Below are 56,670 nucleotides of genomic sequence, written 5' to 3'. Positions count from 1 at the left end.
TCCTCGCGCACCGAGCAGGCGGCCAGCAACCTGCAGCAGACCGCCTCCTCCATGGAGCAGCTCACAGGCACCGTCAAGCAGTCCGCCGACGCCGCCGCCCAAGCCAACCAGCTCGCCTGCTCGGCCAGCGAAGTCGCCACCCGCGGCGGCCAGGTCGTCTCCCAGGTCGTCGCCACCATGGACGAGATCAACGCCGCCTCCAAGAAGATCGCCGACATCATCGGCGTCATCGACGGCATCGCCTTCCAGACCAACATCCTGGCCTTGAACGCCGCCGTCGAAGCCGCGCGCGCCGGCGAGCAGGGCCGGGGCTTCGCGGTGGTCGCCGGCGAGGTGCGCAACCTCGCCCAGCGCAGCGCCCAGGCCGCCAAGGAGATCAAAACCCTGATCGGTGCTTCGGTCGAGAAGGTCGAGTCCGGGGCCAAGCTGGTGCAAGACGCCGGCTCCACGATGAGCGAGATCGTCGCCTCCGTCCAGCGCGTGACCGACATCATCGGCGAGATCAGTGCCGCGGCGGCCGAGCAGAACCAGGGCATCGGCCAGATCAACACCGCCGTCAACCAGCTCGACCAGATGACGCAGCAAAACGCCGCGCTGGTCGAGGAGTCGGCCGCCGCGGCCGAAAGCCTGAAGGAGCAGGCCCATCGCCTGGCCGAGGTGGTCGCGGCCTTCAAGCTCGCGCACGATGCGCGCGAGCAGGCCCAGCACCTCCTCGCACGCGCCGCGCAGCCTCAGCGCGTCCTCGCCGCGTGAAGCGGCCCAGGGCCGCGCCTGCAAAGCCTGGCACGGCCTCAAGTTCTGCCGGCCTGAGTCGATAAATCGGGGAGCCGAGGGAGCCCCGGCTGTATGGCATCCGGGGCTCGTTGTTCATCTTTGACCCGCAATGCGACCATGAAGATCCAGCGCATGAAAATCGGGACTCGCCTGAGCCTGAGCTTCGCCATCGTCTTGGCGATGCTTCTGACGGTGGGCGTCCTCACCTCCTGGAAGCTCCAGGAAATCGACCGCCTCAAGACCGATCTGGCCGCCCGGGCGGAAATGACCCGACTGGCGATGCGCTGGATGGAGGACAACAACGTCAACTTCGCGCGGCGGATGTCGGTCATCCAGTCCGGCGGTCTGCAATCGCTGCGCGACTACCTCGAGCCCCGCATCGAGGAGACGAGCAAGCGCATCGACGAGGCCCGACAGGCGCTGAAAGAACGCTCACGTTCCGAGGAGGGCCGCCGGATGCTGGCTGGGATCGAGCAGGCCCAGCAGGACTACCTGGCGATCCAGGCCAAGGTGGACGCGATGTTCCGCGAAGGCGACGTCATGGGCGGCATGTCCAAAGCCGACAAGGAGCTGGTTCCCGCCGTCGCGGCCTACACGAAAGCCTTGCAGGAGTACGTGGATCGCCAGCAGCGCCTGAATGCCGAGGCGTTCGACGCGGTCAGCGAAGCCGTGAACGAGGCCAAGTGGGGGCTCATCGGCTTCACGGCCGTCGCCATCGCGCTCGGTGCCCTGTTCGCATGGAGGATCACGCGGTCCATCGTCGTCCCGATGGGCGCCGCGGTGCACCATGCCAGCGTGATCGCGCAAGGCGATCTCACCACCACCATCGAGGTGAACCGCCACGACGAGATCGGGGAGCTGCAGCGCTCGATGAACGCGATGCAAGAGCGGCTGCGCGAGCTCGTCGCCCGCATCCGGCAGTCCACCGACAGCATCACCACCGCCTCCGGCGAGATCGCCGCGGGCAGCCAGGACCTGTCCTCGCGCACCGAGCAGGCGGCCAGCAACCTGCAGCAGACCGCCTCCTCCATGGAGCAGCTCACAGGCACCGTCAAGCAGTCCGCCGACGCCGCCGCCCAAGCCAACCAGCTCGCCTGCTCGGCCAGCGAAGTCGCCACCCGCGGCGGCCAGGTCGTCTCCCAGGTCGTCGCCACCATGGACGAGATCAACGCCGCCTCCAAGAAGATCGCCGACATCATCGGCGTCATCGACGGCATCGCCTTCCAGACCAACATCCTGGCCTTGAACGCCGCCGTCGAGGCCGCGCGCGCCGGCGAGCAGGGCCGGGGCTTCGCGGTGGTCGCCGGCGAGGTGCGCAACCTCGCCCAGCGCAGCGCCCAGGCCGCCAAGGAGATCAAAACCCTGATCGGTGCTTCGGTCGAGAAGGTCGAGTCCGGGGCCAAGCTGGTGCAAGACGCCGGCTCCACGATGAGCGAGATCGTCGCCTCGGTCCAGCGCGTGACTGACATCATCGGCGAGATCAGTGCCGCGGCGGCCGAGCAGAACCAGGGCATCGGCCAGATCAACACCGCCGTCAACCAGCTCGACCAGATGACGCAGCAAAACGCCGCGCTGGTCGAGGAGTCGGCCGCCGCGGCCGAAAGCCTCAAGGAGCAGGCCCATCGCCTGGCCGAGGTGGTCGCGGCCTTCAAGCTCGCGCACGATGCGCGCGAGCAGGCCCAGCACCTCCTCGCACGCGCCGCGCAGCCTCAGGCGAGCGCGCCGTCCTCCGCCGGCTCGGCGCGCAAGCCTGGCGACAAGCCCGCGCCGGGGCGGCCCGCCGCCAGCCTGGCACCTGTTGCTGCTCCCGCCAAGGCGGAGCCCGCCGCACCTGCCGCCCCGCCGCTCAAGCCTGCGGCCTCTCAGCCGGCCACCCCGGCGCCGGCGGCCGCTGCCACGGCCACGTCGGCGGACGACGACTGGACGACCTTCTGAGACTCGGCCACCGATGGCCCTGCCGCAGTGCACCGCACCGGCAGGGCCCCACCCCACACCGGAGAACCTCATGGGCATGATGGAACACGACACGCTGGCCGCCGCCCCTCGCGCTGCCCAGGCGCAGACGGCGAGCGCGCCCGCCAAGGAATACCTCACCTTCCGTCTGGGGCGGGAGGAGTACGGCATCGACATCCTGCGCGTGCAGGAGATCCGCGGCTACGAGGAACCGACGCGCATCGCCAACGCGCCGCCGTTCATCAAGGGCGTGGTGAACCTGCGCGGCGTGATCGTCCCCATCGTCGACCTGCGCATGCGCTTCGGCTGCGAACAGGTGGAGTACAACGGCTTCACGGTCTCGATCATCCTGAACGTCAAGGGACGCGTGGTGGGCACGGTGGTCGATGCGGTGAGCGACGTCATCGAGCTGCCCGCCGAGGCGGTGAAGCCGGCGCCGGAGATGAGCTCGGCGGTCGACGCCAAGTTCATCACCGGTCTCGGCCAGGTCGGCGAACGCATGCTGATCCTGCTCGACATCGAAAGCCTCATCCTCTCGCCCAGCCTGGGCCTCGCGGGCTCCGAGCTGCTCGCCTGATCTGTCCTTCGCGCTCCTTGCCCTACCTCCCCGGCCGCCGGCCGGGGCCCTTCCCCCGGAGTTCTGATGAAGATCGGCCGAAAGCTGTGGTTGGCCACGGCATTGCTGACGCTGTCCTGGATCGGTGCCGTCGGCTTGTCCGGCGTGCGATCCGCCGCCAGCACCCGCTACTTCGAGACGCACCAGCAGGCGCATGAGGCCAAGGTGGGCGCGTGGCTGCAGTGGCGCGCCCACACCGACGCGCAAGACGCGAGCTTGCCCCCCAGCGTGCCGCCCGAGCCGGGCACGTTGAACGCCGTGCTCGCCGGCTGGCAGGCGCAGTCCGCCCCGATCGCCGCCGCCTTGCAGCAGCTGCAGGGGGCGGACCTGGCGGCCGACGAGAAGCAGGCCCTGGCCACCGCCTTGGAGCGGCGCTCGCGCATCGACGACGTGGTCAGCCGGGCCCGGCAACTCGCCCAGGCGGGCGATGCCGAAGGCGCTGCCCGGCTCCTGGCACAGGAAGTGCCCTCGCGCTTGGCGGCCGCCCGGCAAGCACAGCAAGCGGTGGCCGAGAGCCTGGCGCGCAGCGCGCAGGCGTTCAAGGCGGAGTTCAAGGCACAGCGCGAAACCACGATTGCGCTGGCAGGCGGCTGGGCGGCCTTGGTGTTCGTGCTGCTCATCGGCGGCACCGCGTTCCTGGTCCGCTCGCTGCGCGGTGGCTTGCAGCAGGCGGTCGAGGCGGCGCGCCACATGGCGGGCGGCGACCTGAGCCGTCCGGTTCCGCCCGGTGGCCGCGACGAAGTGGGCGAGATGCTGCGTGCGCTCGCCGCTTTGCAGGCGTCCCTCCAGCAGATCGTCTCCGAGGTCAAGACCTCGACCGACAGCATCACCACGGCGTCGACCGAGATCGCCTCGGGCAACCAGGACCTGTCCTCGCGCACCGAGCAGGCGGCCAGCAACCTGCAGCAGACCGCCTCCTCCATGGAGCAGCTCACCGGCACCGTCAAGCAGTCCGCCGACGCCGCCGCCCAAGCCAACCAGCTCGCCTGCTCGGCCAGCGAAGTCGCCACCCGCGGCGGCCAGGTCGTCTCCCAGGTCGTCGCCACCATGGACGAGATCAACGCCGCCTCCAAGAAGATCGCCGACATCATCGGCGTCATCGACGGCATCGCCTTCCAGACCAACATCCTGGCCTTGAACGCCGCGGTCGAGGCCGCGCGCGCCGGCGAGCAGGGCCGGGGCTTCGCGGTGGTCGCCGGCGAGGTGCGCAACCTCGCCCAGCGCAGCGCCCAGGCCGCCAAGGAGATCAAAACCCTGATCGGTGCTTCGGTCGAGAAGGTCGAGTCCGGGGCCGAGCTGGTGCAAGACGCCGGCTCCACGATGAGCGAGATCGTCGCCTCGGTCCAGCGCGTGACTGACATCATCGGCGAGATCAGTGCCGCGGCGGCCGAGCAGAACCAGGGCATCGGCCAGATCAACACCGCCGTCAACCAGCTCGACCAGATGACGCAGCAAAACGCCGCGCTGGTCGAGGAGTCGGCCGCCGCGGCCGAAAGCCTCAAGGAGCAGGCCCATCGCCTGGCCGAGGTGGTCGCGGCCTTCAAGCTCGCGCACGATGCGCGCGAGCAGGCCCAGCACCTCCTCGCACGCGCCGCGCAGCCTCAGCGCGTCCTCGCCGCGTGAAGCGGCCCAGGGCCGCGCCTGCAAAGCCTGGCACGGCCCACGCCCTCTGGCCTCCCCCCTTCGGGCCTGCCCGGACCTGTCCCGCCCCCGGGAGAGGGTCACGACCTGCCCCCCGCCGCACCCGTCGCCGCATCCCGGCCGCAGGGGCGTGACGTGCTCCACGCGATCCGATTCAAGTTCCTGCCTGCCGCAGCCGAAGACCCCCTGCCGTGACCTCGTCACGCAGGCATTTCATTCGAAGAAATCCGAGCTAGGAGTAGTTCCCCGTGCTCAAGGCACTCACGTTCAAACAGAAGATCCTGGTGCTCATCGGCACCGCCGTCGGCGGCCTCGCGCTGCTCACGCTCCTTTACGCCCACCAGACCCGCGTCAGGGTGGAGGAAGACCGCCGCGAGATGCTGAAATCGGCCGTCGAATCGATGTATTCGATCGTCGCCGGCTTCCACGCCAAGGCCCAGAAGGGCGAAATGTCGCCCGAGGACGCGCAGAAGGCCGCCGCAGCGGCCATCGAGCAGTCGCGCTACGGCGGGCCCGAAGGACGCTCCGAATACTTCTACATCTGGACGCTGGACGGGGTGAGCGTGATGCACCCGATCCGGCCCGAGTGGCGCGGCAAGAACATGGCCGACCAGCTCAAGGACGGCGAAGGCCGCTACACCATCAAAGACATCGCCGTCGCGCTGCGCGCCAGCAAGGACGGCCGCGCCTTCGTGGACACGAACTTCCCGCGGCCCGGCCAGAACGTGCCGGTGCCCAAGCTGCAATACGTGATGGAGTTCAAGCCCTGGGGCTGGATGGTCGGCTCCGGCCTCTACATGGACGACCTCGCGGCGGTCACCCGCGCGGCCATCGTCGAGTCGGTGGTGCTCGGCCTGCTGCTGATGGGCGTGATCGTCACGATCGGGCATCTCGTCGGCCGCAGCGTGCGCGCGCAGTTGGGCGGCGACCCGGCTGTGGCGATGGCGGCGATGGAAGAAGTCGCGCGTGGCAATCTCGCCATCGACCTGGGCCAGCCCGCGCCGGGCAGCCTGCTCGAGCGGCTGAAGTTCATGGTCGCGTCGCTCTCCACGGTGGTGGCGCAGGTCCGCTCGTCCACCGACAGCATCACCACCGCCTCCGGCGAGATCGCCGCGGGCAGCCAGGACCTGTCCTCGCGCACCGAGCAGGCGGCCAGCAACCTGCAGCAGACCGCCTCCTCCATGGAGCAGCTCACCGGCACCGTCAAGCAGTCCGCCGACGCCGCCGCCCAAGCCAACCAGCTCGCCTGCTCGGCCAGCGAAGTCGCCACCCGCGGCGGCCAGGTCGTCTCCCAGGTCGTCGCCACCATGGACGAGATCAACGCCGCCTCCAAGAAGATCGCCGACATCATCGGCGTCATCGACGGCATCGCCTTCCAGACCAACATCCTGGCCTTGAACGCCGCCGTCGAAGCCGCGCGCGCCGGCGAGCAGGGCCGGGGCTTCGCGGTGGTCGCCGGCGAGGTGCGCAACCTCGCCCAGCGCAGCGCCCAGGCCGCCAAGGAGATCAAAACCCTGATCGGTGCTTCGGTCGAGAAGGTCGAGTCCGGGGCCAAGCTGGTGCAAGACGCCGGCTCCACGATGAGCGAGATCGTCGCCTCCGTCCAGCGCGTGACCGACATCATCGGCGAGATCAGTGCCGCGGCGGCCGAGCAGAACCAGGGCATCGGCCAGATCAACACCGCCGTCAACCAGCTCGACCAGATGACGCAGCAAAACGCCGCGCTGGTCGAGGAGTCGGCCGCCGCGGCCGAAAGCCTCAAGGAGCAGGCCCATCGCCTGGCCGAGGTGGTCGCGGCCTTCAAGCTCGCGCACGATGCGCGCGAGCAGGCCCAGCACCTCCTCGCACGCGCCGCGCAGCCTCAGGCGAGCGCGCCGTCCTCCGCCGGCTCGGGGCGCAAGCCTGGCGACAAGCCCGCGCCGAGGCGGCCCATCGCCCGCCTGGCACCTGCCACGGCGGCGGCCACCCCGTCCGACGACTGGACGACCTTCTGACCGCCCGCGCGCCCGGGCGGTGAGCGCAGCGTCGGCCCCGGCGCGCGGGCCGGGCAAACCCGGCCGAGCCACGCACCGGACGAACTCAAGTTGCCGCCGGCCGCGCCGATAGCTTCGCATGGAGAACGCCGCATCCTGCGGCACGAAGAGGAGACACGATGAACATTCTCCACCGCCTTACGCACACGCGCATCTCGGCCCGGCTCGCGGCTGCGCTCGGCCTGCTCATGCTGCTGATGGCGGCCGTCAGCGGCTACAGCGTCAAGAAGCTGTTCGACACCACCTCGGTGATGAGCCGCCTCTCCGAGCAGGAATGGCGGCTGATGCAGCTCACCAGCGAGCTCAAGGGGTTGATCGAGCTCAACGTCTTTCGAGTGGCCACGCATGCCCGGCTGGGCACCGGCGACTACCCGGACCAGCTGATGCGTGACTACCAGGCCGCGTCGGCGCGCATCGACGAACTGCAAAAGCGGATCGAGGCCGTGGCCCGCGACCCGGACATTCAGGCGGGGCTCGCCAAGGTGCGCGAGGCGCGGCAGGTGATCGTCGCGTACGGCCCGAAGATCACCGAGATGCGCGACCAGGGCGACTATGTGGCCCTGGAGGCCCTGCTCGCCGGCGATTTCGAGCAGGCACGCCAAGCCTACATCGCCAGCGTCGCGGCCGTCGAGGCGCTGGCGCAGCAGCGCGCCCAGGACAGCGCGGCCCAGGCGCAAGGCGACACCCGCTGGGCCGCGCTGATCACGGTGGCGCTGATCGCGGCCAGCATCGCGTTCGCCGGGGGTTTCGGCTGGTGGCTGAGCCGCTCCATCACGCGCCCCATCCGCGAGGTGGTCGAGCACGCACGCACCATTGCCGCTGGGGACCTCTCGCGCACCGTCGCGGTGAACACCGGCGGCGAAGCGGGGCAGCTCCAGCAGGCGCTGGCCGACATGCAGGAGGCCCTGCGCGGCATGGTCGCGCAGGTGCGCGAAGCCACGGACAGCATCACGACGGCGAGCGCCGAGATCGCCAGCGGCAACCACGACCTCTCGGCGCGCACCGAACAGGCCGCCAGCAACTTGCAGCAGACGGCCTCCTCGATGGAGCAGCTCACCGGCACCGTCAACCACAGCGCCGAGAGCGCGCAGCAAGCCAGCAGCCTCGCCACCACCGCCACACAGGCCGCTCGGCGCGGCGGCGAGGTCGTCTCCCAGGTCGTCGCCACCATGGACGAGATCAACGCCGCCTCCAAGAAGATCGCCGACATCATCGGCGTCATCGACGGCATCGCCTTCCAGACCAACATCCTGGCCCTGAACGCCGCCGTGGAATCGGCGCGCGCCGGCGAACACGGGCGCGGCTTCGCGGTGGTCGCCGCCGAGGTGCGCACCCTCGCGCAGCGCTCGGCCGAGGCCGCCAAGGAGATCAAGGGGCTGATCGGCACTTCGGTCGAGAAGGTCGAAGGCGGCTCGCGCCTGGTGTCCGACGCCGGTGCCACGATGGAAGAGATCGTGGCCGCGGTGCAGCGGGTGACGGACATGATCGCCGACATCGCAGCCGCCGCGCGCGAGCAGAGCTCGGGGATCGGCCAGGTCAACCAGGCCGTCGCGCAGCTCGACGAGATGACCCAGCAGAACGCCGCCCTCGTCGAGCAGTCGGCCGCTGCGGCGACGAGCCTCAAGGAGCAGTCCGCGCGGCTGGCCCAGCTCGTCGCGCAGTTCCGGCTGGACGCCTACGCCGCAGCCTGAGGCCCGGCGCCCGGCCGCCCGAAGCCGGGCCGACACCCCCTCGGGGGGTGGGGCGCAAGCCCCGGGGGCACAGACATACCGCCCGGCGCCCGGCCGCCCGAAGCCGGGCCGACACCCCCTCGGGGGGTGGGGCGCAAGCCCCGGGGGCACAGACATACCGCCCGGCGCCCGGCCGCCCGAAGCCGGGCCGACACCCCCTCGGGGGGTGGGGCGCACGCCCCGGGGGCACAAACATACCGCCCGGCGCCCGGCCGCCCGAAGCCGGGCCGACACCCCCTCGGGGGGTGGGGCGCCGCCGCGGTCGGGCGACTCGTGGGCGCTCAAGTCCTCCGGGTCACTGCCGATATGCAAGAGCAGACACCGACAACCCATTCGCCATTCGACTCATCACGCAACATGGGCGCTCAAGAACACATCCCCGAACAAGCCGCGAAGCCGCGTGAGTACCTCACCTTCCGCATCGGAGGCGAGGAGTACGGCATCGACATCCTGAAGGTGCAGGAAATCAGGTCCTACGAGCCGCCCACGCGCATCGCCAATGCGCCGGCGCACGTCAAGGGCGTGGTCAACCTGCGCGGCGTGATCGTGCCGATCGTGGACCTGCGCCTGCGTCTGTGCACCTCCCAGTGCGAGTACAACGCGTTCACGGTCGTCATCGTGCTCCACGTGCGCGGCCGCGTCATGGGCATCGTCGTGGACGCGGTGAGCGACGTGCTCGAGATCCCGAGCGAGCAGGTCCGGCCGGCGCCGGAGATCAGCAGCGCGGTGGACTCCGACTGCATCCTGGGGCTCGGGCAGATCGGCGAACGCATGCTGATCCTGCTGGACATCGAAAAGCTCATGTCGGACCCCGGCATGGGCCTGGCCGAGTGATCGAGAAGGGAGCAAACATGCAGTTCATGAACCTGATGCGCAGCTTCACGATCCGCGTGCGGATGATCGGTGCGATCGCCGTCGTGCTCGTGCTGCTCGCGCTGGTCGGCGGCGCGGGCCTCTTCGGCATGTATCGCATCCAGTCGCTCAGCGGCGACTTCATCGAGCATTCCTTCACGACGAGCGAAGCGCTGGCCTCGATGCGCGAGGACATGGGCCTGCTGCGGCGCCACGAGAAGGACATGATCATCAACTACGAGGATTCCGCCGCCGTCATGAGGGGCAAGGAAGCCTGGCAAGCGAGCTACGACAGGCTGGTCAAGCGCATCGACCAGATGGCCGCCTCGGACGCTTCCAACCGCGCGGTGCTGCAGGAAATGCGCAGCCACCTCGAACAGTACGCCAAGCACTTCCAGCCCGTCGCGGCGCAGCTGATGGCCAGCGGCTACGACTCGGCCACGGTCGCCAACCGGGTGATGACGAAGGCGGTAGCCGCCTACGACGAGGCCGAGCAACGCTTGAAGCGCCTCGACCAGGCCCTCACTGCGAAGGGGCGTGCCGCCGAGGAGCGCAACGCCCAGGCCGTGCAAGGCACGATCGCCCTCTTCGGGGTGGCCTTGGCGATCGCCGTCCTCGTGGTGGTGCCGCTCACGCTGCTCAACATGCACAGCATCTGCAAGCCGATCTCGCAGGCGAAGCAGCTTGCCCAGGCCATCGCCGACGGCGACCTCACCCAGCGCGTCGAAGCCCAGGGCAAGGACGAGGCGGCCGAGCTGCTGCGCGCCCTGCAGGAGATGCAATCCTCGCTGCGTCGGATCGTGTCCCAGGTGCAGTCCTCCACCGAGAGCATCACCACGGCGTCGACCGAGATCGCCTCGGGCAACCAGGACCTGTCCTCGCGCACCGAGCAGGCGGCCAGCAACCTGCAGCAGACCGCCTCCTCCATGGAGCAGCTCACCGGCACCGTCAAGCAGTCCGCCGACGCCGCCGCCCAAGCCAACCAGCTCGCCTGCTCGGCCAGCGAAGTCGCCACCCGCGGCGGCCAGGTCGTCTCCCAGGTCGTCGCCACCATGGACGAGATCAACGCCGCCTCCAAGAAGATCGCCGACATCATCGGCGTCATCGACGGCATCGCCTTCCAGACCAACATCCTGGCCTTGAACGCCGCGGTCGAAGCCGCGCGCGCCGGCGAGCAGGGCCGGGGCTTCGCGGTGGTCGCCGGCGAGGTGCGCAACCTCGCCCAGCGCAGCGCCCAGGCCGCCAAGGAGATCAAAACCCTGATCGGTGCTTCCGTCGAGAAGGTCGAGTCCGGGGCCAAGCTGGTGCAAGACGCCGGCTCCACGATGAGCGAGATCGTCGCCTCGGTCCAGCGCGTGACCGACATCATCGGCGAGATCAGTGCCGCGGCGGCCGAGCAGAACCAGGGCATCGGCCAGGTCAACGCCGCGGTGGTGCAGCTCGACCAGATGACGCAGCAGAACGCCGCGCTGGTCGAGGAGTCGGCCGCCGCGGCCGAGAGCCTGAAGGAGCAGGCGCTGCGGCTGGCCCAGATGGTGCGTTCGTTCCGCATCGAGGACCAGGGCTACGCGCTGGCGCACTGACGCCCCGACCCGGACTTATCGCACGAACCGCCGCCCCGGGTGCCGACTCGGCACGCCGGGGCGTGCTTTCTTCACTTGCGGGCGCCGACGGCCGGACGGTTCAATTCCGGCATGTCCCGCGCCCGTCCCCCTTCCTGCACCGACTGCGCCCGGCATTTGCTCGCCGGCGCCCTGACGGTGGGCGCGGCCGGGCTGGCCCACGCGCAGGCGCCCGCCCCCCTCGTGACGGAAAGCCCGGTGCAGATCGCCCCCGGAGGCTGCCAGATCGAGGGCTGGTATGAACACAGCCGAGGCGCCCGGGCCGCGGTGAGGGCGCCAGCCTGCAGCGCGACCCAACCCGGCAGTCTGGAGGGCCACAACCTCGCTGCGATCGCGCCCCGGCCGGACGCCGGCGCCGGCCGCGCGGCCCTGCCCCGCGGCATCGCGGCCCCGCCGCCCGACACATGGGGCATCGGCGCTTCCGCCAAGTGGTCGGCACCGGACTGGACCTTCGGGCCGGTGCGCTGGGGCCTCAAGATCTCCTCGTTCGCAACGCACATGACCCAGCTCGGCTGGCAGCCCCGGGTCACCAGTCTGCTCGGCCTGGCGTCCATCGCCCTGCCGGCCGACCTGCAGTTGCGCGTGAATGCCGGCCCGCGCCTGGATGCCACCACGGGCGAGACGGGCGCGCTCGTCAACGCCGCGCTGCAGTGGCGCTGGGGCGAGCGCCTGCAGCTCGCTGGCGAGATGCGCACGGCCGAAGGGGCCCGCACCGTCCAGACCGTGGGCAGCGAGCTCTGGCTGGTGCCCGGCCGGCTCGGGGTCGGCCTGAGCGCCGGGCGCACCGTGGGCGAGAACGGCTGGCAGAACTACATGCTGCGCCTCAACTGGCACCTGCTCGAGCGCAAGCGGCTCGGCCCCCGCTGAGGACGGCCCCTCGTCCCAGCGGCCCTCCCGCGGGACGCCCACCGCGGCCGCCCACGAAGTCGCGGGCGGCCCCTCGCCCGGCTCAAGTTGCCGCGCGCGCGGCCGATAAAGGGCATGAGGCCCCTGACAGGCCCTGCCTTGCCGCGATTCGACGAAAGCCTCCATGAGCGCCGTGCTCCCGCCCCCTCCCGTGGCCGATCCGCTCGCCGACCTCACGCGCGAGTTCAGCTTCGACAAGCATGACTTCGAGCGCGTGCGGCAGTTGATCTACCAGCGTGCCGGCATCAGCCTGCATGCGGGCAAGCAGGCCATGGTGTACAGCCGCCTCTCGAGGCGCCTGCGCGAGACGGGGCACCGTTCCTTCGCCGAGTACCTGCAATGGCTGGAGCGCGCCACCGGCCCCCAGGCAGAGGCGGAGTGGGAGGAGTTCGTCAACGCCCTGACGACCAACCTGACGGCCTTCTTCCGAGAAGAGCACCATTTCCGCCTGCTGGCCGAGGAACTGCGCCGCCGGGGCACCGCGCGGCCGTTGCGCCTCTGGTGCAACGCGGCCTCGACCGGCGAGGAGCCCTACTCGCTCGCGATGACGGTGTGCGACACCCTCGGCCCGGGCGCGCCGGTGCGCATCCTCGCCAGCGACATCGACACCCGGGTGCTCGCCACCGCCAGCCGCGGCGTGTACGCCGAGGACGCGCGAGGCCTCTCGCGTGACCTGCTCAAGCGCCACTTCCTGCGCGGCACCGGGCGCAACGCCGGCTTCATCCGCGTCAAACCCGAGGTGGCCCGGCTCGTGGAGTTCCGACCCTTCAACCTGATGAGCACGCACTGGTCGCTGGGCGAGCCGTTCGACATCGTGTTCTGCCGCAACGTCATGATCTACTTCGACGCGCCCACGCAGCGGCGCGTGCTGCAACGCATCCACCAGGTGATGAAGCCGGGCGGCCTCCTGTTCGTCGGTCATTCGGAGAACTTCACCGATTCGCGCGACCTGTTCCAGCTGCGCGGCAAGACGGTCTATCTGCGGGTGTGAGCCGCTCAAGGCCAGAACCGGCCCTGCCGATATCGCGATCATGACCCTGACCGCACCCTCTTTCCCCCTCGGCGGCATGAGCGGCACCGCCGGCGCGCCCAGTACCAGCCGGCTGGAGCGGCTCAAGGCTCAGCCCCGCAAGCCCGGCGAGGCCTCGTTCTTCTTCTACGACGCGCACTTCAAGAACGACGCCGTCAAGGTGCTTCCGGGCGAGTACTTCGTGCATGACGAGGACATCCTCATCATGACCACGCTCGGCTCGTGCATCGCCGCCTGTCTGTGGGACCGCCACGCCCGCATCGGCGGAATGAACCACTTCATGCTGCCCGACTCCGGCGGGGCGCAGGACGGCGGGCGCTATGGCTCCTACGCGATGGAGCTGCTGATCAACGAGTTGCTCAAGCGGGGCGCGTCGCGCTCGACGCTCGAAGCCAAGGTCTTCGGCGGCGGCCAGGTCATCTCCGGCATGAACGTGCTCAACGTCGGCCAGCGCAACACCGAGTTCGTCTTGCACTACCTCAAGACGGAGCACATCCCGGTCGTCTCCAAGGACGTGCTCGACGTCTTCCCCCGCAAGGTCTGCTTCTTCCCGGCCAGTGGCAAGGCCATGGTCAAGCGCCTCGCTCCTTCCAACCCCGAAGCTCTCATCGCGCAGGAGCGGGCGGCCAGCCAGAGGCTGCTGCCGCCTGCCAGCGGTGCGGGCTCGATCGATTTGTTCTGAGGTTCCGAGGAATCCACGATGTCCAAGATCCGTACCGTGGTGGTCGACGACTCCGCTCTGGTGCGCAGCCTGCTCAAGGAAATCATCAACCGCCAGCCGGACATGGAGTGCGTCGGCGTCGCGGCGGACCCGTACGCAGCCCGGGAGTTGATCCGCAACCTCGATCCCGATGTCATCACGCTCGACGTCGAGATGCCCCGCATGGACGGCCTCGACTTCCTCGAGAAGCTGATGCGCCTGCGCCCGATGCCGGTGGTCATGGTCTCCACGCTGACCGAGCGCGGCGCCGAAGTCACCCTGCGGGCGCTGGAGCTGGGCGCGATCGACTTCGTCGCCAAGCCGAAGATCGGCGTGGCCAACGGTCTGCAACACCTCGAGCACGAGATCACCGACAAGATCCGCATCGCCGCGCGCGCGCAGGTGCGCAAGCTGCCCGCCACGGCGGCCCCGGCGGCGTCGCCGGCCGCCGCCCCCGCTGCACCGGGCACCGTCCCCGTGCGGGCGGGCGCCTTGGGCCGCCTGTCGACCGAGAAGCTCATCTTCATCGGCGCTTCCACCGGCGGAACCGAGGCCACCAAGGAGGTGCTGATGCAGTTGCCCGCCGACTCGCCGGCGGTGGTCATCACACAGCACATGCCGCCCGGCTTCACCCGCAGCTATGCCGCCCGGCTCGACGGGCTGTGCCGCATCGCGGTCAAGGAAGCGCAGGACGGCGAGCGCATCCTGCCCGGCCACGCCTACATCGCGCCGGGCGGCCTGCACCTGAGCGTCGACCGCAGCGGTGCCAACTACATCGCCCGCGTGCAAGACGGCGAACCGGTCAACCGCCACAAACCTTCGGTGGAAGTGCTGTTCCGCTCGGCCGCGCGCGTGGTCGGCCCCAACGCCATCGGCATCATGCTGACCGGCATGGGCGCCGACGGCGCTCGCGCGATGAAGGAAATGCGCGACGCCGGCAGCTACAACTACGTGCAGGACGAAGCGACCTGCGTCGTCTTCGGCATGCCGCGCGAGGCCATCAACTGCGGGGCGGCCGACGAAGTCCTGCCGCTGCAACGCATCGCGCCCGCCCTGCTGGAGCGGCTGCGCGCCACCGCCGGCCTCAGCCTGAACCGCGTCTGAGCAAGAGCCGCCCGGGCGCCCCGACGAGAGCGGCCGCGCTCACGCCGGGCCGAACGCCTGGCGGCACAGCCCCAGGAGTTCGTCGCGCCCGACCGGCTTGGCGATCAGCCGCTCCATCCCGGCCTCCAAGGCCCGCGGCGCGTCGTCCACGTCGGCGCTCGTCCCCACCAGCCGCACCTGCGACGCGCCGGCCTCGGCGCGCAAGGCCCGTGCCAGCGCATAGCCGTCCATCCCCGGCATGCGGCAGTCGGTGATCACGAGCCGGTGCCGGCGTTCGCGCCACAACTGCAACGCCTCCTCGCCGTCGTCGGCCACGTCCACCTCGCAGCCGCACGCTTCCAGGTGGGCGGTGAGCAGCAGTTGCTGCACCCGGTCGTCATCGACCACCAGCACCCGCCGGGGCGACACGCCAGGATAGGGAGTGGGCGACGAAAGCTCGGAACTCACGCTGCGATTCCCTGTGGTGAAGAACCGCCCTGCGACACCGGGGCCGTGCGAACGGTCCGCCGGGCGGATGCGGCTGGGGCAGCCCATGCTGCCATGAACACGGCCCGCGCAGGATACAGGGCGACCCCGCCCCTGTCAGTTCTGCCATGGGGGACACCGCCGGTACGTCCTCCCGCCCCGCGGGAGGAAGGCCCGGCCCCCTTCATCCGGGCAAGAACAACGCCTGCAAGTCGCTGAGGAAGTCGAAGCCGCGGTCGGTGGGCCACACGCGCTGCAGGTCGCGCTCGATCAGCCCTCGGCGCTCGGCCTCCTCCAGCGCACGGGCGATGACCGTGACCGGCAGCCCCGTGCGCTCGCTGAACCGCGCCAGCTCGAAGCCCTCGCGCAGGCGCAGCGCGTTGAGCATGAACTCGAACGGCAGGTCCTCGCGCCGCACTTCTTCATCCTGCGCGACCGCCTGGCCCGCCAGCGCGGCCTGCATGTACCGCGCGGGCTCACGGAAACGCACCTGCCGCACCACCCGGTGCGGGAAGCTGAGCTTGCTGTGCGCGCCGGCGCCGATGCCCAGGTAGTCACCGAAGCGCCAATAGTTCAGGTTGTGCGCGCACGCGTGCCCGGGCCGCGCATAGGCCGACACCTCGTAGCGCACCAGCCCGGCCTCGCCCGTGCGCTCGACGATGCGGTCGAGCATCTCGCTGGCCAGATCCTCGTCCGGGACCGCGGGCGGGAACTTCGCGAAGTAGGTGTTGGGCTCCAGCGTCAGGTGGTACACCGACAGGTGCGGCGGCCGGAACGCGAGCGCCTGCCGCAGATCCGCCTCGCACTCGGCCAGCGTCTGCCCGGGAAGCGCGTACATCAAGTCCAGGTTGAAGGTCTCGAAGCACTGGCACGCCTCCTCCACCGCCGCGATCGCTTGCGCCCGGTCGTGCACCCGCCCCAGCGCCCGCAACTTGGCGTCGTCGAAGCTCTGCACCCCGATGGACAGGCGCGTCACCCCCGCCTCTCGAAACCCGCGGAAGCGGTCGCGCTCGAACGTGCCCGGGTTGGCCTCCAGCGTGATCTCGCAGGCGGGCTCCAGCGGCAGCAAGGCCCGCACGTCGGCCAGCAGCCGGTCGATGGCATCGGGCGAAAACAGGCTGGGCGTGCCCCCGCCGATGAAGATGCTGTGGATCTTGCGGCCCCACACCAGCGGCAAGGCCGCCTCCACGTCCGCCCGCAGCGCGTCCAGGTACTGCGTCTGTGGCAGGCTGCCGCCCTCGCGCCACTCGTGCGAGTTGAAGTCGCAGTAGGGACACTTGCGCAGGCACCAGGGCAGATGCACATACAGCGCCAAGGGCGGCATCGCCCCCAACGTCAGGGTGCCCGGCCGCAGATACCGGCCGACGACATCGGTGTTCAAGGCTTGCCCCTTTCTGCCACCCGCCCGCGGCCCACGCCGTCAGCCGCGGCCACCGAGCCAGACCTCGCGCATCAGCCGCGTCAGCTCGCGCGCCGCCTGCGCACGATGGCTGTGCCGGTTCTTCACCGCCGCGTCGAGCTCGGCCACGCTCGCCCCCAGGGCGGGGATCCACATCAACGGGTCGTAGCCGAACCCGCCCTGCCCGCGGGGCCCGCGCAGCACCTCGCCGTCCCAGCGGCCCATCGCGATCAGCGGCTCCGGGTCGTCGGGCCGTCGCAGGGCCGCGAGCACGCAAACGAAGCGCGCGCGGCGGTCCTCGACCGCCTGCAACTGCCGCAGGAGCGCCTCGTTGTTCGCACCGTCGTCGCGCGGCCCGCCGAAGAGCGTGGCGTAGCGCGCCGAGAGCACGCCCGGCGCACCGCCCAGCGCGTCCACGCTCAGCCCCGAGTCGTCGGCGAGCGCCGGCAAGCCCGTCAGGCGGGACGCATGGCGGGCCTTCTCGAGCGCGTTCTCGACGAAGGTCGGGTGCGGCTCCGCGGCTTCCGGCACCCCGAGCGAGCCCTGGGTCACCAGCTCCACGCCGAGCGGGGCGAACAGCGCCTGCAACTCGGCGAGCTTCTTCGCATTGTTCGAGGCGAGCACCACGCGCATCGCAGCCCCCTCACACGCCGAGCGCGCGGCGCTGCAGCGCGATCAACTCACCGATGCCCTTGCCCGCAAGCGTGAGCAGGACGTCCAGCTCCGCGCGGGTGAACGGCTCGCCCTCGGCCGTGCCCTGCACCTCGACGAAACCGCCCGCCCCCGTCATCACGACGTTCATGTCGGTGTCGCATGCCACGTCCTCGACGTACTCGAGGTCGAGCAGCGGCGTGCCCTGCACCACCCCGACCGAGATCGCCGCAACGAAATCACGGATGGGCGAGCGCGCGATCGCGCCGCGCTGCATCAGCCAGGTGACCGCATCGTGGGCCGCGACGAACGCGCCGGTGATGCTCGCCGTGCGGGTGCCTCCGTCGGCCTGGAGCACGTCGCAGTCCAGGTGGATCGTGCGCTCGCCCAGCGCCGCGAGATCGAACACGGCCCGCATCGAGCGGCCGATGAGCCGCTGGATCTCCTGGGTGCGTCCGCTTTGCTTGCCGCGGGCCGCCTCGCGGTCGCTGCGCGTGTGCGTCGAGCGCGGCAGCATCCCGTACTCGGCCGTGACCCAGCCTTCGCCACTGCCCTTCTTGTGCGGCGGCACCTTCTCCTCCACGGAGGCGGTGCACAGCACCTTCGTGTCGCCGAACTCCACCAGCACCGAGCCCTCGGCGTGTTTGGTGTAGTGGCGCGTGATCCTCACCGGGCGCAGCGCATCCTGCGCGCGCCCCGCAGTACGTTCGTATGGCATGGAAGCAACCTGTGGGGGAACCCGCTATTGTCGCCCCGACCGCAACCGCCATGCAGCGTGCGGGGATGCGAGGGGGCCAGGGCGCCTTCGAGCCCGCCCGAGGCGCCGTGCGCCGGCCGCACGGGCCGAACCGGCCGCTTCGGCGGAGCATGCCGCGAGCAAGACGCGAGGCCGGCGACGCCGCCCGGGTGGGCGCCCTGAGCCCCTCGTCAGCTCTTCTTCTGCGAGGACCGCCGTATCGCCTCGTTGATCTCGCGGATCGAGCGCTCGATCTCGGCTTCGTCGAGGTCGTCCGGCTCCTGACCGCCGACCCCGGCCTGGATGGTCGAGGCGAACACGTCCTCGGCCAGCGTCTGGGTCGAGATGGCCCGGGTCGGCTCGAAGTCCTCCGAGGACTCCCACTCGACCGCGAGGACGGTGACGTTGTCGCTCTTGCCGCCTGCCCGCCGCAAGGCCCGCTCGACGAGTTCCGGCACCGCGTCCGACACCGGGCGGACCGCCAGTTGCTCGACGATCTCGACATCGGGCACGCTGCTCCACAGCCCGTCGGAGCACAGCAGGATGCGGTCGCCCTGGTGCAGCACCATCGGCCCGACCGTGTCCACCACCGGCTTGCCGGGGCTGCCCAGGCAGGTGAACAGCACGTTGCGATTGAAGCGCTCGCCCATCGGCACCACCCCCGCCAGCGTCTCCTGCAACTCGGAGTAGGAGTGATCGCGCGTGCGCGCAATGAGCTTGTCGCCGCGGACCAGGTAAAGCCGCGAGTCGCCGCAGTGGGCCCAGTAGGCCGCTCCGTTCTGGAGCACGCAGGCGACGACCGTCGTGCGCGGGGTGTCGATCAGCGCCTTTTCGGTCGCGTAGCGCAGCAGTTGATGGTGCCCGGCAATGATCGCGTCGTGCAGGAAGCGCAACGGGTCCTTCAGCGTGGGCTTGGCGTCGCGCTGGAACAGCGCCGCCATCGTCTGCAGCGCCAGCTGCGAGGCCACCTCGCCCTGCGGATGGCCGCCCATGCCGTCGGCCAGCGCGAACAGCCCCGCGTCCCGCGTGTAGCAATAGCCCATGCGGTCTTCGTTCTTCTCGCGGCCACCCTTGCGGCTGACCTGGTAGACCGAGAACCTCATGGAGCCGCTCCTGTCCACGGTCAAGCGGCCTTACCGCCCTTCAGGTTCTCGAGCTGCAGCTTGAGCCGCTCGCTGAAGGTGAGCTTGGTGTAACGCCGCTCCGTCTCCCGCGCGAGCTCCTTTTGCAGCGCGAACACGCTTTGCGGGCGCGACAGCGGGTCCAGCGCCATGCACCATTCCGTCACCTCGATGAGGTTGTCCGAGTAGATGTTGCGCAAGCGCGAGAGCGACAAGGTCAGCCGGTCCTTCTCGAGGCGCTGAGGCGCGTCGTTGGGCGGGTACCCCTGCATGCAGGCGTAGATGCACGCCCCGATGGCATAGATGTCCGTCCAGGGGCCCAGCGTGCCGTCGCGGCGGTACATCTCGGGCGCAGCAAAGCCCGGCGTGTACATCGGGCGGATGAAGTTGCCCTCCTTGGAGAGCACCTCGCGCGCCGCGCCGAAGTCCAGCAGCACCGCCTTGTTGTCGTTGGTGATGAAGATGTTGGCCGGCTTGATGTCCAGGTGCAGCATCTTGTGCTGGTGCACGATGCGCAGACCCCGCAGGATCTCGTCGAACAGCGAGCGGATGGTCGACTCGCGGAACACCTTCTCGCGCTTGAGCTCGCGCGCCGTCACGATGAAGTCCTGCAGCGTGTCGCCTTGCAGGTAGTTCATCACCATGTAGACGGTCTCGTTCTCGCGGAAGAAGTTGAGCACCGACACGACGCTCGGGTGCGAGATCTGTGCGAGCGAGCGCCCCTCTTCGAAGAAGCTCTTGAGGCCCAGGCGATAAAGAGGCTGCTTTTCCGGCTTGACGCGCGGGGCGAGCTCGCCCGGATTGCGCTCGGCCAGCGAGGCCGGCAGGTATTCCTTGAGGGCCACCAGGCGCTTGTCCTGGTCCTCGGCCAGATAGACCACGCCAAAGCCCCCGGCCGCCAGCTTCTTGATGATCTGGTAACCCCCGACCACGGTGCCGGGCGGCAACGGGGCTGGTTTGGGCTTTGACATAATCGAATTTTGCAATGCGATAAGCGTCATGGCAGTTTACAGCATGACCGGCTACGCGAGCGCCACCTCGCACCCGCCGGGAACCCCTGGGGAAGACGGCCAAATCCGTGCGGCCGGCACCGCCGCGGTCACCGTCGAACTGCGCTCGGTCAACAGCCGCTTTCTGGACCTGGCCTTCCGCATGCCCGACGAGTTGCGCGCCGTCGAGCCGGCGCTGCGCGAGCTGCTCACGGGTGCGCTGCGCCGCGGCAAGGTGGAGCTGCGCCTGAACGCCGCGCGCGAGGCCGACAGCGGCCTGCCCCACCCCCAGCCGGATCAGCTCAACCGCCTGGCCGGCGCGCAGGCCACCGTGCAATCCTGGCTGCCGCAGGCGGCTTCGCTGAGCGTGCACGAAGTGCTGCAATGGTGCCGGGGCACCGCAGGCGCCGAGCGGCTGGACGAGCTGGCCCTGCAGGCGACGCGCCAGGCGCTGGACGCCTTGCGCGAGGCCCGCGCCCGCGAGGGCGAGCGGCTGGTGGGCATCCTGCTCGAGCGCATCGAGCGGCTGCGGCAGCTGGCCAAGCAGGCGGAACCCCTGGTGCCGCAGGTGGTCGAGCGCCAGCAGCAGCGCTTCCTCGAACGCTGGCGACAGGCCCTGGAGGCCGCCGGCGCCGCGCAGTCGGTGAGCGCCGAGGCCCTGCAGGAGCGCGCCCTCAACGAAGCCGCCGCCTACGCCCTGCGCATCGACGTGGCCGAGGAGCTCGGCCGGCTCGAGGCGCACCTGGACGAGATCGAGCGCCTGCTGCGCGCAGGGGGCGAGATCGGCAAGCGGCTGGACTTCCTGATCCAGGAACTGCACCGCGAGGCCAACACGCTCGGGTCGAAGTCCTCGGCCCTCGAGCTCACGCAGATCTCGGTCGAGATGAAGGTCCTGATCGAGCAGATGCGCGAGCAGGTGCAGAACATCGAATGACTCCCGAGGCCGCCCCCGTGGAATACCCTGGCAATCTCTTCGTCGTCGCGGCGCCGAGCGGTGCCGGCAAGTCCAGCCTGGTCAAGGCCCTGCTCGAGCTCGACTCCCACCTCGCCGTGTCGATCTCGCACACCACGCGAGCCCCGCGCGGGCAGGAGCAGAACGGCCGGGAGTACTGGTTCGTCAGCGAAGCCGAGTTTCGGCAAATGGTCGACCGCGGCGAGTTCTTCGAGTGGGCCGAGGTGCACGGCAACCTCTACGGCACCTCCCGCGCCGCGATCGAGGCGCGCATCGCCGCCGGCGACGACGTCGTGCTCGAGATCGACTGGCAGGGGGCGCTGCAGATCAAGCAGCTCTTTCCCCATGCGGTGCTGATCTTCATCCTGCCGCCCAGTTGGGACGAGTTGCTGCAGCGGCTCAAGCGCCGCGGCGAGGACGGCGAGGACGTCATCGACCGCCGCATGGCCAACGCCCGCGTCGAGGTGGCGCAGGCCCGGCACTTCGACTTCGTTATAATCAATGCCCTTTTCGAGACGGCGCTTTTCGATCTCAAAGCGATCGTTCACGCGCAGCGGCTCAAATACGCTGCCCAGCGTCGGACGAAGAAGGCCGTGTTTGAAGCACTCGGGATCGAGTGAGCGAAGCGCTCGGGATCGAGTGAGCCCGTCGCCGTGACCCCTGTTTCCATGTTCTGAGGCGTCCCGCGTCGGCGTCTGGAGAATCGCTATGGCTCGCATCACCGTCGAAGACTGCCTGCAGAAGATCCCCAACCGGTTCCAGCTCGTGCTGGCCGCCACCTACCGGGCCCGCATGCTGAGCCAGGGCCACGCGCCCAAGCTCGAAAGCAAGAACAAGCCCGCCGTGACGGCCCTGCGCGAGGTGGCCGCCGGCGAGGTCGGGCTCGAGATGCTGCGCAAGGTGCCGACCTGAGCGCCACCTGACTCCCGCCCCCGAAGAGCGCCTCGCGGCGCTGGGCCGGAAAGGGGCGCCCACCGGCCGGGCCCAGCCGCTTGCGGCGGCCGCTCGGCAAGGCGGCCGGCTCCAGGGTGCGGCACCCGCCGGGGCGTCCCGGCTGCGGCTCTGGCCGCAGCGGGCGGGACCGGCCCACGGTGGGACGGGCGCAGGGCGTCTTGCCGCACACGCGGGTGAGACGAATCCGGGTCGGGCGGCAGCCCTCTCCCGGGGGCGGCAGCCGCCCGGCGAAATCCGCGCTACATTCTTTGCATGGTCGCTCGCGCCGCCTCCGTCACCAAGAAACCACGTGCCGTCGCACCGCCGGCTGAGGCCCACGGCGCGCACGAGGACGCGGCTGCGGCGTCGTTCGCCGCCCTGGTCCACCGGCTCGACTACCTCGACCCGGCCGACATCAAGCGCATCCGCGACGCCTACAAGTACGCCGACGCGGCCCACCTGGGCCAGTTCCGCGCCAGCGGCGAGCCCTACATCACCCACCCCATCGCGGTGGCCGGCCTGTGCGCCGAGTGGAAGCTCGACGCGCAGGCGATCATGGCCGCGCTGATGCACGATGTGATGGAGGACACCGGCACCACCAAGGTGGAGTTGATCGAGCGATTCGGCGCCTCCACCGCCGAACTGGTGGACGGGCTGACCAAGCTGGACAAGCTGCAGTTCTCCACACGCGAGGAGTCGCAGGCGGAGTCCTTCCGCAAGATGCTGCTGGCGATGGCGCGCGACGTGCGGGTCGTGCTGATCAAGCTGGCCGACCGGCTGCACAACATGCGCACGATGGAGTCGATGCCGGCGGACAAGCGCACCCGCATCGCCCGCGAGACGCTCGACATCTACGCGCCGATCGCCCACCGCCTGGGCTTGAACCAGGTGTACCGCGAGTTGCAGGAACTGTCGTTCAAGTACCTGCTGCCGTGGCGGTTCGCGGCGCTGACCAAGGCGGTGCAGAAGGCGCGCGGTCACCGTCGCGACATCGTCGAGCGCATCCGCCACGACGTGGAACGGGCCTTCAAGGAGGCCTCGATCCTGGTGCAGATCCACAGCCGCGAGAAGACGCTCTACTCCATCTACCGCAAGATGCGCGAGAAGCACCTGAGCTTCGCGCAGGTGAATGACATCTTCGGCTTTCGCATCGTCGTCTCGACGCTGCCGGAGTGCTATTTGGCCCTGGGCGTGCTGCACCAGCTCTACAAGCCGATGCCGGGCCGCTTCAAGGACTACATCGCCATCCCCAAGGCCAATGGCTACCAGTCGCTGCACACCACGCTGGTGAGCCCGTTGGGCACGCCGGTGGAGTTCCAGATCCGCACCGAGCCGATGCACATGGTGGCCGAAAAGGGCATCGCCGCGCACTGGCTGTACAAAGCGGACAACGCCGGCCAGGGCCTGACCGAGGCGCAGCGCGTGGGGATGGTCTCGTTGCAGTCGCTCATCGACATCCAGGACGAGACGCGCGATGCGGCCGAGTTCCTGGAGCACGTGAAGATCGACCTCTTCCCCGACGCGGTGTACGTCTTCACGCCCAAGTCCAAGATCCTCGCGCTGCCGCGGGGGGCCACGCCGGTGGACTTCGCCTACGCGATCCACTCGGACATCGGCGACCACACGGTGGCCGCCAAGGTGAACGGCGAGCAGGTGGCCTTGCGCACCGAGCTGCGCAGCGGCGACGTGGTGGAGATCATCACCGCCCCGGTCTCGCGCCCCAACCCGGCGTGGCTCAACTTCGTGCGCACCGGGCGTGCCCGCTCGAAGATCCGGCACTACCTCAAGAACATGAAGCAGGAGGAATCGCTCGAGCTGGGCGAAAAACTCCTGGCCCAGGCCATGCGCGCCGAAGGGCTGCACCTGCCGCCGGGCGACGAGACGCAGGGCGAGGCGGCGCCGTTGTGGCAGGCGCTGGTGCGCTGGAGCGGCAACCGCTCGCGCCGCGAGCTGATGATCGACATCGGCCTGGGCAAGAAGATCGCCACCATCGTGGCCAAGCGGCTGGCCAAGCTGATGGCCGAAGCCGGGGCCCGGCCCGATGCGCTGACGCTGTCGATGAGCCGTTACCTGCACGACGACAGCACCCCCGCGCAAACTCTGGTGACGCTGGACGGCACCGAAGGCGCGACGGTGCAGATGGCCACCTGCTGCCGGCCGATACCGGGCGACTCGATCACCGGTTACCTGGGCCGCGGCGAGGGCCTGGTCGTGCACACGACCGACTGCCATGTCGGCAAGCGGCTGTTCCAGCGCGACAGCGAGCGCTGGATCGCGGTCGAGTGGGCCGAGGAGATGCAGCGGCCGTTCGAGACGGCCGTCTCGCTGCTGGTGCAAAGCGGCAAAGGCGTGCTGGCCAAGATCGCGCAGGCGGTGAGCGAGGCCGAGGCCGACATCACCCACATCGACATGGGCCACGAACCGGGCCACGCGACGATGGAGATCCGCATGCTGCTGGCGGTGCGCGACCGTGTGCACCTGGCCCAGGTGCTGCGCACGCTCAAGCGCTCGCCGCTGGTGCTCCGGGTGGCGCGCGTCAAGCCTCAGTGAGAGCCGGCCGGCCGACACGGCGGTGAACCGTTCGGCGTCTGCGATCGGCCGGCGCCGGGCGCCGCGGCCATGGCCCGGATCAGGCCTCGCCGGGCGCCGGGTAGCGCACCTCCAGCACCTCGATCTTCTCGACCCCGCCCGGCGTGACCAGCTGCACCTCATCGCCTTCGCGCGCCTTGAGCAGCGCGCGCGCGATCGGCGAGATCCAGCTCACTTCGCCCTTGAGCGCGTCGGCCTCGTCGATCCCTTTGATCGTGATGGTGCGCTCCTCGCCCTTGGCCGTCGCGTAGGTGACCGTCGCGCCGAAGAAGATCTGGTCGCTGCCGTGGTGCAGCGAAGGGTCGGCCACTTCGGCGATGTCCAGGCGTTTGGTGAGGAAGCGGATGCGCCGGTCGATCTCGCGCAGACGCTTCTTGCCGTAGAGGTAGTCCCCGTTCTCGGACCGGTCGCCGTTGGAGGCGGCCCACGAGACGACCTCGACCACCTTCGGGCGCTCGACGTCGATCAGGTGCATCAACTCCTCGCGCAGCCGGCGGTAGCCCTGCGGCGTGATGTAGTTCTTGGTGCCTTGCGGCACCGGCGCCGGCTCCAGGTCGTCGTCCTCGCCGGCGTCGGATTCCTTGGTGAAGGCCTTGCTCATGACAGACATCGGGGTTCAGGCTCGATTGTCGCGCCGGGCGGCCGGGCGTGGGGCCGCCGGGCCGGGGGGTGCCCCTCTCGCCCGTGGCCCGGGCACCGTGGGGCCGCCCGGTGGCTCCTGGAGCGCCGCCTCGTCCATGATCCATTCGCGCAGACGGCCCAGGAGCGGGTCGCCCACCTTGCGCTCCGGCAGCACCAGGTAGTACCAGCGCTCGCCAGGCTGGGCGGGCTCGCAGGCAATGACCAGTTCGCCGCGCGCGAGTTCCGCCTCGATGAGCAGCGGCGGGATCAGCGCCACCCCCATGCCGTGGGCCGCCGCCATCGCAAGCATCGAGAAGAGCTCGTAGCGCGGGCCGGCGCTCGCGCCGGGGTGGTGCACCCCCTGCGCCTCGAACCACTGGCCCCAGGCGTGCGGCCGGGTGCTTTGCTGCAGCAGCGGCAAGGCGGCCAGCTCGTGCGCGCCGAGCGAGCGCCGACCGCCCAGCAGCGCCGGGCTGCATACCGGCGCCAGATCCTCCCGCAGCAAGGGCACCGCCTCCACCCCCGGCCAGTTGGCCAGTTGCGCGGGCGTGCCGGCGTAGAGGGCCGCGTCGAACTCGGTCTCGGCGAAGAGGAACGGGCGGGTGCGCGTCTCGAGGTTGAGGACGAGCTCGGGATGGCGGGCCGCCAGCCGCGGCAGGCGCGGCACCAGCCAGCGGGTGGCGAACGTGGGCACCACCGCCAGGTCCAAGGTGCCCGCCGCCCCGGGGTGGGCCATGAGAGCCAGGGTGTCGCGCTCGACCGCCTCCAGCCGGGGGGCGATGCGACGGGCGTAGGCCGCACCGGCCTCGGTGAGCACCACCCCCCGCCGCGTGCGACGGAACAGCGGCACGCCGAGGTACTCCTCCAGCGAGCCGATCTGCCGGCACACCGCGCTTTGCGTGAGGGCGAGTTCCTCCGCCGCCTTGGTGAAGCTCTCGTGGCGGGCCGCGGCCTCGAAGCACACCAGGGCCTGGGTGCTGGGGATCTTGCGTCTCATTGTGCGGAACTCGCAGTCGTTCGCCCGCGCACTTGCCGGACGGGCGACGCACGGAGTTCCATTCTTGCACACCGTGCTGCGAAAAACTCGTTTGCCCCGGCGCTCGGTGGCGCCTACGATGACGCCATTGCCCCCGACACTCGAGGAGACCGTCATGGCCCAGGCCCCGAAAGCCAGCTTCCAGTGGGACGACCCGCTGCTGCTGGACCAGCAACTGACCGAAGACGAGCGCATGGTGCGCGACGCCGCCCGCGCCTATTGCCAGGACAAGCTGATGCCCCGCGTGCTGGAAGCCTTCCGGCACGAGAAGACGGACCCCGCCATCTTCCGCGAGATGGGCGAGTTGGGCCTGCTGGGCCCGACCATTCCCGCCGAATACGGCGGCGCCGGCCTCAACTACGTGAGCTACGGCCTCATCGCGCGTGAGATCGAACGGGTCGACTCCGGATACCGGTCGATGATGAGCGTGCAGTCCTCGCTCGTGATGGTGCCGATCTACGAATTCGGCTCCGAGGCGCAGCGCCGCAAGTACCTGCCCAAGCTCGCCAGCGGGGAGTGGATCGGCTGCTTCGGCCTGACCGAGCCGAACCACGGCTCCGACCCGGGCAGCATGGAGACGCGCGCGCGCAAGACCGAGGGCGGCTTCCGGCTCTCGGGCAGCAAGATGTGGATCACCAACAGCCCGATCGCCGACGTGTTCGTCGTCTGGGCCAAGAACGACGAGGGCCGCATCCGCGGCTACATTCTCGAAAAGGGCATGAAGGGCCTGTCGGCCCCCGCCATCCACGGCAAGGTGGGTCTGCGCACGTCCATCACCGGCGAGATCGTGATGGACGACGTGTTCGTGCCGGCCGACAACGAGCTGCCGAACGTCGAGGGCCTCAAAGGCCCCTTCACCTGTCTCAACAGCGCCCGCTACGGCATCGCCTGGGGCGCCTTGGGCGCCGCCGAGTTCTGCTGGCACGCCGCGCGCAACTACGTGCTCGAGCGCAAGCAGTTCGGCCGGCCGCTGGCGGCCAACCAGCTGATCCAGAAGAAGCTGGCCGACATGCAAACCGAGATCACGCTCGGCCTGCAAGGCTGCCTGCGGCTGGGCCGCATGAAGGACGAAGGCACGGCCGCGCCCGAGATCACCTCGATCATGAAGCGCAACTCCTGCGGCAAGGCGCTGGACATCGCCCGCACGGCGCGCGACATGCACGGCGGCAACGGCATCAGCGACGAGTACGGCGTGATCCGACACGTCGTGAACCTGGAGGTGGTCAACACCTACGAGGGCACGCACGACATCCACGCGCTGATCCTGGGCCGCGCGCAGACGGGGATCCAGGCGTTCAGTGCGTGAGCGCACGATGACCGGCACCTCCTCCCGCGCCCCCGCCCCGGCCGCCGCGCTCGGCCACCTGCGCGTGCTCGACCTCTCGCGCGTGCTGGCCGGGCCCTGGTGCGGCCAGATCCTCGCCGACCTGGGCGCCGAGGTCATCAAGGTCGAGAAGCCCGGCGAAGGCGACGACACGCGGCACTGGGGGCCGCCTTTCCTCCAGGACGCCGAGGGGCGCGACACCGAGGCGGCCACCTACTACACCTGCGCCAATCGCAACAAGCGCTCGGTCACCATCGACATCGCCCAGCCCGAGGGCCAAGCCCTGGTGCGCGAACTGGCGCTGCGCAGCGACGTGCTGATCGAGAACTTCAAGGTCGGCGGCCTGAAACGCTACGGGCTCGATTACGAGTCGCTGCGCGAACTGAACCCGCGGCTCGTCTACTGCTCGATCACCGGCTTCGGCCAGACGGGCCCCTACGCCCCGCGCGCCGGCTACGACCTGCTGGTGCAGGCGGCCAGCGGCATGATGAGCATCACCGGCCGGCCCGACCACGAGCCCGGGGGCGGGCCGATGCGGGTGGGGGTGGCGATCACCGACCTCTTCACCGGGGTGTATGCCGCCACCGCGATCCTGGCCGCGCTGGAGGTGCGCCACCGCACCGGTCGCGGGCAGCACATCGACATGGCGCTGCTGGACGTGGGCATGGCGATGCTCGCCAACCAGGCCTCGGCCTTTCTCAACACCGGCCGCGCGCCGCAACGCCAAGGCAACAGCCACCCGAGCATCGTGCCGTACCAGGACTTCCCGACCGCCGACGGCGCGATGCTGCTGGCCATCGGCAACGACGGGCAGTTCGCGCGGTTCTGCGAGGCGGCCGGCGTGCCGCAGTGGGCGAAGGACGAGCGCTTCGCCACCAACACCTCGCGGGTGCGCCACCGCGAGCTGCTGGTGCCGATGATCGCGGAGCTGACGCGCGAGCGCACCACCCGGCAGTGGGTGCAACTGCTCGAAGACCGCGCCGTGCCCTGCGGCCCGATCAACGACATCGCCCAGGCCTTCGACGACGAGCAGGTGCGCGCGCGCGGGTTGCGGGTGGACCTGCCGCACCCGCGCTTCGGCCACATCGGCGGCGTGGCGAGCCCGCTGCGCCTCGCCGAGACGCCCCCGGTGGCCCACAGCGCGCCGCCGGACCTCGGCGAGCACACCGACGAGGTGCTGCAGCGCGTGCTGGGGCTGGACGAGCAGCGGCTGCGCGAGCTGCGGTCGCGCGGTGTGGTCTAGAGGCGCTGAAGGCGCAGGCCCGCGACCGCCGCGCCGGCCCGGCGCCGCCGCTCAACGCGCCACGCGGTCGATACGCTTGGCCAGCACGATGGAGGTGGTCGTCTTGATCACCCCCTCGACCTCGCCGATCTCGTCGAGCAGCGCGTCGAGCCGCTCGGGCGTGTCGGCGCGCAGCCAGGCCACGTAGTCGAACTCGCCACTCACCGTGCACAGCAACTGCACCTCCGGCATGCGCGCCAGGCGCCGGGCCACGTCCTTGCCGGAGCGCGGCTGCACGGTGATGCCCACGTAGGCCTGGATGGAGCGCCCCTCCACGTCCTGGGCCAGACGCACGGTGTAGCCGGCGATCACCTGGTGCTGCTCCAGCCGCGCCAGGCGCGCGAGCACCGTCGTGCGGGCCACTCCGAGCTTGCGCGCGAGGTTGGCCGTGCTCTCGCGGGCATTGACCTGCAGCAGCGAGATCAGCGCGCGGTCGAGGTCGTCCAGGGTTTTCACCAGTTCGAGACAAAGTGACGATCGTTGTCGTCATTATGACGAGAAAGCTCGCCCTTACGTCGAACTCGCGCTATGAATCGTCAGGCGCTCTTCCTAGACTGGCCTGAACACACCTAGGAGGACGACATGAAGATCGCATTGCTGGGCGCAGGGCACATCGGGCAGACCATCGCCCGGCTCTTGAGCGGCGCGGGCGACTACCAGGTGACCGTGATCGACCGCAGCGAAGCGGCCCTTCGCCGGCTCGACGCGCGCGCGGTGGAAGTGCGCCAGGCGGACACCGAGAACGACCTCGCCCTCGCTGCGGTGCTCCGAGGCCACGACGCGGTGATCAACGCGTTGCCCTACCACTGCGCGATCCGCGTGGCCACGCAGGCGCGCGAAGCGGGCTGCCACTACTTCGACCTTACCGAGGACGTGGCGGCCACGCGGGCGATCAAGGCGCTGGCGCAAGGCGCGCCGGTGGCCTTCATGCCGCAGTGCGGTCTGGCGCCGGGCTTCATCGGCATCGTCGCGCATCACCTCACGCGCGGCTTCGACGAGGTGCACGACGTCAAGATGCGCGTGGGGGCGCTGCCGGCCTTCCCCACCAACTCGCTCAAGTACAACCTGACCTGGAGCGTGGACGGGCTCATCAACGAGTACTGCCACCCGTGCGAGGCCATCCGCGACGGCGAGCGCACCGAGCTGCTGCCGCTCGAAGGCCTGGAGCACTTCGCGCTCGACGGCGTGGAGTACGAGGCCTTCAACACCTCGGGCGGCCTGGGCACGCTGTGCGAGACGCTGGCCGGCCGGGTGCGCTCGCTCGACTACAAGTCGGTGCGCTACCCGGGCCACTGCGCCCTGATGAAGATCTTGCTGGAGGAGCTGGAGCTGCGCCACGATCAGGAGACGCTCAAGCAGATCCTGCGCCGCTCGGTGCCCACCACGATGCAGGACGTGGTGCTCGTCTTCGTGACGGTCAGCGGGCTCAAGCACGGGGCGCTGGTGCAGGAGGTGTTCGCGCGTAAGATCTTCGCCGAACGCAACGGCGAGCGCTCGCTCAGTGCCATCCAGATCACGACGGCCGCCGGCGTGTGCGCTGCGGTCGATCTGTTCCGCCAGGGCAAGCTGCCGGCGCGCGGTTTCATCCGGCAGGAGCAGATCGAGCTCGACGACTTCCTCGCCAACCGTTTCGGGCAGGCGTATCAGCAGCTGCGGCATGTGGAGTCGATCAGTTGAGGAGCCTCACGATGAACATCGCAACCCTGATGGATCGGCTGGGTGTGCCCGCCCAGGACTGGCAGGACGGCCCGCTGGAGAGCCGCTCCCCGATCGACGGCGCCGTCCTCGGGCGCGTGGCCGTGCACAGCCAAGCGCAGGCGCGCGAGCGCATCGAGGCCGCACACCAGGCCTTCTTGCAGTGGCGCGAGGTGCCCGCTCCGCGGCGCGGCGAGCTGGTGCGCCTGTTCGGCGAGGAGCTGCGCCGGCACAAGGAGGCGCTGGGCCACCTGGTCTCGCTGGAGGTCGGCAAGATCGCCAGCGAGGGGGCCGGCGAAGTGCAGGAGATGATCGACATCTGCGACTTCGCGGTGGGGCTCTCGCGCCAGTTGCACGGACTGACCATCGCGAGCGAGCGCCCGGGCCACCGGATGATGGAAACCTGGCACCCGCTGGGCGTCGTCGGCGTCATCAGCGCGTTCAACTTCCCGGTGGCCGTGTGGTCGTGGAACGCGGCGCTCGCCTTCGTGTGCGGCGACGCCGTGGTGTGGAAGCCCTCGGAGAAGGCGCCGCTCGCAGCCCTGGCGACGCAGCGGCTTTTCGAGCGGGCCTGCGAGCGCTGCGGCGAGCCGCAGTGGGCGCAGCTGTCTCAGCTGCTGATCGGCGATGCCCACCTGGGCGAGCTGCTGGCGGACCACCCGCGCGTGCCGCTCGTCTCGGCGACCGGCAGCACGCGCATGGGCCGTGCGGTGGCGCCGCGGGTGGCCCAGCGCTTCGGCCGCTGCATCCTCGAGCTGGGCGGCAACAACGCGATCGTCGTGACGCCCTCGGCCGACCTGGAGCTGGCCGTGCGGGCCATCCTGTTCGCCGCCGTGGGCACGGCCGGGCAGCGCTGCACGACGGCACGCCGCCTCATCGTGCACGAGGAGGTCGCCGCGCCGCTGCTCGAGCGGCTGCGCCGCGCGTACGCCAGCCTGCGCATCGGCCATCCGCTCGAAGCGGGTACGCTGGTCGGCCCGCTCATCGACCGCGCCGCCTTCGATGCGATGCAGTCGGCGCTCGAGCAGGCGCGGCGCGACGGCGGCCGGGTGGAGGGCGGCGAGCGGGTGCTGGCCGAGCGCTTTCCCGAGGCGTGGTACGTGCGCCCGGCCCTCGTCGAGATGCCCGCGCAGACGGACGTGGTGCGCCACGAGACGTTCGCGCCCATCCTGTACGTGCTGCGCTACCGCGGGTTCGACGAGGCGCTGGCGCTGCACAACGACGTGCCGCAGGGCCTGTCGTCGGCGATCTTCACCAACGACCTGCGCGAGGCGGAGACGTTCCTGTCCGCCCGGGGCTCGGATTGCGGCATCGCCAACGTGAACATCGGCACCTCCGGCGCCGAGATCGGCGGGGCCTTCGGCGGCGAGAAGGAGACGGGCGGCGGCCGCGAGTCCGGCTCCGACTGCTGGAAGGCCTACATGCGCCGGGCGACCAACACCGTCAACTACTCGGGCTCGTTGCCGCTGGCGCAAGGCGTGAAGTTCGACCTCTGAAAGCCGCAGGACTCCCCGGGCCGGATGGGCTGCGGCCCGGGCATTGGTTGAGAACCGCCTGAACACGGTGCGGCGGTCCTGCACGGCCCGCACCGGCGGCCCGTGAAATACGCTCGGCCTGGACCGCGCGCGTGCAGCCTGTTTCGCTTGCATCAGTCTGCGCAAGGGGTGGCTCGGGCAGAATCCGCGCGATGCTGTTTCGACCGCCGCAGCTGCGGCTTCCCGTACCGAGATGAGCCTGGACGTCCAGACACTGCTCGTCTCGTTGATGCTCTGTGTCTTTGCGGTCGCACTGGCCCTGCCGGCCGTCGTCGGCTGGCGCTCCAGCGCCGGCGCTCGGTGGATTCAGGCGAGCGCCGTCTCGCAGGCGCTCGGATGGCTCGCGTTCCTCGCGGCTCCCCGCCTGCACGATCAGTTCTTCAGCACCTTGTCGATGGCCTTCATCGGCGCGAGCTTCGGCGCGATGTGGGCGGCCGCGCGCGCGTGGCTGGGGCCGCGTCCTGGCGGTCGCTGGATGGCCTGGGCGCTCGTGCTCACGCCGTTGGGCTACGGGCTCGGCTTCGACAGCTACGCGTGGCGCGTCGGCTGGTCCAACTTCGGCCTTGCGCTGCAGATGGCCCTCGTCTGCCTGGCACTGGCTTGGCCTGCCGCCGAGCGCATGCGTCCCTGGCGCTGGCTCGTGTTCGTCGCCCTGGCCGCCCTCGCCTGCGTGACGGTCGGGCGCGGCGTGCTCGGGGCCTTCTTCACCGAGCTCTACCCCTACTACCGCGCACCGCATCCGCTCAACGTGGCTGCAGCGCTCGTCAACCAGATCTGCCTGGTGCTCAGCATGCTGGGCTTCATGGTGGCCTGGCACGAGGAGGCCGACCGCGCGCTGCGCCGGCTGGCGGACACCGACGGCCTCACCGGCCTGCTCAACCGCCGCGCCTTCACCGTGCGCAGCGAAGCCCTGCTCGCGCAGGCGCGGCGGCACGCCGATCCGGGCGTGTTCATCTTGCTGGACATCGACCATTTCAAGCAGGTCAACGACCGCCACGGACACGCCCTGGGCGACGAGGTGCTGCGCACCTTCGCGAAGGTGCTGAAGAGCTCTCTGAGGCGTGGCGACCTGGCCGTGCGCTGGGGTGGCGAGGAGTTCGGCATCTTGCTGGCCCGCGCGGAGGTGGACGCGGCACGCCGCTTGGACCAGCGATTGCGCACGGCAGTGAAGCAGGCGGTGCGTCTGCCAGGGGGCGAGAGCCTGGACTACAGCGCCGGAATCGCCGGCTTCCGCGAAGCGGCGACGCTGGACGACCTGGTGCGACGTGCCGACCAGGCCCTCTACCGCGCGAAGGCCGCCGGTCGTGCCCGCTCGCTGGAGGCGGCGCCGTTCAGCCCGCCGACCGCCGAGGGCCGTCCAAGTCCAGCGTGAAGCCATCGTCGAAGCCGGCTTGCTCCCCCTTGTGGGCGTACCCCATCGGGTTGGCGACGACCCGACAACGCCAAGGCCGCCCGCCGCGCTGCCCCTCGACCACGTAATCCACCCGGTGGTGCAGGTGGCCGTGGATCCACACATCGGCCAGCGACAGCAAGTCGTCGAGCGCGTTGCAGAACCCGGCCGTGCCGGGCACCAGGCCGTAGCGGGGGTCGGCGCTGCGCAGGCTGGGTGCGAAGTGCGTGACGGCGACGGTGGGCCCGTCGTGCGGCGTGGCCAGTGCCTCGGTGAGCCACGCCTGGCAATCCAAACTCAGATCCCGCAGCGCGTCGGCCAACAAGGGGCGCCCGTCGCGCAGCGTGGTGTGGTGGGAGAGGTAGTAGTTCGCGGCGCGGAAGGCCTTGCCGCGCAACCGCTGCACCTCGTCCTCGTCACCGCGGGCGATGGCTTCCTGGGCCAGGGCATCGAAATCCGCCCAGAGCGTCGTGCCGACGAAGCGCACGCCCCCGATCACCCGGGTGCTGCGGTCCAGCCAATCGATGCCCAGCCGGTTGCACGCCTCCTGCAGACGAGCACGCGTCTCGTCGTAGTCCAGCCCGTCGTACTCGTGGTTGCCGGGGAGGTAGAGCACCCGCGGCCACGGTGCGCCGAGCGCGGGAGCGAACCGGCGCAGGCCGAAGTCCGGCTCGTCCAGCCGCGAACCGCGCTGGTAAGAACCGATGTCGCCCGCCAGCACGAGCACGTCCACGCCGGCAGCGACACGGGGGTGGTAATCGGGATAGGTTTCGAGGTGGAGGTCGGAAAGCACCTGAATGCGCATCCCCCTATGTTCGCATTCAGGCCGGCCCAGCAGCCAGCCACTCGCACCGCCACTCGCACCGCCACTCGCACCGCCACTCGCACGCCACTCGCACCGCCGCTCACACCGGCCGGCACGCGCGTTGCCGGCCACCGGCGACACCGCCTCTGGCCCGCTGCGACCATGCAACCGACGCCCCCGACCCTGCCCCGCCTCGTGCTCGACGGCGCTTGCCTGTCGGCCGAGGCTGCGTGGGAGCGGGAATGGCTGTGCACCAACGGCCTGGGCGGCTATGCGTTCGGCTGCCTGGACGCCGGCCCCGCGCGCCGCTACCACGGCTGGCTCGTCGCCAGCCTCTCACGGCCTCGTGGCCGCCACGTGCTCGTGCCGGCGCTCGATCAGGTACTGGAGGCAAAGGGGCGGCGCCTCGTGCTGGGCGGTGGTGCGCAGCGGCCCGAGCCTTCCGCCGTGCCAGGCGCGCGGCTGCGCGGGTTCCGACTGGAAGGCGTGCTGCCGGTGTGGACGTACGAAGTCGACGGCGCGATCGTCGAGCGTCGCGCGCTGATGCCGCACGGCCGCAATGCGACGCTGGTGCAATGGACGCTGCTCCGCGGCCCGCAACGCCCGCTGGAACTGCGCCCCTACCTCGACTTGCGCCGGCACGACGAAGCCCTGCCGAGGGGCGGCCCACGCATGGCCCTGGCGCACGGCGGCCGGCCGGACCACCCGGTGTTCGCCGGCCGCGTCGGCACGGACGGAATCGCGCTGCATGTGGCGTGCAGCGGCGAGGGCGAGTTCGAGGCGCTGCCGCAGACGGTGCGCGACGTGCTTTTCGAGACCGAGCGGGCGCGCGGCTACGACCACGTGGCCGACCTGCACAGCCCCGGGCGGTGGCGCACCCTGCTGCGCCAGGGCCAGCCGGTGACGCTGGCGATGTGGGTAGGCGCCGAGCCGCCGCGCGACTTCGAGACCGAATGGCGGCGCGAGCAGGAGCGCGCCGCGGCGCTGCTCGTGCGCGCCGGCGCTGCGGCCGACGCGCAGACAGCGCGCTGGGTGCTCGCCGCCGATGCGTTCATCGTCGAACCCGGCACGCGGCTGGACACCGACGAGGCCGAGGTGCCGGCCGCCTTCCGCAGCGTGATCGCCGGCTACCCGTGGTTCGCGGACTGGGGCCGCGACACGATGATCTCTCTCGAAGGGCTCACCCTGCTCACCGGCCGCCACGAGGAGGCCCGCGCGATCCTCCACACCTTCGGCCGGTACGTGCGTGACGGCTTGTTGCCCAACCTCTTTCCCGAAGGCGGACGCGAGGCGCTCTACCACACCGTCGATGCGACCCTGTGGTTCTTCCACGCCGTCGCCCGCTACCACGCCCACACCGGCGACGAGAGCCTCGTCGACGAGCTCTATGCGCAGTTGGAAGAGATCATCGAACGCCACCTGGGCGGCACGCGCTTCGGCATCGGAGTCGATCCGGCAGACGGCCTGGTGCATGCGGCCGCCGAGGGCTACCAACTCACCTGGATGGACGCCAAGGTGGACGAGTGGGTCGTCACCCCGCGACGCGGCAAGCCGGTCGAGATCCAGGCGCTGTGGTTCAACGCCCTGCACTGGATGGCGCGATGGGCCGAAGCCCGCCGGCGGCCGGTGCAGGGCCTGCGGCACCTGGCCGAGCGCGCGCAGGCCTCGTTCCAGCGACGTTACTGGGACCCGCAGCGCCGCCACCTGAAGGACGTGATCGACGGGCCCGACGGCGACGACGCGAGCCTGCGACCCAACCAGGTCTTCGCGATCTCGCTGGACCACCCGATTCTTGCGCCGGGTCATTGGGGCCCGGTGCTCGAGACCCTGCGGCGCGATCTGCTCACCCCTTACGGCTTGCGCACGTTGGGGCCGCACGAGCCCGCCTATCGGCCTCACTACCGGGGTGCCCTGCGCGAGCGCGACGCCGCCTACCACCAGGGCACGGTGTGGCCCTGGCTGCTGGGGCCGTATGTCGAGGCGAGCCTCAAGGCCGGCACGCCGGCCAGCGCGCTCGCGCCGCTCCTGGACGCCTTGTTCGAGCACCTGCGCACCGCTGGCGTCGGGCAGGTCAGCGAGGTGTTCGACGCGCAGCCGCCCCACCGTCCCGAAGGGTGCGTGGCGCAGGCATGGAGCGTCGCGGAGTGTCTGCGCGCATGGCACCTGATGCAACTCGCAAGGAAGGCCCCCCATGGCTGAGCACTGGTACAAGAACGCACTCATCTACTGCCTGGACGTCCGCACCTTCGCCGACGGCAACGGCGACGGCATCGGCGACTTCGACGGCCTGCGCAGCCGGTTGCACTACCTGGCCGGGCTGAACATCGACGCCGTCTGGCTGCAGCCGTTCTTCCCGTCGCCACTGCGCGACAACGGCTACGACATCAGCGATTACTACTCGGTCGACCCGTCGCTCGGCACGCTCGGGGACTTCGTCGAATGCGTGCGCCAGGCCCGCAATCTGGGCATACGGGTGATGGTGGACCTGGTCGTGAACCACACGTCGATCGATCACCCGTGGTTCCAGGCCGCGCGAACCGACCCCTCGTCGCCCTACCGCGACTACTACGTGTGGTCGCCCACCCGGCCGCCGGATGCCGACCAGGGCATGGTCTTCGAAGGCGAGCAGCGCACGACCTGGAGCTGGGACGAACAGGCCGGCGCCTACTACTACCACCGCTTCTACCACCACGAGCCCGAGCTCAACATCGCCAACCCGGCGGTGCGCCGCGAGATCGAGAAGATCACCGGCTTCTGGCTGCAACTCGGCGTGAGCGGCTTCCGTGTCGATGCGTTGCCCTTTGTCATCGAGATGAAAGGAGCCCCGCCGGGGCGGCGCGAGCAGTCGCACGAGTACCTGCGCGAGCTGCGCCACCACGTGCAGACCCTGTGCGGCGAGGTGTGCCTGATGGCCGAAGCCAACCTGCCCCCCGAGGAGGTGGAGGACTACTTCGGCCAGGGCGACAAGATCCACATGTGCTTCAACTTCTGGGCGAACCAGCACCTGTTCCTCGCCCTGGCGCGCGGACAGGCGGAGCCGCTGCTGCGCGCGTATCGGCAGCTGCCGCCGATCCCGCCCTTGTGCCAGTGGAACAACTTCCTGCGCACCCACGACGAACTCGATCTGGGGCGTCTGTCGCAGGCGCAGCGCCAGGAGGTCTTCGAGGCTTTCGGGCCTCAGCCGCAGATGCAGCTCTACGGCCGCGGCATTCGCAGGCGGCTCGCACCGATGCTCGGCAACGACCGCCGGCGGCTGGAACTCGCGCACAGCCTCATGCTCACGCTGCCCGGCACCCCCGTGCTCCGCTACGGCGACGAGATCGGCATGGGCGACGACCTCTCGCTCGAAGGCCGCAACAGCGTGCGCACGCCCATGCAGTGGAGCGCCGAGCGCAACGGCGGTTTCTCGACCGCGCCACCCCGGCAGTGCTACCTGCCGGTGATCGCCGAGGGCGAGTATGGCTACCGCACGGTCAATGTCGAGCGTCAGCGTCGCGACCCGGATTCGCTGCTGGACTGGCTGGAGCGGATGCTGCGCCGTCGCAAGGAGTACCGCCAGTTCGGTGAGGGCGCCTGCAGCTGGCTGGACAGCGGCCGCCCCGAAGTGCTGGCGCACCGCCTCGAACACGGAGGACGCAGCCTCGTGCTGCTCCACAACCTCAGCGCCGGCGAAGTCCCGGTGTCACTGCCCGTCGAGGCGATCGACGGCTGCAACCACGACATCCTGAGCGACCGGTACTGCGAAGCGCCGCGCGAAGGCCGGCTCCACATGCAGATGGAGCCCTACGGCTATCACTGGCTGGAACGACACGAGCGGACCTGACGGCGCATCACGCCCCCTCGGCCGCCGCGGACGGCCGCTCGGGGATGGCTTCGGTCCACAGCGCGACCTCCTCCTCGGTCATGTTGCCGAAGGGAGCGACGCGGCCATCCTGGTAGCCCTGCTGCTCCACGTCGCCCAGGTACTGCTCGCGCGACAGGAGCGTGCCGCCGCACAGGCGCTCCACGGGGGCCGGGGCATGCAACTCGCCCTGGAGCCGACCGAGCAGCCGCTCCACCACGTCGGCGGGCACCCGATGGCGCTCGGCCGGGTAGATGAACCCGAACAGCACCAGGTGACTCAGCAGCACGCGCCAATGCGGGCCGAAGCGCCTCAACAGCCTCTCCCAGTCCATGCGGGCGGCGTGGGCGTGGAGCAGGTGGGCCACGTCGGCGCCGTCGTAGCGCTCGCGCTCCATGATGAACGCCTTCGACCAGATCATCTCCTCCACCGGCGAGATGCGCACGTCCACCTCGAAGACCGTCGCGTCGCCCGCATGGTCGAACCATTCGTCGTCCACCACCGCGATGCCGTTGCCCGAACTGAAGATCAGGTCGATGTACTCGTCGCCCGCGCGCACCTTGCCGAGCCAGTGGGGAAAGGTCAGCTCCACCTCGTGTCCCGCGTCGCGCAGCGCCTGGGCGATCGCTTCGAAGTCATCGCGCCGCACGAAAAGGTCCAGGTCGCGCGTGGGGCGCTGCACCCCGGTCCAGCAGTTGAACGCGAAGGCGCCGCCCACGAGGAAGGGCAACCGCCTTCGCGTCAGCGTCTGCAACACCGCCCGATAGAAGTCGACGGTGGCCTCGTCCACGTCGTCCAGCAACGGGCTGTCGCAGGTGGTGCAGTTCATCTCGATCACCCTTCGGTCCATCGTGCAGGCTTGCGGGGCAACCGCTGTGCCCGCGCGCTGCGGCCTGGCCGGCACGTCGCCTGCTAGCCATGCCGTGCCATGACGACCACCCATTCCGCTCCTTCTTCCCGCCATCCCAGCACCCGCGGCGCGGCCCGCACCCCGAGCGGCTCCGTACGCTTCGCTGCCGTCGGTGACTTGCACTGCACCCGGGAGGCCCGCGGTCAGCTGCGCGACTTCTTCGCCCAGGCGGGCGAATCCGCGGACGCGCTGCTGCTGTGCGGCGACCTCACCGACTACGGTCTGCCCGAGGAGGCCAAGGTGCTGGCCGAAGAGCTCTCGGTCGTCTCGATCCCGATCGTCGCGGTGCTCGGCAATCACGACTTCGAGTCCGGGCTGTCGCAGGAGGTGAGCCGCATCCTCGTCGAAGCCGGGGTGCGCGTGCTCGACGGTGAGGCGTGCGAGGTGCACGGCGTGGGCATCGCCGGGGTCAAGGGCTTTTGCGGCGGGTATGGCCGCGGCGCCCTCGGCCCCTGGGGCGAGCAAGCGATCAAGCAGTTCGTCAACGAGGCCATCCATGAAGCGCTCAAGCTCGAGTCGGCGTTGGCCAAGCTGCGCACCCGCGAGCGCATCGCCCTCTTGCACTACGCGCCCGTCGAGGCCACGGTGCGCGGCGAGCCGGTCGAAATCTATCCCTTCCTCGGCACGAGCCGGCTGGAAGACCCGCTGATCCGCTATCCCGTGAATGCCGTCTTCCACGGCCATGCCCACCGCGGCACCCCGGAGGGCGCCACGGTCAACGGCACGCCCGTCTTCAACGTGGCCAAGCCCTTGCTCCAGCGCACCTATCCGGATCGCCCGGCGTTCCGGTTGTTCGACGTGCCGAGGCCGGAGGCTGCGCCCGAACTGCCGGAGATGACTCGCGCCGCGGAGGACACCCGCCACAGCGTGGCCCCGTCCTCCGGCAGCCGGTCCACCCGGCTCGGCCGGTAGCCGGCGGTCCCGGCGGCGATCGACCGCCCCGGCGTCCCTCCTCGACGCGCTCGAGGGCCGGCAGCGCCCTCGCTCACCGTGAGGCAGGCGCCGCCGTCCCAGGAATGCGCGCCGAGCGGTCCACCACACCCGGGATCTCGCGCGCGCCCGGGAAGGCCTCTCGCAAGGCGTCCACGCCGGCCTGCGGGCGGGCCAGCGAAGTCAAATCGGACCGTTGCCGTCGCTTCTGCGCGGAGTCGATCTCCAAGCGCCGATCGCGCTGCTGCAGCAGGTGCGGCTTCAACTCACCGTCCCGGTTGAACGACCATGCCAGCTTCGCGGGGCCCAAAGGCAGCCGATCCCCGCCGTCTCCCGCTTCGCCCGTGTTCCACACGTGCCACGTCTTGCCGTAGCTGTTCATCTTCTGCTTCATCAGCTCCTTCTCGGCCGCAGCCGGAAGGCCCGGCGCCACGAGCTGCCCCGAGAGGATCTCGCCGTTGTGCGGATGCCAGTAGCGCTGCTCCTCCGGCGGCAAGGTGGCGAACAACCTCTCGGAGATGATGAACTCCACGCCGTTGAGCCGGGCCTCGGGCCCGCTGCCGTCGAAGAGCACGCATTGCGCGAAGTCCTCGTTGACCTGACGGCAGAAGTGATGCGCCTCCATCTGATGGTGCGGCTCCTCCTTCATCGGATGGAAGCCGACCAGGTGGATGTCGAGGCGCGCCGGCGGCGCACTGCCCTGCATCAGCTTGGCGCCCGCCTCCAGCACACGGGTCTTCGCACTCTTGGGCTCCCCGGCCGGCGACGAAGACTGGGCACCGGCCAGGCCGGCCAGCGCGCCAGCGATCACGAGCAGGGCGGCTCCGCAGGCGCGCAGCCCACGGGCCAGCCAGGGGTGTCTCGCAACGTGCAGTGTCATCACAGCCTCCAGGGAGTCGGTCGAGGATCGGTCCCCCGCAAAGGGGTCCCACCGCGCCAGCAAGCAGCGCGCCGGCCGCGCGAAAGGCACCTCCCCGGTCGCCCGCAGGGCGTGCGCCGGACGCCCCCCTTCGCAGTGGCGCGTCGGCGGCTCGCCCAGGCTGTGTGCTGCGACTCAGTGGTGAAGCTTCTTCCAGCCCGGATGGTCGAAGGTGCGCCCGTACTCGTCGAGCGCCGCGACCACCTTCAAGGCGCCGTCACGCGGCTTCGTCTTCGACTTGCCGGCCATCGCGTCGGTGCCCTGCGCAATCTGCGCCAGGATGCCGTGCAGGGCCGCGTCGGTCTCGGGCGGTAGCTTGCAGTTACTCACGATATGCGAACCGCTACCTCGGAACTGACACAGGAGGCGTTCGTGCGCGCATGGCAGGCGTTGCCGCAGTGGCAGCCGAACGCACGGTTTCGCACATGGCTGTCCCGGATCGCGAACAACGCCGCGCTCGACGTGCTGAGGCGCCGCGCCACCGTTAAGGTGGAGCCCGCCGTACTCGGCACCCGTGGAAAGCCACGCAGCAAGTCACGCCAAACAAAAACGCCTCAGAGGCAGCGGCCTCTGAGGCGTTGATCTTCAAAGCAATTTTGGCGCGGCTGGCAGGATTCGAACCCACGACCCCTTGGTTCGTAGCCAAGTACTCTATCCAACTGAGCTACAGCCGCGAAGACCGCCAGTATAGCAGGAAGATTTCCGTTGTGTCACGCACTTTGTGCAGCACGACGGAAGCACCGGTTGGCGGCGGCCTCGTCGCCCTCTTGCTCGGCGATGTCCGCCAGAGCCAGCCAGGCCGCGCGCCGCTGTTCGGCCGAAAGCGCCTCGTCTTGCGCACAGCGCTCCAGCAATTGGCGCGCCTTGCCCCACAGCCTGAGCTCCGCCAGGGCCCGGCCGAGCGCGTAGGTGAGTTGCAGGTCCCGCGGGTGCGCCTTGGCTGCGGACTCCAGGCGCGGCAGCCAGTCGGGCCCGATGCCCGGTAGGGCCTCGGCGAGAGCGCGCACCAACTCGGCCCGTTCTTCCACCGGGCGGCTCGCGATGTCGTCCCAGAAGGGACGCAGCCAAGCACGGGCTTCGTCCGCCTGGCCCATGCGAGCCAAGTGGCACGCCGCCCGGCAGGCGACGTACACGTCCTTGCGATCGACGCTGTCGAACTGCTGCCACAGCCGCCTGAGCTGGTCCGGGTCGCGCGCCCCCTCGATCGCCTCGAAGGCGAGGGAACGCAGCAGCCCCTGCGCGGCCGTGTTCGAGAACGCCTGGTGTTTGGCCAGCAGCCGCGCGGTGCGCAGCGCCTCGAGCGGGCGCTCGGCCAGCCGGGCGGCTTGCAGCTTCAGCCGCAGGGCCTGCGTGCGGCGCGCCACGCCCGGCGACAACTCGGCCAGGAGTTCCAGCGCCCGCGGAGCATCGCGATCATCCAGCGCCCATTCGGCCGCGAGCAGTCGCGCACCTTCTTCGGTCGGGCGCGGCAACCTCGGGCCGCGCGCGCCTTGCAGCGCCTGCGCGAGATGCTCGTCCCGGCGGGCGCGATCCTGCAGACGGTGCAAGCTGCCGGCGGCCAGCAGGTGCGCCAGTTGCGAGAACTCCTGGTCGGGGGCGAGATCCGGCGTCTCGCGCTGGATGTTCATTGCCCGCTCGGCGGCCTTGTAGGCACGGCTGTAGCGGCCGGCGAAGAACCACCCGAGGGCCTCGCGCAAGGCCTGCTGCGCGACGCGATCGCGCTTGGCCATGCGCCATTCGCGGGCACGTCGAGGCAGGCTCACCAGCGCACCCAGGGCATGCAGCGACAAGTACACCGCGATGATGGACACCACCAGCGCGATCAGGAAGAAGTTGAACGACACGTCCACGCGCCACGGTGGCCAGAACAGCGTGACCAGCGCCCCGTTGTCGCCGAGGAAGGTGGCGGCCACCACGGCCGCCACGAACAACAAGATCAGCCAGATGATGCCGTGCATAGGCCGGTGCCGTCCGCCTCTCAACGTCCTGCCGCGGCCGCCATCAGCGCCGCGAAGCTGTCGTCCGGCCGCGGGATGGCGGACTGATGCGCCTGCGCCGCCACCTGCCGCACCAGCTCGAGCACGTGCGCCGTGCGGCGCGAGCCGGTGTCGAAGTAGCGCTCCAGCGCGCGCTGCGAGACCCGCAGGTCGGACTGCACCGTCTCGAACTGGCGGCTGAGCAGGGCCAGGCGCGCGTTGAGAAGCCGCAGCTTGAGGTTCTCGCGCAGAAAGAAGCCCTGCTCGGGCGCGATCAGCATGGCCTCGGGCTGGTCGATGCGTGTCACGCGCACCAACGAGCGCACCTCGGTCCACGTCGCCTCGGCGCTGCGCCGCAGCCATTGCAGCCATTCAGGATCAGTCGCGGCCGTGTCGGCGGCACCGGCGGCCGCCTTGGGCGCGGAGCGTCCCGGCGCCGGGCCACCCACGGGGGCGGCGGTCGACGGCACGCGCGAGGAGGCGACCAGCGGCAGCTCGTCGACCAGCCGCACCGCTTCGTCGAGCTTGATGACGAGGCTGGAGATGTCGGCCACCCCGACGGCCTTGACGCGCTCGAGGTCGCGGGCGATCGCGCGGCGCACCCCTTCCAGGCGGGGTTGGTTCACGCGCTGCAGCCGCTCCTCGGCCGACTTGAGCGCCGCCACCAGCGGCTCGGCGCTGCCGGTGATGGCCGCCTGCTGCACGGCCACGCGCAGGCCCGCTTCGATGTCCACGACCAGGTTCTCGTCGCGCGAGCGGGACAGCGACTGCATCAGCTCCTCGAGTTGTCCGCGCTGCAGCGCGACCTCGGCAAGCTTCGCATCGATCAGGGCCACCTTCGCGCTGGCATCACGCGAGAGGTCTTGCGCCTGGCGTGCCAAGGCCCGGGCCTCGGTGGCCTGCTCCTGGCTTTCCTGCTGGCGCCGCACCAGCTCCTGCTCGAGCGCCTGCACGCGTTGCTGCGCCTGGTAGGCCAGCACCACGCTGGCGACGCCGAGCACCAGCAGGCCGACGAAGGCCATCCACCACAGGCCGCGTCCCGGGGTGGACTCGCCGGCGCGCGGCGGCTGAGGGGCGGGGGGCACCGGCGCCTGGGCGCGGTCGCCCGCCAGCGGGGCAGGAACAGGGGCGGGAGTGGAGGCAGAAGAGGTGTCGTTCACGGTGCGAGGGATTGTATCGACCGCACGACGTCGGCCACGGCGGGTGTGCATTCCATCACACCGGCTATCCCCGCCCGGCGGGCCGCGGCGGCGATGCGCGGATGCGTGGCCAGCGCAAGGAACTCCGGCCACCGCGGCCGCAGCCCGGCCGCTTCACACAGGGCCTGCAGGTGCTCGATGGACTCGGAGCTGCTGAAGATCCACACGTGCTGCCGCGGCCGCTCGATCGCCCGGCGCAAGAGCGCGTCACCGGCAGCGTCGAGCTGCGGGGTGCGCCGTTCGTAGGCGCTGACGAAACGCACCTGGGCGCCGGCCTCGGTGAACCGCCCGGCGAGCCAGTCCCGCCCCGACGTGCCGCGCACGATCAGCACCGATCGCCCGCGCCAGTCTTCGTGCCGCAAGAGCTGCCAGAGCGCCTCGGAATCGAACAGCAGCGCGTCCGCCGGCGGCGTCACACGCGCGGCGGCCGGCAGGCCCTGGCGCGCCAGTTCGCGGTCGGTGCCCGGCCCGGGGCTCGCCACCCGGGTGGCCGGCGGCCAGGACAGGCCCGTCGGCCGCGCCGCGAAGAACTGCTCGACCGCGCTCGGGCTCACGAAGACGACGAGATCGGTGTGAGACAGCTGCTGCCACGCGCGCGCGACGGCGGCGGCGTCCGGCGCCGGGCCGATCTCGATCAACGGCAGCGCCTCGGCGTCCAGCCCCAGGCCGCGCAGCGACGCCACCCACTCCTCGGCCTGGCCTCGTGGCCGCGTGACGAGGACCTTCATCTCGGCCGGCCCATCTCAGTGGGCGGCCAGCAACTGCTCGGCGCCCTGCGCGCGCAGCTGCGCGGCCGCCTGCAGCCCCAGGGCCTCGGCCGCCGGCAGATCGCGCACCTCGCCTTCCACGCGCGCGCGCAGCACCGTGGGCCGATCGTCGGCCGCCCCCAGCGCCACGTTCAAGACGAGCCGCCCCCCCGACCACACGGCGTGCGCGGCCAGCGGCATGCTGCAGCTGCCGCCCAGGGCCCGGGAGACGGCACGCTCGGCATGCGCCGCCAGCCACGTCGGCTCGTGATTGAGCCCGGCCAGCAGCTCGCGCAGCTCGGTCTGCTCGGCGCGCACTTCGATGCCGAGCGCCCCCTGCCCGGCGGCGGGGATCATCTCGTCGGCGTCGAACACGCAGCGGATGCGTGCCTCGAGCCCCAGCCGCTTGAGCCCCGCGGCGGCCAGCACGATCGCGTCGTACTGGCCTTCATCGAGCTTGCGCAAGCGCGTGTCCAGGTTGCCCCGCAAGGGCTCGATGCGCAGGTCGGGGCGCAACGCCCGCAACTGGACCATGCGACGCAGGCTGGAGGTGCCGACCCGCGCCGCCTCGGGCAGCTCCGCGAGCGAGGCGTGACGGGCTGAGACGAAAGCGTCGCGCGGGTCCTCGCGTTCGAGGATGGCCGCGAGCACGAAGCCCGGCGGCAGATCCATCGGCACGTCCTTCAGCGAGTGGACGGCCAGGTGCGCACGCCCTTCTTCGAGCGCGACCTCGAGCTCTTTGACGAAGAGGCCCTTGCCGCCCACCTTGGAGAGGGTGCGATCGAGGATCTGGTCGCCGCGCGTCGTCATGCCGAGCAGCTCGACATGGCGCGAGGTGCGCGACCGCAGCAGCGCTTGCACGTGATGCGCCTGCCACAGGGCGAGCCGGCTTTCCCGGGTGGCGATGACCCAGGAGGAGGAAGTGTCGGTGGTCATGATGGCCCGATGCTACCCGAGCACCGCGCGCCGCCCGGGCGTCGCCACGCCCCGCCGCTTCGCACGGTCGGTCGAAGAGCCTTTGCTACCATCGACGGTTTGTAATTTTGTTACCAACCCCTTGCCCGTCGAGGTAACCATGCCCCGAGCCGCCCGTCCCGCCGAGGCCCCCGTCTCCCGTCCCCGTGGCACCGCCCCCGCGCGCCCTGCGGAACGCGCCCTGCGCAGCGCGACGCGCGGGCCGGGCCCAGGCAGCCGCGCCGCGCGGCCCGCTCCGGCACGTGAAGACGACGCCGCCGAGAAGAACCGGCCTCTGGTGGAGGACATCCGTCTGCTCGGCCGCCTCCTGGGCGACGTGATCCGCGAGCAGGAGGGGCAGGAGGCGTTCGAGCTCATCGAGCGCATCCGACAGCTGGCCGTGGCCTACCGCCTGAAGCGCGACCAGCAGGCCGGCCGCGCGCTCGACCGGCTGCTGAAGAACCTGAGCGGCGACCAGACGGTGTCGGTCATCCGGGCGTTCAGCTACTTCTCGCACCTGGCCAACATCGCCGAGGACCGCCACCATGTGCGCCGACGCGAGCACCACGAGCGCCAGGGCCACGTGCAGGAAGGGTCGCTGGCGATGACCTTCGAGCGGCTCGCCGAGCGCGACGTGCGCGCCGAGGACGTGGCGCGCACGCTCGGGCACGCCTACATCTCGCCGGTGCTCACGGCCCACCCCACCGAGGTGCAGCGCAAGTCCATCCTCGATGCCGAGCGCCAGATCGCCGAGCTCATCCACCAGCGCGACGAGCTGCACACCGAGCGCGAGCTGGAAGACAACGAGGCGCAGTTGCGGGCCCGCATCACGCAGCTGTGGCAGACACGCATGTTGCGCTACAGCAAGCTCACGGTGGCCAACGAGATCGAGAACGCGCTGAGCTACTACCACGCCACCTTCCTGCGCGAGATCCCGAAGATGTACCGCGAGATCGAGCGCATGTTGCCGGGCTACGAAGTGCCACCCTTCTTCCGCATGGGCAACTGGATCGGCGGCGACCGCGACGGCAATCCGAACGTCACCGCCGAGACCTTGCAGCTGGCGCTGCGCGAGCAATGCGAGGTCGCGCTGCGGCACTACCTCACGGAAGTGCATGCGCTCGGCGCCGAGCTGTCCATCTCGGCCATGCTGGTGGAAGTGACGCCCGAGCTGCGCGCGCTGGCCGAGCGCTCGCCCGACACGAGCGAGCATCGTCTGGACGAGCCCTACCGCCGCGCCTTGATCGGCATGTATGCGCGACTGGCGGCCACGCTGGAGCGGCTGACGGGCAAGGAGGCGTTGCGTCACGCGGTGGCGCCCTCCGATCCGTACGCGAGCGCCGAGGAGTTCCTCGCGGACTTGCGTGTCATCGAGCATTCGCTGCTGTCGCACCACGCGAAGGCGCTCGCGCAGGCGCGGCTGCGCCCGCTGATGCGCGCGGTGCAGGTGTTCGGCTTCCACCTCGCCACGGTGGACCTGCGGCAAAGCTCCGACAAGCACGAAGCGGTGGTGGCCGAGCTGCTCGCCATGGCCCGCGTGGAGCCCGACTACGCCTCGCTCGCCGAGGCCGACAAGGTGCACTTGCTGCTGCGCCTGCTCAACGAGGTGCGCCCGCTGACGGTGCGCGGTGCCGCGTACTCGGAGTGGACCCGCAGCGAGATGGCCATCTTCGAGACGGCGCACCGCATGCGGCAGACGTATGGCGAGCGGGCCATCAAGCACTACATCATCAGCCACACCGAGACGGTGAGCGACCTGCTCGAGGTGCTGCTGCTGCAAAAGGAGGCGGGCCTGCTGCGCGGCACGCTCGACGGCGAGGCCGTGGCCGATCTCATCGTCGTGCCGCTGTTCGAGACGATCGGCGACCTGCGCAATGCCGCTCCCATCATGCGCGAGTTCTATGCGCTGCCGGGCGTGCTGCCGCTCATCTGCCGCAGCGGGGGCGAGCAGGACATCATGCTCGGCTACAGCGACAGCAACAAGGACGGCGGCTACTTCACGAGCAACTGGGAGCTGTACTGCGCCGAGATCGCGCTGGTGGAGTTGTTCGGGCCGCTGCGCGAGTCGCACGGCCTGACCCTGCGGCTCTTCCACGGGCGCGGCGGCACGGTGGGCCGCGGCGGCGGGCCGAGCTACCAGGCCATCCTGGCCCAGCCGCCCGGCACGGTGAACGGCCAGATCCGCCTGACGGAGCAAGGCGAAGTGATCGCCTCCAAGTACGCCAACCCCGAGATCGGCCGGCGCAACCTGGAAACGCTGGTCGCCGCCACGCTGGAGGCGACGCTGCTGCACCCCACGAAGCCCGCGCCCCGCGCCTTCCTGGAAGCGGCCAGGGAGATCTCGGACGCCAGCATGTCCGCGTACCGCAAGCTGGTGTACGAGACGCCGGGCTTCACGGACTACTTCTTCTCGGCCACGCCGATCCGCGAGATCGCGGAGCTCAACATCGGCTCGCGCCCGGCCTCGCGCAAGGCCACCCGCGCGATCGAGGACCTGCGCGCCATCCCCTGGGGCTTCTCGTGGGGCCAGTGCCGCGTGGCGCTGCCGGGCTGGTTCGGCTTCGGCTCGGCGATCGAAGCCTTCCTGCAGCGCGACCCCAAGGCCAGCAAGGAGCGGCTGGCGCTGCTGCAGAAGATGCACAAGCAGTGGCCGTTCTTCCGCACCCTGCTGTCCAACATGGACATGGTGCTCGCCAAGACCGACCTCGCGGTGGCCGCGCGCTACGTCGAGCTGGTGGAGGACAAGCGGCTGGGCCGCAAGATCTTCGCGGCGATCCAGGCGGAATGGCAGCGCACGCAGGACGCGCTGGCCGCGATCACCGGCGAACGCGAGCGGCTCGCCTCCAACCCGGCGCTCGCGCGCTCGATCGCCCACCGCTTCCCGTACCTGGACCCGCTCAACCACCTGCAGGTCGAGCTGATGCGGCGCTACCGCCAGCAGAAGGACGCCGGCCAGGTCAACGAGCGCGTGCAGCGCGGCATCCACATCTCGATCAACGGGATCGCGGCCGGCCTGCGCAACACGGGTTGACGGGGCACCGGCCGACGAACCGGCAGCCAGTCGGCCCGAAGGTGCGCCAAGGCAGGCGGCTCAGCTCGACGCCAGCAGCGTCTCGAGCGTGGCCAGCGTGTCGGCCTCGTGCAGCGGCTTGTCTTCGCGGATGCGCAGCATGCGCGGAAAGCGCACCGCGATGCCGCTCTTGTGGCGGGTGCTGCGGTTGATGCCCTCGAATCCGAGCTCGAACACGAGCGTGGGCTTGACGCTGCGCACCGGCCCGAACTTCTCCAGCGTGGTGCGGCGGATGACGGCATCGATGCGGCGGAACTCCTCGTCCGTGAGGCCCGAGTAGGCCTTGGCGAAAGGCACGAGCTGCAAGCCGCCGGGCTCGGGCGGGCGCCTTTCGACGATCGCCTCCACCACGGCCTGGGCCTCGGCGGCGTCGCGGGGGGGCCGGTTCCACACCGCGAAGGTGTAGTCGGTGTAGAGACTGGCGCGGCGCCCGTGTCCGCGTTGGGCGTAGATCAGCACGCAGTCGACGCTCATCGGGTCGATCTTCCACTTCCACCAGGTGCCCTCGGCCTTGGTGCGGCCCACGCCGTAGGCCGACTGGCGGTGCTTGAGCATGAGGCCCTCCACGCCACGCTCGCGCGACTGCTCGCGCAAGGCGGCCAGGCCCTGCCAGGACGATGCCTCCACCAGCGGCGAGAGCGGCAGCGGCAGCCGCTCCAGTTGCGCCCGGCGCTCGGCTTGGGGCCGTGAGCGCCAGTCCTCGCCCTGCCACTCCAGCAAGTCGTAGGCGATGAGGTGGGCAGGCGCCTCGGCGAGCACCTTGCGCGTCAGCGTCTTGCGGCCGATGCGCTGCTGCAGCACGGCAAAGGGCGCCGGACGGCCGTCCTTCCACACCACGATCTCGCCGTCCACCACGGTGCCGTCGGGCAGCGCCTCGGCCAGCGCCACCACCTCGGGAAAGCGGTCGGTGACCAGCTCCTCGCCGCGCGACCAGATCCACACCTCGCCCGCGCGCTTGATCACCTGCGCACGGATGCCGTCGTACTTCCACTCCGCGAACCACTGGCCTACGGGGCCGAGCCTCCCGTCGAACTGCGCGAGCGGCACGTCCACCTGGTGGGCCAGGAAGAACGGATAGGGATGGCCCGCTTGCAGCGCGGCGCCCGCCTCCTGCGGGGCCACCAGCGCCAGGAAGCGAGCCTCGTCGGGCAGCGCGTCGCCCTTGGCCACGAGCGTGGTGAACCCCATCATCCGCTGCGCGACGCACTTCGGGTCCAGCCCGGCGTGTTCGGCCAACGCGCGCGTCACGAGGATGCGCGAGACGCCGACCCGGAACCCGCCGCCGATCAGCTTGATGAGCAGGAAGCGGCCCGCGTCGTCGAGCTCGTCCCACCAGGCGCGCACGCGGCGCTTCTGTTCCTCGGGCGGCATGCCGCGCAACGGCAGCAAGCGCTCGGTGACCCAGGCCGCCAGCCCCAGCGTGGAGGTGGCCGCCGGCGGCGGCAGGACATGGGCCACCGTCTCGGCGAAATCGCCCACCGCCTGGTAGCACTCCTCGAACAGCCAGTCGTCGATGCCTGCCGCCTCGCAGGCTGCATCCCGCAGCACGCGGGTCGGCACCACCTGGCGCGGCCGGCCGCCGGCCAGCAAGTACACCGCCCAGGCGGCATCGGCCGGGGCGGCCTCGCCGAAGTAGCGGCGCAAGGCAGCGACCTTCTCCTGGGTGGCCGTGGTCGAATCCAGCTCCGTGTAAAGGCGTGCGAAACGCTGCATGCGGGCATCTCGTCGAAGGAGCGGCGGCTCGGGGTTGCGGCTCGCGACTCGCGGCAAGGCGGCGGGCCTTCAGGTCGCCGGGTCCTGTGGGTCGTCGCCGCCCGCCCCGCCGCCGCCCAGCAGCCCCAGGCGCCAGCGTTCGAAGCCCGGATCGCGGTCGGAGTACTCGGCGCGGATGCGCTCGAGGTCGCCCTCGTCGCAGGCCCGGATGAAACCCTCCAGCCCCTCGCGGTGGTACGCCTCCAAATGCCGGTCGCTCTCGAGCACGATCGCCGCCACCAGGCGCCAGTCCACCGCCTCGTCGGTGAGCCACACGCGCTCGCCCTCCGGCACGTGGCGCATCAGCTCCAGCAGGGCGCCGCGGGAGTCGGGCGCTGCGATGGCCGCCACCTGGGGCCAGCGCGGCAGCAGCGGCCGCCACGCCTCGACGGCGTCTTCGGTCCCGGGCGCCTCCACCACGGCCTGGCGCGCGGGGCGGTCGGGCCGCGCCGTCCAGCCCGGGGGCTCCCAGACGGCCACCAGGTAGTGGGGCGGGCGCAGTTCCACCGCCTCGGCGGTCTCGACGACCGAAGCATCGAAGGCCAGGCGGATGGCTCCGATCCACAACCCGGGCCGGTAGCGTCGCGACAGCCGGCGCGCCGCCTGCATGAAGGCGTCCAAGGTCACTCCTCCTCTGCCTGCGGCCCGGTGCCCGCTGCGCCGACAGGCCTGGCAGCCGCATCACCCTGGGGCTCGACGGCGCCCCCCTCGGCGCCGAACTGCTCGTCGCCGTACTCGGTGCGAAAGGCCCCCGCCTCCAGGCCCTGCTGTTGCAGCCAGCGCACCATCACCGCCTCGTAGCCGTGCGTCACGATCACGCGCTGGGCACCGGTCGCGGCAATGGCTTCGAGCAGGCCGGGCCAGTCCGCATGATCCGACAACACGAAGCCCCGGTCCACGCCCCGGCGCCGGCGGGCGCCACGCAGCCGCATCCACCCGCTGGCGAACGCGTCGCTGGCCTCCGGGAACCGGCGGCTCCAGGCGCTGCCCTGCACGCTCGGCGGCGCGATCACCAGCGCGCGTCGCAGCGCGGCCTTGTCCTGCACCTGCGCGACGCTGTGCGTGGGCGGCAAGGCGATGCCCGCCTCGCGGTAGGCGCGGTTGATCGGCTCGACGGCCCCGTGCACGACGATCGGGCCGATGCTCGCCTCCACACCCGCCAGGAGGCGTTGCGCCTTGCCGAAGCTGTAGCCCATCAGCAGGCTCGGCCGCCCCGCCTCGGCATTGGCGCGCCACCAGGCATCGATCTGGGCGAACACCGCCTGCTGGGGCTGCCAGCGGTAGATCGGCAAGCCGAACGTGGACTCGGTGACGAAGCAGTCGCAGCGCACCGGCTCGAAGGCATCGCAGGTGGGGTCCGCCTCGACCCGGTAGTCGCCCGAGACGACCCACACGCGCCCGGCATGCTCGATGCGCACCTGGGCCGATCCGAGGACATGGCCGGCCGGGTGGAGCGAGACGGCGACCCCCCGGTGCACCACGCGCTCGCCCCAGCCCACCCCCTGCACCTCGATGTCGCCCAGGCGCGCCCGCAGCACGCCGACCGATCGCGCCGACGCGAGGTAGTGGCGATGGCCGGCCCGGGCGTGGTCTGCGTGGGCATGGGTGATGACGGCGCGATCCACCGGGCGCCAGGGGTCGATGTAGAAGTCGCCCGGCGGGCAGTACAGCCCGCTCGGCGTCTCGACCACCAGGTCCTCTCGGTGCTCCCGCATGCCGTCCATGCTCCTTACCCGGCGCTGCTGCCCGCGTCCGGCCGCCAGGGCCCGGGGCCATCGCCACGCCGGCCCGCGAGGGCTGCCCGGCAGCCCCGCGCTAGTACCGCCCGGTGGCGCCGGCCACGCGCAAGTACACGTGCGCGCACCAGGCCACCACGCCCCGCCGCAGCCGCCCCCACCACCGCGGCAAGGCCAGGTCCGGCTGCGTCACCTCGCGCGAGGCGGCGAAGGCCTCTTCCAGCTCCTCGCTCAGCCCGCGCACGAAGGCCTGGTCGCGCACGATGACGTTCGCCTCCAGGTTCACCAGCAGCGACAACGGATCGATGTTGGAACTGCCCACCGTCGCCCAGTCGTCGTCCACCACCGCGACCTTGGCGTGGAGAAAGGCCGGCATGTACTCGAAGATGCGCACGCCGTGCACCAGCAGCTCGTCGTAGAGTGCGCGCGCCGCGAACCCGGCGATGCGGTAGTCCAGCTTGCCTTGCAGCAAGAGCCGCACCTGCACCCCGCGGCTCGCGGCAGCCACCAACGCCTGGCGGAAGACGCGCCCCGGATAGAAGTACGGCGAGACCACGTCCACGCGTCGCTCGGCGCGGCGGATGGCCTCGATGTAGCTGCGCTCGATGGTGCGGCGCTGGCGGAAGTTGTCGCGCACGACGAAGGCCGCGCGCACCGGGCTCGGATCGAGCGCCGCCCCCTCCAGCCCCGCCCATCGCGTGGCCCGCAGGCGCCGGAAGAAGCGCTTCGCGCGCGCGATCGGATGCGGACTGCGCGCGAGCACGGCCAGTTCGTCGCGCCAGTCGCGGCCGAAGGACGCGCGCGTCCACAGCGCCCGCACCGTGTGCTCGATCGGATGGACCACCGGCCCGCGCACCTCGACGGCGTAGTCGAGCCGCGGCAGCTGCGACCATCCATGCCGGATGTCGAGCAGGTCGTCGATGATGTTGATGCCGCCGACGAACGCCACCTCGCCGTCGACCACGCACAGCTTCTGGTGCAACCGCCTCAGCTGCCCCGGCTGGAACCAACTCCACCAGCCCCGGATGGGGCGGAACACCACCGCCGCCACCCCCGCCGCGCGCAGTTGCGGCAGCAGCCGCGGCAGCGTGCTCCACGAGCCGAAGCCGTCGAGCACCACACGCACGCGCACGCCCCGGCGTGCCGCCCGGCACAGGGCCTCGGCGACGATCGAGGCGGCCGGGTCGTCGTGGAAGATGTAGGTCGCGAACCACACCTCGTGCCGGGCCCGCGCCACCGCCTCGCACAGCGCAGGAAAGAGCTTCTCGCCGCCGCGCAGCAGCCGGACCCGGTTGCCGCCCAGGAACACCGGCCGGGGGTGCACGTACCAGGCGAAAGGCCAGGCCTCCTGCACCGTCGCCGGCAGCGGGTCCAGGCCGGTCTCGGCCCTCGGCTCGGCAGGCGCCGGCGGATCGCCGCGGGGGGATGGCAAGGCACTCATCGGCTCAACGCACCCGCTCCAGCTCGGCCACGAGCGGCAGGTGGTCCGACATCCGGGCCCAGGTCGTGCCCCGCGGCACGAACGTGGAGCGGCACCGCAGCCCGCGCAGGTAGACCCGGTCGAGCGCGAACACCGGCACGCGCGACGGGAAGGTGAGCGCCCGCCGGCCCTCGGCCCCGAGCGCGCGCTCGAGCCCCGCCTCCCGCATGAGCCCGTCCAGGCGCTCGCCCCAGTCGTTGAAATCCCCGGCCACGATGAGCGGAGCGCCGTCGGGAACGTGGTCCGCGATGTACTGCGCGAGCCGCTCCACCTGCCGCACGCGACTCGCATGGATCAGGCCGAAATGCGCGACGATCGCGTGCAGGTGGACGTCCATCCAATGCACCGGCACGTGCAGCAGGCCCCGCTGCTCGAAGCGATGGTCCGACACGTCGTGATGCCAGATGTCGGCCCCGATCGGCCAGCGCGACAACAGGGCGTTGCCGTGCTCGCCTCCCCCGCGGGTATAGGCGTTGGTGCGGTAGGCGACGCCGTAGCCCTCGGGCGCGAGGAAGTCCGCCTGCGGCTGCGCCGGCCAGCCGAAGCTGCTGCGCGCGAAACGCCGGGCCTCCAGGTCGTGGCGGCTGCGCACCTCCTGCAGGAACACGAGGTCGGCGTCGAGGGCCTCGATGCCCTCAGCCAGGTTGTGGATCTCCAGCCGCTTGCCCGGCCCCACACCACGCACGCCCTTGTGGATGTTGTAGGTCGCCACCCGCAGCAGTGCGTCGTTGCCCGACGCGCCGGTGGTGGCCCCGGACGGCAGCAAGGTGGAGTTCAGGGGATGGGTGGGCATCTTGTCCTCGGTGCTTCACGACACAGGCGTCACGAACCGGGGCAGTTGCAGCACGGCCTCGGCGTTGGAGGGCGAGAAGCATCGGTCGGCCGCCTCGCGCCACGGCAGCCACTCGTAGCGCAAGTGCTCGCGGGGAGCCAGAGTGACGGTCACCTCGCGGGGCACGAGCAGCCCGAACACATGCTCGGTGTTGTGCGTCACGCCCGGCGCATAGCGATGCCGCCAGACGGGGTAGATCTCGTAGACGTTCTCCAGGCCCCAGTCGCGCAGGGCCTCGTCAGGAACTTCCGGCGAGCCGATCACGATGCCGGTTTCCTCCTGGACCTCGCGCACGGCGGTCCGCGCATACGGCTCGTCGGCGCGGTCCTTCGAGCCGGTGACGCTTTGCCAGTAGCCCGGCCGGTCGGCCCGTTCGAGCAACAGCACCTGCAGGTCGTCGGTGTGGATGACGACCAGGACCGATTCCGGGATCTTGTATGGGCGGGGACTCACGCTGCTGTGTCCGGTGGCATGCTTCCAGCCAATTGTGTGCCAGATGGGGCCGGGCTCCAGAAATGCAAAGGGCGGCCTGGTGGCCGCCCCTCGTGCTCCCCTGCTCGCGGCCTCAGCCGTGCGCCGGCTGCGGATTGCGCAGGCGGATGTGCAGCTCGCGCAGCTGCTTCTCGTCGACCGGGCTCGGCGCCCCGGTCAACAGGCACTGCGCCCGCTGCGTCTTCGGGAAGGCGATCACGTCGCGGATGGACTCGGCGCGGGTCATCAGCGTGACAAGACGGTCCAGGCCGAACGCGAGGCCGCCGTGGGGCGGCGCCCCGTACTGCAGCGCATCCAGCAGGAAGCCGAACTTCGCGCGCGCCTCCTCAGGGCCGATCTTGAGCGCCGCGAACACCTTGCTCTGCACGTCGGCACGGTGGATACGCACCGAGCCGCCGCCCAGCTCCCAGCCGTTGAGCACCATGTCGTAGGCCTTGGCGACGCAGCGCTCGGGGTCGCTCTCCATCCAGTCCTCGTGTCCGTCCTTGGGCGCGGTGAACGGGTGGTGCACGGCGTTCCAGCGCTGCTCCTCCTCGTCGTACTCGAACATCGGGAAGTCCACCACCCACAGCGGTGCCCAGCGGTCTTCGAAGAGGCCGTGCTTCTTGCCGAACTCGCTGTGCCCGACCTTCACCCGCAGCGCGCCGAGCGCGTCGTTGACGACCTTGGCCTTGTCCGCGCCGAAGAAGATCAAGTCGCCGGTCTGGGCCCCGGTGCGCTTCATGATCTCGTCGATCGCGCGGTCGTGCAGGTTCTTGACGATCGGCGACTGCAGCCCGTCGCGGCCCTTGGACGCGTCGTTGACCTTGATCCAGGCCAGGCCCTTGGCGCCGTAGATCTTGACGAACTCGGTGTAGGCGTCGATCTCGCCGCGGCTCAGCTCGCCGCCGCCGGGAATGCGCAGCGCCGCCACGCGCCCGCCCTTCATCGTCGCCGGGCCCGAGAACACCTTGAACTCGACATCGGCCATCACGTCGGTGAGCTCGGTGAACTCGAGCTTGACGCGCAAGTCCGGCTTGTCCGAGCCATACAGGCGCATGGCGTCGGCGTACGTCATCACCGGGTACTTGCCGAGGTCCACGTCCATCACCGTCTTGAAGACGTGACGGATCATCTCCTCGAACATGTCGCGGATCTCCTGCTCCGAAAGGAACGAGGTCTCGATATCGATCTGCGTGAACTCCGGCTGCCGGTCGGCGCGCAGGTCCTCGTCGCGGAAGCACTTGGTGATCTGGTAGTAGCGGTCGAAGCCCGCGACCATCAAGAGCTGCTTGAACAGCTGCGGCGACTGCGGCAGCGCGAAGAACATGCCGTCGTGCACGCGGCTGGGCACCAGGTAGTCGCGCGCG

General features: G+C 70.5%; 50 protein-coding genes and 1 tRNA gene (2 of these 51 only partly in view). 26 read left to right on the top strand and 25 right to left on the bottom strand.

The window, feature by feature from the left end:
• The 12 genes from OMP39_RS03835 to OMP39_RS03765 all read left to right on the top strand — a co-directional run.
• Positions 1-753 carry the 3' portion of a methyl-accepting chemotaxis protein gene (locus tag OMP39_RS03835; protein ID WP_264894433.1) on the top strand. Its footprint begins 786 nt before the window's first position, so only the last 753 of its 1,539 coding nucleotides appear in the window; its start codon lies beyond the left edge, outside the window; its stop codon occupies positions 751-753.
• A gap of 153 nt (positions 754-906) precedes the next feature.
• Entirely contained in the window at positions 907-2,709 is a 1,803-nt protein-coding gene (locus tag OMP39_RS15365) for a methyl-accepting chemotaxis protein (RefSeq protein ID WP_280925523.1), read from the top strand.
• A 70-nt stretch (positions 2,710-2,779) separates the two neighbouring features.
• On the top strand, positions 2,780-3,304 hold the full coding sequence (locus OMP39_RS03820; RefSeq protein ID WP_425340669.1) for a chemotaxis protein CheW: 525 nt from the start codon (positions 2,780-2,782) through the stop codon (positions 3,302-3,304).
• Between the two features lie 66 nt (positions 3,305-3,370).
• Positions 3,371-4,966, top strand: coding sequence for a methyl-accepting chemotaxis protein (locus tag OMP39_RS15360; RefSeq protein ID WP_280925522.1), 1,596 nt, complete (start codon positions 3,371-3,373; stop codon positions 4,964-4,966).
• Between the two features lie 266 nt (positions 4,967-5,232).
• Positions 5,233-6,978 (top strand): methyl-accepting chemotaxis protein, encoded by a 1,746-nt coding sequence (locus tag OMP39_RS03810; RefSeq protein WP_264893471.1) that lies wholly within the window; start codon positions 5,233-5,235, stop codon positions 6,976-6,978.
• A 158-nt stretch (positions 6,979-7,136) separates the two neighbouring features.
• Positions 7,137-8,708 (top strand): methyl-accepting chemotaxis protein, encoded by a 1,572-nt coding sequence (locus tag OMP39_RS15355; RefSeq protein WP_280925521.1) that lies wholly within the window; start codon positions 7,137-7,139, stop codon positions 8,706-8,708.
• A 396-nt stretch (positions 8,709-9,104) separates the two neighbouring features.
• The gene (locus tag OMP39_RS03795) at positions 9,105-9,581 is read left to right on the top strand and encodes a chemotaxis protein CheW (RefSeq protein WP_264893470.1); all 477 of its coding nucleotides are present in this window, start codon (positions 9,105-9,107) and stop codon (positions 9,579-9,581) included.
• 17 nt (positions 9,582-9,598) lie between these two features.
• The gene (locus OMP39_RS15350; RefSeq protein ID WP_280925520.1) at positions 9,599-11,182 is read left to right on the top strand and encodes a methyl-accepting chemotaxis protein; all 1,584 of its coding nucleotides are present in this window, start codon (positions 9,599-9,601) and stop codon (positions 11,180-11,182) included.
• Between the two features lie 111 nt (positions 11,183-11,293).
• The gene (locus OMP39_RS03780) at positions 11,294-12,088 is read left to right on the top strand and encodes a hypothetical protein (protein ID WP_264893469.1); all 795 of its coding nucleotides are present in this window, start codon (positions 11,294-11,296) and stop codon (positions 12,086-12,088) included.
• Between the two features lie 163 nt (positions 12,089-12,251).
• The gene (locus OMP39_RS03775) at positions 12,252-13,118 is read left to right on the top strand and encodes a CheR family methyltransferase (RefSeq protein ID WP_264893468.1); all 867 of its coding nucleotides are present in this window, start codon (positions 12,252-12,254) and stop codon (positions 13,116-13,118) included.
• A gap of 40 nt (positions 13,119-13,158) precedes the next feature.
• Entirely contained in the window at positions 13,159-13,839 is a 681-nt protein-coding gene (gene cheD / locus OMP39_RS03770; RefSeq protein WP_425340658.1) for a chemoreceptor glutamine deamidase CheD, read from the top strand.
• A gap of 18 nt (positions 13,840-13,857) precedes the next feature.
• Positions 13,858-14,961, top strand: a complete 1,104-nt coding sequence (locus OMP39_RS03765) for a protein-glutamate methylesterase/protein-glutamine glutaminase (RefSeq protein WP_264893467.1) — start codon at positions 13,858-13,860, stop codon at positions 14,959-14,961.
• 39 nt (positions 14,962-15,000) lie between these two features.
• Here OMP39_RS03765 and OMP39_RS03760 read toward each other — a convergent pair whose 3' ends face one another.
• From OMP39_RS03760 to OMP39_RS03735, 6 genes are all read right to left on the bottom strand, one after another.
• Complete coding sequence (locus OMP39_RS03760; RefSeq protein WP_264893466.1) at positions 15,001-15,408, bottom strand: response regulator; 408 nt, start codon at positions 15,406-15,408, stop codon at positions 15,001-15,003.
• 202 nt (positions 15,409-15,610) lie between these two features.
• Positions 15,611-16,750: a radical SAM family heme chaperone HemW gene (gene hemW, locus OMP39_RS03755; protein WP_264894428.1), complete on the bottom strand. Its 1,140-nt coding sequence runs from the start codon at positions 16,748-16,750 to the stop codon at positions 15,611-15,613.
• Between the two features lie 96 nt (positions 16,751-16,846).
• On the bottom strand, positions 16,847-17,458 hold the full coding sequence (gene rdgB, locus OMP39_RS03750; RefSeq protein WP_264893465.1) for an RdgB/HAM1 family non-canonical purine NTP pyrophosphatase: 612 nt from the start codon (positions 17,456-17,458) through the stop codon (positions 16,847-16,849).
• Between the two features lie 10 nt (positions 17,459-17,468).
• Positions 17,469-18,194 (bottom strand): ribonuclease PH, encoded by a 726-nt coding sequence (gene rph, locus OMP39_RS03745; RefSeq protein WP_264893464.1) that lies wholly within the window; start codon positions 18,192-18,194, stop codon positions 17,469-17,471.
• A 209-nt stretch (positions 18,195-18,403) separates the two neighbouring features.
• Complete coding sequence (locus OMP39_RS03740) at positions 18,404-19,315, bottom strand: PP2C family protein-serine/threonine phosphatase (RefSeq protein ID WP_264893463.1); 912 nt, start codon at positions 19,313-19,315, stop codon at positions 18,404-18,406.
• A 20-nt stretch (positions 19,316-19,335) separates the two neighbouring features.
• Entirely contained in the window at positions 19,336-20,304 is a 969-nt protein-coding gene (locus OMP39_RS03735) for a serine/threonine protein kinase (RefSeq protein ID WP_264893462.1), read from the bottom strand.
• Positions 20,305-20,332: 28 nt separating this feature from the next.
• On the opposite strand from OMP39_RS03735, the gene OMP39_RS03730 reads away from it, so the two are divergent.
• The 4 genes from OMP39_RS03730 (at position 20,333) to OMP39_RS03715 (ending at position 24,757) form a co-directional block, all read left to right on the top strand.
• A complete protein-coding gene (locus OMP39_RS03730; protein ID WP_264893461.1) occupies positions 20,333-21,256 on the top strand; it encodes a YicC/YloC family endoribonuclease in 924 nt (307 codons plus the stop codon).
• Between the two features lie 17 nt (positions 21,257-21,273).
• Complete coding sequence (gmk, locus tag OMP39_RS03725; protein ID WP_264894427.1) at positions 21,274-21,894, top strand: guanylate kinase; 621 nt, start codon at positions 21,274-21,276, stop codon at positions 21,892-21,894.
• A gap of 88 nt (positions 21,895-21,982) precedes the next feature.
• A complete protein-coding gene (rpoZ, locus tag OMP39_RS03720; protein WP_264893460.1) occupies positions 21,983-22,186 on the top strand; it encodes a DNA-directed RNA polymerase subunit omega in 204 nt (67 codons plus the stop codon).
• Between the two features lie 294 nt (positions 22,187-22,480).
• Positions 22,481-24,757 carry a RelA/SpoT family protein gene (locus tag OMP39_RS03715; protein ID WP_264893459.1) on the top strand — a complete coding sequence of 759 codons (2,277 nt, stop codon included), beginning with the start codon at positions 22,481-22,483 and terminating at the stop codon, positions 24,755-24,757.
• A 79-nt stretch (positions 24,758-24,836) separates the two neighbouring features.
• Here OMP39_RS03715 and greB read toward each other — a convergent pair whose 3' ends face one another.
• A complete protein-coding gene (gene greB, locus OMP39_RS03710; protein ID WP_264893458.1) occupies positions 24,837-25,397 on the bottom strand; it encodes a transcription elongation factor GreB in 561 nt (186 codons plus the stop codon).
• 15 nt (positions 25,398-25,412) lie between these two features.
• Positions 25,413-26,414 (bottom strand): LysR substrate-binding domain-containing protein, encoded by a 1,002-nt coding sequence (locus tag OMP39_RS03705; RefSeq protein ID WP_264893457.1) that lies wholly within the window; start codon positions 26,412-26,414, stop codon positions 25,413-25,415.
• 154 nt (positions 26,415-26,568) lie between these two features.
• Between OMP39_RS03705 and OMP39_RS03700 the strand changes: the two genes are divergently transcribed.
• Together OMP39_RS03700 and OMP39_RS03695 are read left to right on the top strand one after the other, a co-directional pair.
• Complete coding sequence (locus tag OMP39_RS03700; protein ID WP_264894425.1) at positions 26,569-27,759, top strand: acyl-CoA dehydrogenase; 1,191 nt, start codon at positions 26,569-26,571, stop codon at positions 27,757-27,759.
• 7 nt (positions 27,760-27,766) lie between these two features.
• Positions 27,767-29,020 carry a CaiB/BaiF CoA transferase family protein gene (locus OMP39_RS03695; RefSeq protein WP_264893456.1) on the top strand — a complete coding sequence of 418 codons (1,254 nt, stop codon included), beginning with the start codon at positions 27,767-27,769 and terminating at the stop codon, positions 29,018-29,020.
• 51 nt (positions 29,021-29,071) lie between these two features.
• On the opposite strand, the gene OMP39_RS03690 is transcribed toward OMP39_RS03695, so the two are convergent.
• Complete coding sequence (locus tag OMP39_RS03690; RefSeq protein ID WP_264894424.1) at positions 29,072-29,518, bottom strand: Lrp/AsnC family transcriptional regulator; 447 nt, start codon at positions 29,516-29,518, stop codon at positions 29,072-29,074.
• A gap of 123 nt (positions 29,519-29,641) precedes the next feature.
• Between OMP39_RS03690 and OMP39_RS03685 the strand changes: the two genes are divergently transcribed.
• The 3 genes from OMP39_RS03685 to OMP39_RS03675 all read left to right on the top strand — a co-directional run bounded on the left by OMP39_RS03685 (position 29,642) and on the right by OMP39_RS03675 (position 33,661).
• Entirely contained in the window at positions 29,642-30,736 is a 1,095-nt protein-coding gene (locus OMP39_RS03685; RefSeq protein WP_264893455.1) for a saccharopine dehydrogenase family protein, read from the top strand.
• An 11-nt stretch (positions 30,737-30,747) separates the two neighbouring features.
• Entirely contained in the window at positions 30,748-32,250 is a 1,503-nt protein-coding gene (amaB, locus tag OMP39_RS03680; protein ID WP_264893454.1) for an L-piperidine-6-carboxylate dehydrogenase, read from the top strand.
• Between the two features lie 232 nt (positions 32,251-32,482).
• Positions 32,483-33,661 carry a GGDEF domain-containing protein gene (locus tag OMP39_RS03675; RefSeq protein ID WP_264893453.1) on the top strand — a complete coding sequence of 393 codons (1,179 nt, stop codon included), beginning with the start codon at positions 32,483-32,485 and terminating at the stop codon, positions 33,659-33,661.
• Here the strand turns inward: OMP39_RS03675 and OMP39_RS03670 are convergent.
• Positions 33,621-34,484, bottom strand: coding sequence for a metallophosphoesterase (locus tag OMP39_RS03670; RefSeq protein ID WP_264893452.1), 864 nt, complete (start codon positions 34,482-34,484; stop codon positions 33,621-33,623). The genes OMP39_RS03675 and OMP39_RS03670 overlap by 41 nt on opposite strands.
• A gap of 162 nt (positions 34,485-34,646) precedes the next feature.
• Here OMP39_RS03670 and OMP39_RS03665 point away from each other — a divergent pair, with 162 nt between their 5' ends.
• The gene (locus OMP39_RS03665; RefSeq protein ID WP_264893451.1) at positions 34,647-36,683 is read left to right on the top strand and encodes an amylo-alpha-1,6-glucosidase; all 2,037 of its coding nucleotides are present in this window, start codon (positions 34,647-34,649) and stop codon (positions 36,681-36,683) included.
• The gene (locus OMP39_RS03660; RefSeq protein ID WP_264893450.1) at positions 36,676-38,307 is read left to right on the top strand and encodes an alpha-amylase family protein; all 1,632 of its coding nucleotides are present in this window, start codon (positions 36,676-36,678) and stop codon (positions 38,305-38,307) included. The genes OMP39_RS03665 and OMP39_RS03660 overlap by 8 nt, the downstream gene beginning before the upstream one ends.
• Positions 38,308-38,314: 7 nt before the next feature.
• Here OMP39_RS03660 and OMP39_RS03655 read toward each other — a convergent pair whose 3' ends face one another.
• Positions 38,315-39,175, bottom strand: coding sequence for a nucleotidyltransferase family protein (locus OMP39_RS03655; RefSeq protein ID WP_264893449.1), 861 nt, complete (start codon positions 39,173-39,175; stop codon positions 38,315-38,317).
• A gap of 78 nt (positions 39,176-39,253) precedes the next feature.
• On the opposite strand from OMP39_RS03655, the gene OMP39_RS03650 reads away from it, so the two are divergent.
• Entirely contained in the window at positions 39,254-40,147 is an 894-nt protein-coding gene (locus OMP39_RS03650; RefSeq protein WP_264893448.1) for a metallophosphoesterase family protein, read from the top strand.
• Positions 40,148-40,220: 73 nt separating this feature from the next.
• Here OMP39_RS03650 and OMP39_RS03645 read toward each other — a convergent pair whose 3' ends face one another.
• Positions 40,221-41,045: an OBAP family protein gene (locus OMP39_RS03645; RefSeq protein ID WP_264893447.1), complete on the bottom strand. Its 825-nt coding sequence runs from the start codon at positions 41,043-41,045 to the stop codon at positions 40,221-40,223.
• Between the two features lie 174 nt (positions 41,046-41,219).
• On the bottom strand, positions 41,220-41,414 hold the full coding sequence (locus tag OMP39_RS03640; RefSeq protein ID WP_264893446.1) for a hypothetical protein: 195 nt from the start codon (positions 41,412-41,414) through the stop codon (positions 41,220-41,222).
• Between the two features lie 3 nt (positions 41,415-41,417).
• On the opposite strand from OMP39_RS03640, the gene OMP39_RS03635 reads away from it, so the two are divergent.
• The gene (locus tag OMP39_RS03635; RefSeq protein ID WP_264893445.1) at positions 41,418-41,666 is read left to right on the top strand and encodes an RNA polymerase sigma factor; all 249 of its coding nucleotides are present in this window, start codon (positions 41,418-41,420) and stop codon (positions 41,664-41,666) included.
• A gap of 15 nt (positions 41,667-41,681) precedes the next feature.
• On the opposite strand, the gene OMP39_RS03630 is transcribed toward OMP39_RS03635, so the two are convergent.
• From OMP39_RS03630 to hemC, 5 genes are all read right to left on the bottom strand, one after another.
• A tRNA-Arg gene (locus OMP39_RS03630) sits at positions 41,682-41,758 on the bottom strand.
• 36 nt (positions 41,759-41,794) lie between these two features.
• Positions 41,795-43,042: a heme biosynthesis HemY N-terminal domain-containing protein gene (locus OMP39_RS03625; protein ID WP_264893444.1), complete on the bottom strand. Its 1,248-nt coding sequence runs from the start codon at positions 43,040-43,042 to the stop codon at positions 41,795-41,797.
• Between the two features lie 20 nt (positions 43,043-43,062).
• Entirely contained in the window at positions 43,063-44,220 is a 1,158-nt protein-coding gene (locus OMP39_RS03620) for a uroporphyrinogen-III C-methyltransferase (RefSeq protein WP_264893443.1), read from the bottom strand.
• The gene (locus OMP39_RS03615) at positions 44,217-44,987 is read right to left on the bottom strand and encodes a uroporphyrinogen-III synthase (protein WP_264893442.1); all 771 of its coding nucleotides are present in this window, start codon (positions 44,985-44,987) and stop codon (positions 44,217-44,219) included. The genes OMP39_RS03620 and OMP39_RS03615 overlap by 4 nt, the downstream gene beginning before the upstream one ends.
• Positions 44,988-45,002: 15 nt before the next feature.
• Positions 45,003-45,941, bottom strand: a complete 939-nt coding sequence (hemC, locus tag OMP39_RS03610) for a hydroxymethylbilane synthase (RefSeq protein WP_264893441.1) — start codon at positions 45,939-45,941, stop codon at positions 45,003-45,005.
• 139 nt (positions 45,942-46,080) lie between these two features.
• On the opposite strand from hemC, the gene ppc reads away from it, so the two are divergent.
• Positions 46,081-48,990: a phosphoenolpyruvate carboxylase gene (gene ppc / locus OMP39_RS03605; protein WP_264893440.1), complete on the top strand. Its 2,910-nt coding sequence runs from the start codon at positions 46,081-46,083 to the stop codon at positions 48,988-48,990.
• A gap of 60 nt (positions 48,991-49,050) precedes the next feature.
• Here ppc and OMP39_RS03600 read toward each other — a convergent pair whose 3' ends face one another.
• The 7 genes from OMP39_RS03600 to aspS all read right to left on the bottom strand — a co-directional run.
• Complete coding sequence (locus OMP39_RS03600; protein WP_264893439.1) at positions 49,051-50,742, bottom strand: ATP-dependent DNA ligase; 1,692 nt, start codon at positions 50,740-50,742, stop codon at positions 49,051-49,053.
• A 69-nt stretch (positions 50,743-50,811) separates the two neighbouring features.
• On the bottom strand, positions 50,812-51,402 hold the full coding sequence (locus OMP39_RS03595) for a hypothetical protein (protein WP_264893438.1): 591 nt from the start codon (positions 51,400-51,402) through the stop codon (positions 50,812-50,814).
• Between the two features lie 2 nt (positions 51,403-51,404).
• On the bottom strand, positions 51,405-52,496 hold the full coding sequence (locus OMP39_RS03590) for a ligase-associated DNA damage response exonuclease (RefSeq protein ID WP_264893437.1): 1,092 nt from the start codon (positions 52,494-52,496) through the stop codon (positions 51,405-51,407).
• A gap of 100 nt (positions 52,497-52,596) precedes the next feature.
• A complete protein-coding gene (gene clsB, locus OMP39_RS03585; RefSeq protein ID WP_342454873.1) occupies positions 52,597-53,958 on the bottom strand; it encodes a cardiolipin synthase ClsB in 1,362 nt (453 codons plus the stop codon).
• Between the two features lie 4 nt (positions 53,959-53,962).
• Positions 53,963-54,790, bottom strand: coding sequence for an endonuclease/exonuclease/phosphatase family protein (locus tag OMP39_RS03580; RefSeq protein WP_264893436.1), 828 nt, complete (start codon positions 54,788-54,790; stop codon positions 53,963-53,965).
• A gap of 15 nt (positions 54,791-54,805) precedes the next feature.
• The gene (gene nudB, locus OMP39_RS03575) at positions 54,806-55,282 is read right to left on the bottom strand and encodes a dihydroneopterin triphosphate diphosphatase (RefSeq protein WP_264893435.1); all 477 of its coding nucleotides are present in this window, start codon (positions 55,280-55,282) and stop codon (positions 54,806-54,808) included.
• Between the two features lie 112 nt (positions 55,283-55,394).
• Positions 55,395-56,670: the 3' portion of an aspartate--tRNA ligase gene (aspS, locus tag OMP39_RS03570; RefSeq protein ID WP_264893434.1), read on the bottom strand. 518 nt of this gene lie beyond the right edge of the window; the window shows 1,276 of its 1,794 coding nt (coding positions 519-1,794); its start codon lies beyond the right edge, outside the window; it ends in the stop codon at positions 55,395-55,397.

Origin of the sequence: Schlegelella aquatica (assembly GCF_026013905.1) — a bacterium.
Lineage (GTDB): Bacteria > Pseudomonadota > Gammaproteobacteria > Burkholderiales > Burkholderiaceae_C > Caldimonas > Caldimonas aquatica.
Note: the sequence above shows the minus strand (reverse complement) of the source record. Positions and strands in the feature narration are given on the sequence as shown.

What these genes read in the sequence shown, in the direction of transcription:
- OMP39_RS15365 (WP_280925523.1), top strand. Translation starts at nt 907, where the DNA reads ATGAAAATCGGGACTCGCCTGAGCCTGAGCTTCGCCATCGTCTTGGCG.
- OMP39_RS03820 (WP_425340669.1), top strand. Translation starts at nt 2,780, where the DNA reads ATGGGCATGATGGAACACGACACGCTGGCCGCCGCCCCTCGCGCTGCC.
- OMP39_RS15360 (WP_280925522.1), top strand. Translation starts at nt 3,371, where the DNA reads ATGAAGATCGGCCGAAAGCTGTGGTTGGCCACGGCATTGCTGACGCTG.
- OMP39_RS15355 (WP_280925521.1), top strand. Translation starts at nt 7,137, where the DNA reads ATGAACATTCTCCACCGCCTTACGCACACGCGCATCTCGGCCCGGCTC.
- OMP39_RS03795 (WP_264893470.1), top strand. Translation starts at nt 9,105, where the DNA reads ATGGGCGCTCAAGAACACATCCCCGAACAAGCCGCGAAGCCGCGTGAG.
- OMP39_RS15350 (WP_280925520.1), top strand. Translation starts at nt 9,599, where the DNA reads ATGCAGTTCATGAACCTGATGCGCAGCTTCACGATCCGCGTGCGGATG.
- OMP39_RS03780 (WP_264893469.1), top strand. Translation starts at nt 11,294, where the DNA reads ATGTCCCGCGCCCGTCCCCCTTCCTGCACCGACTGCGCCCGGCATTTG.
- OMP39_RS03775 (WP_264893468.1), top strand. Translation starts at nt 12,252, where the DNA reads ATGAGCGCCGTGCTCCCGCCCCCTCCCGTGGCCGATCCGCTCGCCGAC.
- cheD (WP_425340658.1), top strand. Translation starts at nt 13,159, where the DNA reads ATGACCCTGACCGCACCCTCTTTCCCCCTCGGCGGCATGAGCGGCACC.
- OMP39_RS03765 (WP_264893467.1), top strand. Translation starts at nt 13,858, where the DNA reads ATGTCCAAGATCCGTACCGTGGTGGTCGACGACTCCGCTCTGGTGCGC.
- hemW (WP_264894428.1), bottom strand. Translation starts at nt 16,750, where the DNA reads ATGCCGCCCTTGGCGCTGTATGTGCATCTGCCCTGGTGCCTGCGCAAG.
- rdgB (WP_264893465.1), bottom strand. Translation starts at nt 17,458, where the DNA reads ATGCGCGTGGTGCTCGCCTCGAACAATGCGAAGAAGCTCGCCGAGTTG.
- rph (WP_264893464.1), bottom strand. Translation starts at nt 18,194, where the DNA reads ATGCCATACGAACGTACTGCGGGGCGCGCGCAGGATGCGCTGCGCCCG.
- OMP39_RS03740 (WP_264893463.1), bottom strand. Translation starts at nt 19,315, where the DNA reads ATGAGGTTCTCGGTCTACCAGGTCAGCCGCAAGGGTGGCCGCGAGAAG.
- OMP39_RS03735 (WP_264893462.1), bottom strand. Translation starts at nt 20,304, where the DNA reads ATGTCAAAGCCCAAACCAGCCCCGTTGCCGCCCGGCACCGTGGTCGGG.
- OMP39_RS03730 (WP_264893461.1), top strand. Translation starts at nt 20,333, where the DNA reads ATGGCAGTTTACAGCATGACCGGCTACGCGAGCGCCACCTCGCACCCG.
- rpoZ (WP_264893460.1), top strand. Translation starts at nt 21,983, where the DNA reads ATGGCTCGCATCACCGTCGAAGACTGCCTGCAGAAGATCCCCAACCGG.
- OMP39_RS03715 (WP_264893459.1), top strand. Translation starts at nt 22,481, where the DNA reads ATGGTCGCTCGCGCCGCCTCCGTCACCAAGAAACCACGTGCCGTCGCA.
- greB (WP_264893458.1), bottom strand. Translation starts at nt 25,397, where the DNA reads ATGAGCAAGGCCTTCACCAAGGAATCCGACGCCGGCGAGGACGACGAC.
- OMP39_RS03705 (WP_264893457.1), bottom strand. Translation starts at nt 26,414, where the DNA reads ATGAGACGCAAGATCCCCAGCACCCAGGCCCTGGTGTGCTTCGAGGCC.
- OMP39_RS03700 (WP_264894425.1), top strand. Translation starts at nt 26,569, where the DNA reads ATGGCCCAGGCCCCGAAAGCCAGCTTCCAGTGGGACGACCCGCTGCTG.
- OMP39_RS03695 (WP_264893456.1), top strand. Translation starts at nt 27,767, where the DNA reads ATGACCGGCACCTCCTCCCGCGCCCCCGCCCCGGCCGCCGCGCTCGGC.
- OMP39_RS03685 (WP_264893455.1), top strand. Translation starts at nt 29,642, where the DNA reads ATGAAGATCGCATTGCTGGGCGCAGGGCACATCGGGCAGACCATCGCC.
- amaB (WP_264893454.1), top strand. Translation starts at nt 30,748, where the DNA reads ATGAACATCGCAACCCTGATGGATCGGCTGGGTGTGCCCGCCCAGGAC.
- OMP39_RS03675 (WP_264893453.1), top strand. Translation starts at nt 32,483, where the DNA reads ATGAGCCTGGACGTCCAGACACTGCTCGTCTCGTTGATGCTCTGTGTC.
- OMP39_RS03670 (WP_264893452.1), bottom strand. Translation starts at nt 34,484, where the DNA reads ATGCGCATTCAGGTGCTTTCCGACCTCCACCTCGAAACCTATCCCGAT.
- OMP39_RS03665 (WP_264893451.1), top strand. Translation starts at nt 34,647, where the DNA reads ATGCAACCGACGCCCCCGACCCTGCCCCGCCTCGTGCTCGACGGCGCT.
- OMP39_RS03660 (WP_264893450.1), top strand. Translation starts at nt 36,676, where the DNA reads ATGGCTGAGCACTGGTACAAGAACGCACTCATCTACTGCCTGGACGTC.
- OMP39_RS03655 (WP_264893449.1), bottom strand. Translation starts at nt 39,175, where the DNA reads ATGGACCGAAGGGTGATCGAGATGAACTGCACCACCTGCGACAGCCCG.
- OMP39_RS03650 (WP_264893448.1), top strand. Translation starts at nt 39,254, where the DNA reads ATGACGACCACCCATTCCGCTCCTTCTTCCCGCCATCCCAGCACCCGC.
- OMP39_RS03645 (WP_264893447.1), bottom strand. Translation starts at nt 41,045, where the DNA reads ATGACACTGCACGTTGCGAGACACCCCTGGCTGGCCCGTGGGCTGCGC.
- OMP39_RS03635 (WP_264893445.1), top strand. Translation starts at nt 41,418, where the DNA reads ATGCGAACCGCTACCTCGGAACTGACACAGGAGGCGTTCGTGCGCGCA.
- OMP39_RS03625 (WP_264893444.1), bottom strand. Translation starts at nt 43,042, where the DNA reads ATGCACGGCATCATCTGGCTGATCTTGTTGTTCGTGGCGGCCGTGGTG.
- OMP39_RS03615 (WP_264893442.1), bottom strand. Translation starts at nt 44,987, where the DNA reads ATGAAGGTCCTCGTCACGCGGCCACGAGGCCAGGCCGAGGAGTGGGTG.
- hemC (WP_264893441.1), bottom strand. Translation starts at nt 45,941, where the DNA reads ATGACCACCGACACTTCCTCCTCCTGGGTCATCGCCACCCGGGAAAGC.
- ppc (WP_264893440.1), top strand. Translation starts at nt 46,081, where the DNA reads ATGCCCCGAGCCGCCCGTCCCGCCGAGGCCCCCGTCTCCCGTCCCCGT.
- OMP39_RS03600 (WP_264893439.1), bottom strand. Translation starts at nt 50,742, where the DNA reads ATGCAGCGTTTCGCACGCCTTTACACGGAGCTGGATTCGACCACGGCC.
- OMP39_RS03590 (WP_264893437.1), bottom strand. Translation starts at nt 52,496, where the DNA reads ATGCGGGAGCACCGAGAGGACCTGGTGGTCGAGACGCCGAGCGGGCTG.
- clsB (WP_342454873.1), bottom strand. Translation starts at nt 53,958, where the DNA reads ATGAGTGCCTTGCCATCCCCCCGCGGCGATCCGCCGGCGCCTGCCGAG.
- OMP39_RS03580 (WP_264893436.1), bottom strand. Translation starts at nt 54,790, where the DNA reads ATGCCCACCCATCCCCTGAACTCCACCTTGCTGCCGTCCGGGGCCACC.